Below are 56,805 nucleotides of genomic sequence, written 5' to 3' on the forward strand. Positions count from 1 at the left end.
GCACAGCACACCGCGGATGAACAGCGTGAGCATCCCGGCTGCACCGTGTTCGGCGTAACCGACGGTGCGGCTGTGCCCGATCTCGCCGAGCTTCTGCCCGACCTCGTTGGGGTCGACACTGAAGCCGTAGGTGAACACCACGGCCATCATCAGCGCGACGGTCAGTGCCCCGGCGAAGTTCCCGAGGAACACCCAGCCCCAGTTGCGCAACATCGAGCGGACCGTGACCCCGCGACGCTTGTCGAGCAGCGCCAGCGGCACGAGAGTGAACACGCCGGTCAGCAGGTCAAAGCCCAGCAGATACAGCAGGCAGAAGCCGACCGGGAACAGCACCGCGCCGAGGAGGGCGTTTCCGGTCTGCACGGTGATCGTGACGGCGAAAGCGGCGGCGAGCGCAAGTATCGCCCCGGCCATATAAGCGCGGATCAGGGTGTCGCGGGTGGACATCGTGGCTTTTGACTCGCCTGCATCGATCATCTTCCCGACGAAGTCCGGCGGGTTCACATAGGACATGGCTGACCTTTCCAGTAAGTCGAATACTGGAGGATTCCCAACATCTATTGCCGAACGGCAACGTGGGTTATTCATCCGTGTTGCCACCCGCTCACACGGGCGCCCGCCGCCTGTGAGGCCCTGCGCACCCTCTCTACCTGCGCGGTGTTTCCCTGCCGACCCGATCGGAGACACCACTGGGAGTCCATCGACCCAAACGCCGATGCCGAATGGAGGTTCAGCCGTGGAACAGAGCAACGATCCCCCGGCCACGCCGGAGGACGCCACCAAAGTCACCGAGGAGCAGCGGGAACTGCAGGAGAAGCTGGACCACCGCAACGAGGATCCAGACGCGCCGGCCCGCTCCCAGACCCGCCACCAGATTCCGGACGAGACCTGACGAACTGCGTCTGGAATTCCGGGGTCTTCCGGCGCTTCTCGGTGCAACAGTAATGCTTTTCAGCGTCCCGCGAATTCATCCGGGCGAATACCGAAACACGGTGCTTAATTTCAGGAGTAGCGGTGGCCATTCCTTTTGGAACAACGCCGCCGAGCTCCCACGGACAGCGCAATGAGCTGCAGTTTGTTTCACCAGCACCGCCCCGCGGTCCCCAGCAACAATGTGCCGATCAGATTCAAGGAAAATGGCGACGGGATTCCGTCACCCGGCGTACCGTATCGATTCACGACGTGGATCGGGGAGGGACACCACATGCGCGCGAAATTCATCGTTCCGTCTTAGACCACCGGCGCACCCGGTCCCACAACCCGCAGATGATGTCTCTCGGCATCTGCGGGTTGTGCCGTGTGGATGACCGAGAACCCGGTATCGCGACGACCAGGAGGCGCATCGATGGGTCAGCCACCGGCACCTGACTACCCGCAGATGGCCGCGGCCCGCGGGCGCGTCGAACCAGCGCCCCGACGGGTCCGTGGCTTTCTCGGCCATGAACTGGTCTTCGACACGACGTCCGCGCGATACGTCTGGGAAGTGCCGTACTACCCGCAGTACTACATCCCGCTGGTCGATGTGCGCGCCGGCTTTCTGCGCGACGAGGATCATCCGCAGCGGGTGCAGTTCGGACCGTCGCGGATGTTCACCCTGACCGGGCAGACGCAGACCCATCAGTCGGCGGCCCGGGTGTTCGACGACGGTGACTTCGCCGGCCTGGTGCGGTTCGAGTGGGAGTGGCTGAGGTGGTTCGAGGAGGACGAGCCGATCTACGGCCACCCCCGCAACCCCTACGCCCGGGTGGATGCCCTGCGCTCCCATCGCCACGTCAGGATCGCCCTCGACGATGTGACCCTGGCGGATACCACCTGCCCGGTTCTGCTCTTCGAAACCGGTTTGCCGACACGGTATTACATCGACCAGAGCGATGTCGCGTTCGAACAGCTGGAACCGTCGGACACCCAGACGCTGTGCCCGTACAAGGGTGTCACGTCGGGCTACTGGTCGGCCGGCGCCGGCACCACGGCTCACGCCGACATCGCCTGGACCTACCACTCCCCGCTACCGGCCGTGGCGGCGATCGCGGGGATGGTCGCGTTCTACAACGAGAGGCTCGACATCACCGTCGACGGGGTGCACCTGCCGCGCCCAGAGACACATTTCAGCTAGGCCGCACCCCACGGGAAGTCCGCGGCACCGCCGTTTCTAGGCTTGACCCGATGGAACCAGACAGCGAGCGGGCGAAACTCTCGTCGCGGTTGTCGGAACCTGTTCTGGCGGCCCGTGAAACGCTCAAGGAGCGTGGCTCGGCACAGTTCGCCCGGCTTCCCGGACCGGTTCAGCAGGCCTGTCGGCTGATCGAACGCACCGGCCGCGACACCATCAACGACCGTGTCCCCGGTTTGGCAGCCGAGGCCGCACTGTTCACGTTGATCTCGCTGCCTGCGCTGCTGCTGGCCATCATCGGTTCGCTGGGGTTCGTCGCGGCCTCCCTCGGTCCCGAGGGCACCCAACGGCTGCGCCAACTCGTTCTCGGTATCCCCCAGTCGTTTCTCACCGACCCCACCTTCGCCACCTATGAGCGGGTGGTGGATTCGGTGCTCGCCGAGACCCGCGGCGGTGTGGTCTCCGTGGGAATCGTGCTCAGCGTCTGGACGGGTTCTCGGGCGGTGAACCGCTATCTGGAGACGATGACGATCGCCTACGGGCTCGAGCCGCGCTCTGCCTGGCGTCGGCGGCTGCTGGCCCTGGGGGTGACCATCGGATCGCTCCTCGGCGCGGTGGCGGTGTTACCGCCGATGGTTTTTGGTCCCCGGCTCATCGAATGGCTGGCCCCTGACACTGTCGCAGACACCACGCTGCGGATGCTCGACGTGTTGTTCTGGCCCGGCGTGGCCCTGCTGGTTCTCGGTGGCCTGGTCACGCTCTACCACATCGGTGTGCCCTGGAAGACCCCGTGGCGCCGGGACGTCCCCGGGGCGCTGTTGGCAATGGTGTTGTGGCTGTTGGCATCTGCGGGGTTGCGCGGCTACCTCGCGCTCAGCGTTGAGGACAACGCTGTCTTCCGGCAACTGGCGGTACCGATCGCCGTTGTCCTGTGGCTCTACATCACGGCGTTCGTGGTGCTGCTCGGCGCCGAGTTCAACGCCGAGATCGAAAAGATGTGGCCGTACCGCGATCATCCGTGGCGGCTGAGGCGGTTGAGGCGGCTGGGGCGGGTGCGCCGCACCCACGACTCCGACGGCTGAACCGCCAGACTTTTCAGCGCGGGGTTTCGGGCACCATCCGCTCGCGCAGGCTGTCGTAGATGGGTGGTGACCGGGTGAGCTCGGCGGCCAGGACCGCCGCTGCGGTGGCGGCCAGCATCGGGATCGCGACCGACGTGGTGGCGGTCATCTCGATGACGATCACGATGCCGGTGACCGGTGCGCGCACGGTGGCGCCGAAGAACGCCGCCATCCCGACGAGCGCCATCGGAAGCGCAAGGGCTGTCGCGTCGCCGGGCCACACCGCGTCGAATCCGCCGACGAACAACAGCCCCCACAGTGCGCCGATCGCCAGCAACGGCGCGAACAGTCCGCCGGGCACCGCGGCCGAGTACGACAGCGGGCCCGCAACGACGCGCACCAACAGGTAGCCGACGACGACCGGCAGCACGATGCTCTGACCGCTGAGGATCATCTGCGTCAATGGGTCGCCACCGCCCACCGCGAGAGGGTTGACGAACATCGCCAGCCCGATGACGGCGCCGATCACCGCCGCTTTGGCAAGCGCCGGGACCCGTCGCAGCCCGGTGACGTGGTCGAGGAACCACAGCACCAGCCGGTTGTAGACCGCGCCCAGACCTCCGGTCAGCAGCCCGAAAACCACGAAGAGGGGCAGCCATGCAAGGTCGGGCGCCTCGATGGACCTGACCAGGAAGTCGGGCTCGTTGCCGAGAATGAAGCGCACACATCCCACCGCGGTGGCACACGCCAACAGCGTGGCCAGCACCGTCTGCAGACGGAACGACTTCGTCACTTCCTCGAGTGCGAACAGGGTGCCGCCGATCGGCGCGTTGAACGCCACCGCCAGGCCGGCCCCGCCCACCGCGGTCTGCATCATCCGCACGTCGGGCTCCGAAAGTCTGGCTCGCCGACCGGCTTCCGCGCCGATCGCGGCGCCCATGTGCACCGTCGGCCCTTCACGGCCGAGCACCAGGCCCGCCCCCATCGACAACACACCGCCGATGAACTTCGCAGGCAGCAGCAGGAGCAGCGGCGGTTCGGCATCGCCGCGGTACACCGCCTCGACGTGCTGGATACCACTGCCTGCGGCCAGCGGCACCCATCGGACGATCAACGCGGCCAGCGTGGCGCCGAGCGCTGCCGCAGCCATCGGCGCCAGCCAGCCGGGTCCCGGCAGCGCGTGTGTCCAGTCGACGAAGTCGACACGCAACCGGTCCGCTGTCTGCAGGCACCATCGGAAAGCGCCGCCGATGAAGCCGATCGCCACCCCGGCGACTACCGCCGTCACGCAGATCACGACGGCGCCGCGGATGAAATCGCTGTGCGCAGCGTCGTCGTCGGCAGATTCGGTCACGGCGCCGGGCTATTTGCGGTCGGTGATGTCGGCGTACTCCGGGTGCCGGTCGATGAACTCGGCCACCATCCAGCACGTCGGCACGATGCGCAGTCCGGCGGCACGGGTGGAGCGTAAAGCCTCGGCGACGAGGATCGTGGCCAGTCCCCGACCTTGGTACTGGGCCAACACCTCGGTGTGCGGGAAGACCCGACGACCGTCTCGGTCGTGAAAGTCGGCGAGCCCAACCGGGCGGCCCTCGATCTCGATGACGAACCGGCCCGGCTGTTCGGTGACCGTGGTGGCGGCGCCGGTCCTGTCGGGTGGTGTTTCGAACGTCATGGGACTCCTTCGGGTCGAAGTAGGGACAACCGCCCACACCGGCTTTACTCTAGGGAGACCTTCGGCCAGAGCGAGGTCCTATGCAGATCGAGGCGCCCGACCCACACCGCCAGGGCGGTCCGGATCTGTTGGACAAAGGACTCTCCCACAACGCCGTCGGGCTGCTGGGCGGCACGGTTCTCGGCATCTCGTCGGTGGCGCCTGCGTACGCGCTGACCGCGACTATCGGCATCCTGGTCGCCGAGGCCGGCTCGAAGATGGCCGTGGTCATCATCGCCGGCTTCCTTCCGATGTTCTTCGCCGCGTACGCGTACCGCGAACTGAACAAGGTGGCCCCCGACTGCGGGACGTCATTCACCTGGACCACGAAGGCGTTCGGCCCGTACGTCGGCTGGCTCGGTGGGTGGGCTGCCGTCGTGGCCACCGTGATCGTGTTGTCCAATCTCGCCGGTGTCGCGGTGCAGTTCTTCTATCAGTTCATCGGCGATCTTGTGGGCAGCGACGGTCTCGCGTCGCTGTGGCAGAACCCGGTCATCAATGTCCTGACGTGCCTGGCCTTTCTGGGGGTGGCCACCGCGATCTCCTATCGGGGGATCACCACCACCGAGCGGGTGCAGTTCGTGCTGGTCGGCTTCCAGATGCTGGTGCTGCTGACGTTCGCGGTGGTCGCGTTGGTGAAGTCGGGTGCTTCGCCGACCGGTATCGCGTTCAGCCTCGACTGGTTCAGCCCCGCGGGCCTGACGATGTCGGCGTTCATCGCCGGCCTGTCGGGTTCGATCTTCGCGTTCTGGGGTTGGGACACCGCGCTGACCGTCAATGAGGAATCCCGCGATTCCGACAGCACTCCCGGACGAGCAGCGCTGCTGTGCGTGTTGTCGATCCTGGGGACCTACCTGCTGGTGGCCATCGCGACGCAGATGTACGCCGGGGTGGGCTCCGACGGAGTGGGTCTGGGTAACGAGGACATCGCCGACAACGTGTTCGGCGCGCTGGCCGGGCCGATCCTGGGCGAGCCATGGCATCTGGTCCTGTTCCTCGCGGTGCTGGCCTCGAGCGCCGCGAGCCTGATCACCACGTTCCTGCCGACGTCCCGCACGATGCTGGCGATGGGCACCTACGGGGCGTTCCCCAAGCGCTTCACCACGATCCACCCCCGCTTCATGACACCGTCGTTTGCGACCATCGCCGCCGGCGTCGGCGCTGCGGTGTTCTACTCGGTGCTCACTTCCGTCAGCGAGAGCGTGCTCACCGACACGATCTACTCGCTGGGGATCATGATCTGCTTCTACTACGGGCTCACCGCATTCGGCTGCATCTGGTTCTTCCGCAACGAGTTGTTCGTCAGCGGTTACAGCATCACGTTCAAGTTCCTGTTCCCGCTGCTCGGTGGGCTGGGCCTGCTCGCGGTGTTCCTGATCACGCTGCGCGACAGCGCTTCTCCCGAATACGGCAGCGGCGCCAGCATCGGGGGCGTCGGGCTGGTACTGATCCTCGGGCTCGGGCTGATCCTGATCGGCCTGGTGTTCATGATGATCATGCGGGCCCGCCAGCCCGCGTTCTTCCGGGGCGAAACCCTGCGCCGGAACACCCCGGCGCTGATCGTCGAGGAGCCGTAGCCTCGTCACGACCAGTCAGGCAGATTCCTGTTCGCCCCCAGACAGCGGCGCGACGTAAACTCGGGCACCGTTGGCAGGCACCACCACCGGCGCGCCCCGAGACGACGGCGACTCCTCGTGGCGGCTGTACGGCCGTAGCTCGTGGCACCGCAGCATCGTGTGCAGCATTGTCGTCAACTCACACAACGAGAAACTCGCGCCGATGCACCGCTTGAGGCCGCCACCGAAGGGCACCCAGCCGTATGGGGTGGGTCGAGCACCGAGAAACCGTTCGGGCCGAAACTCGTCGGGCTCGGGATAGGTCTGCGGATCGCGGTTGATGACGTCGAGCAGCAACACGATTCGGGTTCCGGGTTCGAGGATGTAGTCACCGAGCCGGTAATGCCCTACGGTCATCCGGCCGGTGATCGGCGCCGGCGGATGCAGCCGCAAGGTCTCGTTGATCACCGCTTCGGTGTACGTGGCCATTTCGGTGCCCACTTCGGAACGTACCCGTTCCTGTACGTGCCGGTGGTGAGCCAGCAGGTCCACCAGCCACGCCAGCGTCGTTGCGGTCGTCTCGTGGCCGGCGAGCATCAAGGTGATCACGTCGTCGCGGATCTCGTTGTCCGACAGTCCATCACCGTCCTCGGTCCGGGCAGCGACCAGCATGCTGAGGATGTCGGTGGCGCCTCGGTGGTGCGTCCCCGACCGGCGGTCGGCGATCAGCGGCATTATCAGTTCGTCGATCCGGCGGTTGACATCGGCAAGTGCGCCCCATGTCCGCAGCGCGCCCAGGCGCCGCGCTGCGTAGCGGATCGGTGTCTCCATCGACAGCGCGAGCTCCAGCAGTTCGGCGAACGGCTTGCCCAGTCGGGTGACCTCGGCGCGGTCGTGCACGCCGAAGATCACCTTGACGATGACCTCCAGCGTCAGATCGCGGGCCGTCTCGAGCATCCGGATCGGCGACCCCACCGGCCATGAGGCCATCGCCACCCGTGTCGCCTCCTCGATGACCGGAATGTAGCTTCGCAGCACATCGCCGTGCAACGGCGGGGTGAGCAGCTTGCGTCGGCGCAGGTGCTCGGGCTCTTCGAGCACGAACATCGACCGCCGACCGTAGATGGCCGCGGCCGGACCGACACCCTCGCCGCCGTGCAACACGTCGGGTTTGGCGGTGAACACCTGCTTGGCCAACGTCGGATCAGCTACGGCGACAACCCGCCCGTAGCCGAGGACGGGCAGCGCGACCACCGGCCCGTAGCTCTGCGTCACCCGGTGCACCAGCGACTGCCCACCCACGCTGTATGCCGCTGCGTACAGTCCGCCGAATACGGTGGACAACAACTTCGGTGCCGGCAAACTCGGGGGAAGCACGATTCACACCATCGCACACCTGAGGGCACCGGAGCGGCCACTCGGTCAGACGTGTTGCACACACGACATCGGGTACCCGTCGAAGGAACCGTGCTGCGCAGCCGACGCACCTGCGCGACGCCGCTGATGTCGGCGAAAATCACCGATCTGATTGGGAGGTATCCGATCATGACGACGATCGAACAGAAATCATCTGTACTGGGCGCCCAGAACCGAGCCGACCGGGACTCCGATCCTGACATCACCGAACACCCAGCCAAGGCTGTTTCGGGTGTGCCGTTCCTGGTGGGTGAGGTATTCCTGGCGGTGTTCGTTGCGGGCACGGTGATAACCGCCGGACAGACCGGGGGGACGTTGTGGTGGATCCTCGCGGGTGCAGCCTCGGTGACTTTCCTGGTCATCCTGGCAAGCTTTTACACGCTCGCACCGAATCAGGCAGCCGTGCTCACCTTCTTCGGGGCATACAGGGGTACCGACCGAGGCAATGGGCTGCGGATCGCCAACCCGCTGTATGCCAGCGTCAAGATCTCCCTGCGTGTCCGCAACTTCAACACCACGTCGTCAAAGGTCAACGACGCCAACGGCAATCCGATTCACATCGCGGCCGTGGTGGTGTGGCAGGTGGTCGATACCGCGCGTGCGTCCTTCGGAGTGGATCAGTTCATCGACTATGTCCACGTGCAGTCGGAATCCGCCGTGCGGCAGATGGCGCGTGCATACCCCTACGAGTCCTTCGAAAACGACGACCGCACCACGCTGATCGGTGAGCCTGCCCAGGTCAACGCCAGCTTGCTCGACGAACTGCAGGAGCGGGCCCACGCCGCCGGAGTCCAGATCCTCGAAGCAAGGGTGACCGACCTGAGCTATGCCGCCGAGGTCGCCGAGGCGATGCTTCGACGCCAGCAGGCAGCGGCGATCGTGGCGGGCCGCAGAAAGATCGTCGAAGGAGCGGTGGGCATGGTTCGGCAGGCACTGGCATCACTTCAAGAAGGCACGGAGCGCGACGACGCCGTAGAGCTCGACCACGACCGGCGGGCCAGCTTCGCCGCCAACCTTATGACGGTCATCGCCAGTGATTCACCGACCAATCCCGTGCTGAACGTCGGCGCCAACGCCTGAGCTGGACTCAAGCCATCGCGATACCGGCGACACCGGCCACGTAGAGAGCCAACATCAGCACAGTCTCGAAACCGAGATTGCCGAAACCGTGTTTGTGGCGGCGTAACAGGCCGAGCAACAACACCGAGACCAACACGATGGACAACGCCACCCACGCCACGTCGCGCGACGCGATCGCCTCGTAGATGGTCCCACCGCGGTAGGCGACGTCCGAAGCCGTCAGTATCAGGACGTCGAAGGCATTGCCGCCGAGGATGTCACCGACAGCCAGCGACAGTGCACCCCGCCGGACTGCCGTCACCGCGACCACGAGTTCAGGAAGAGAGGTAGCGGTTGCGGTGAACAACCCGCCCATCAGGGACTGGTCCAAGCCGACACCCGTGGAGATGGTCGGCGCCACTTGAGCCATCACCCACCCGGATCCAGCGACCATCAGTGCCAGTATTCCGAAGCTCGTCCACGTCCCGAGGACATCAACAGGCTTGGATTCTTCGACGATCTCGTCCTGGGCGGTACCGGTCGCCAGCCGCGGCTGCCACATCGGGACCCGTTCGGCCTGTCTGGTCAGGCGCAGTCCGAGCACGTAGCCGACCACGATGATCACGGAGACGGGGTGCAGACCGTAACCGCCGAGCCCAGGCAGAGCCATTCCTACCAGTGGCAGCGCCAGCATGCCGATCAGGATGACGCCTTGCAACATGTTCGGTTCGGACGCCGCGGCGTACTCGAGATTCGCGCGGCGGTATGCCATGTCGGCGATGGCAAGGAATGTCGTCTGCACCGCGATGCCACCGAGTGCGTTGGTGACCGCCAAGGACGCGTTGCCCTCCCAGGCGGCGGTGACCGAGGTGATCGAGCCGGACAGGGACGTGACCGCGCCGATGAGAACTGCGCCGGTGAGGAGTTGGCCGAGTCCGGTGATCTTGGCGATCTGCTCGGCGCGCTTGGTCAGCAGGACACCGCCGATCGCGATGACGATCGTCGACGCTGCGAAGATCAGCAGGCTGTACGGCAACGACTCAGTCAAGGCAATGACTTCGGCGCTGCCCAGGGCACGGTCTGTACCTCATGCCGCCAACGTGCCCCGCAAGCAGGGCGCCTAAACCGGCATCGTCACTCCCTGTGCGGAGGCGCGGGATCTCGGGTCACGCCGAAGCGGCCAGCGCCTTGCTGTCCTCGGCGGCGAAGGTGTCCTCCAGTTGCAATGGCGAGTAATCGATGTCGATTTCTGCCAGCGGGCGTCCGCGTGCGCTGCTGATCGTCCCGAACCGGCGCATTCCCTTGTCGGCGGCGTACTGCTGGAATTCGTCCATGGTGAAGTCGAACGGAATCTCGTCGTAGAGCGCGAACGAATCGACGGTGTTCTGCAGGGCCAGCGGGATCAACTCGTTCATCCGGGATTCGAACACCCCCCAGTTGGAGTCGTCGGCGGCGACGTGCCGTCGACAGGTGAACGTGCCCCAGGCCATGTGGCGCCGCTCGTCGTCGCCGATGCGGCGGACCAGTTCCTGCATCCCGGGCAGGATGCCGCGGTCCACGCAGATCCGGTGCCACGCATAGTATCCCGTCAGCGCCATCATGCCCTCGATGACGTGGTTGTAGGTCACCGAGGCCCGGACCTGGCTCGCCGGTGACGGATCGGTGGCCAGCGCGTCGAGCGACTTCGGCAGTTCCTCGTAGAACATCTGCCGGTACGACGGCAGATCGTCGAGATAACACTGCAGGTCGTCGGTCATCCCGACGGCGTCGAGCCACATCCGGAACACCTGGGTGTGCTTGGCCTCCTCGAAGGCGAACTGCGTCAGATACATTTCGTCACCGAGTCGGCCCTCAGCGCGCATCGCCGCCATGAACGGCTGGATGTCCTGGGTGACGGCTTCCTCACCGGCGATGAACTCTGCGCACAACCGGGTGGCCCAGTCGCGCTCCAGGTTCGACAGCGCCTCCCAGTCCGCGCGGTCCCGGGAGAAGTCGATGTCGGCCGGGTTCCAGAACTTGGCATTCCCGCCGGCGAACAGCTTCAGCGGCATGCTGGCCCAGTTGAGTCCTCCGGCCGCCAATGAGTCCGAACGTGTTCTCTCCATGGGGTTTACCTCCTAGGTTGAAGCGGGCTGATCGGGATGTACAAGGGCAGGCTGGAACGCCGTCGCCAGCACCGCGATGTAGCGGCGCACCGCCAGTGCCGGCTGCTCGGGTGAGAGCTCGTCGAGCCCCAGTACCGGGTCCAAGCCCCGTACATAGGGCGCCAACGCCAGGTGCGGCAGGATCATCAGCAGCAGTGAGAGCAGGGTCTCGATATCGGCATCGCGGTGCAGGTCGCCACGTCCTCGTGCGTCGTGCACCAGTGGCCGCAGCACCTCGAGGTAATGCCGGTGCATCACTGCCCGCACGCTCACCCGCGCGTCGGTGTCGACCTCGAAACTTGCGGCGGCGTGCAGCGACCGTTCGCGCGGATGCTCTGCGAAGTAGGCGACCCAGGCGTCCAGCAGATCGGTGAGGAACTCGAAGAACGGCCTGCCGGCGTCGAGTTCGCGGATCTGGTCCTCCATGTAGACCCGCACCCGTTGGCTGCCCACGTCGCAGATGTAGGCATAGAGGTCGCGCTTGTCGGCGAAGTACTGGAACAGACTGCCTTTGGCCACGCCCGCACGCCGAGCGATGACATTGAGGCTGCCACGGGAGAAGCCGTGCGCGGCGAACTCCGCCTCCGCAGCTGCCACCACCGCTGCCCGACGGTTCCCGTCGAGACGGGCCCATGTCACTGTCGGCATCACGCCTCCGAGTCCTCTATGACCACTGGTCATATTACTGTGATTCATGCCACAGTCAAGGGCCTCGATAAGCTCGGTGGGCATGGACGACAAAGCCGCCGCGAGCAACGAGGGCGACAGCACCGCCGAGTACGACACCGCTGCCGACAACACCGACGCCGGCGGCCGGGTGTCCGCGCGCGACGACGAGACCGCGGCCGCCGACGATGCCGGCAGACCGGGACCTGCGTCGCGCGTGGAGTCGTTCCGGCTGCTCGCACAGGCGCGCGCCGACGGCGAAATGGTGCCGCTGCCAAGGATGTTGGATGGTGACGACCGTCGCCTACATGTGCGCCAGACCATCCGCGAGGACCATCAGCTCCGCATCGCCCGGCACAACGAGGAGGCTTTCGGGAAGTTCGACAAACTCGCCGGGTCAAGGTTCTCGTTCTTCCGGGGCACCGCCCTGCTGTTCTATCGCGACATGGCCGGCGAAGACGCCTGGATGCCCACAGTGCTGGCCGCCGGCGACATCCACCCGGAGAACTTCGGCGTGATGCCCAATGCCGACAACGTGCCGATCTTCGGCATCAACGACTACGACGAGGTCTTCTATGCGCCTTTCACCTGGGATCTGAAACGCGGCGCCACCGGGTTCATGATCGCCGCCGACGAGATCGGTGGATACGGGCACGGCAAGCGCTGCAAGATCATTCGCTCTTTCGTCCACGGATATGTCGACAGGATCAGCGCCTACGCCACCGATCACAGTGAAGGCGACTCAGATCTGCGGGAGGACAACGCGCCCGAGTTGATCGCAAGTCTGATCAAGAGCGCCAAGTCCGGTGGTCGGGCCAAGTGGCTTTCCAAGAAGTACTACAACGAGACGGCCACCGGCTTCAAATCCAGCAGCAAATTGGTGCCCATCTCCAGCCGCCGCGACGAGTTCCAGGAACTGATCGACCGTTACGTTGAGGAGTCCGGCATCACGGTGCCCATGCGTGCCGGCGCGATGCGGGTCAAGGACGTCGCCGAACGTCGCGGTCAGGGAACGGCATCCCTGGGCCTGGTGCGCTACTACGTGATGATCGAGGGGCCGCTGACCGATGCGTCCGATGACATCCTGCTCGAACTCAAGCAGGCGCGACGCTCGGCGCTCGAGGGTCTGGTGCCACCGTCAGAGCACCTGGTGGAAGGAAACGCCGACCGCGTCGTGCACGGCCAACGCGTCCAATTGGTCAGCGGCGACCGGTTTTACGGCAGCATCAAGCACCGCGGGATCAGCTTTCTGGTCAGGGAACGCTCGTGGTTCCGCGACGATATGGACCTCGATGACCTGTCGTTCAAGCAGTGGCGCGAGTATGCGCAGATCTGTGGCGAGGTGCTCGCCCATGCACACGCGCTCTCCGACGAAGCCGGTCTGCTCGACCATGATGTCGAACCGGAGATCGTCGAGGCCATCGGGTTTCCGGAACTCTTCGTCGACGACATCGTGCGGTTCGCCGACGATGCCGACAGCCGCTGCAAGCGCGATCATCAGGCCTTCCGCGAGGACCACGCCCTCGGGGCTTTCCGCCGCATCGACCTGGTGTACCGCTGAGTGGGGCCGTAGGCCACCACGCCCGTCACACAGACCTTGCGGACGACCTCGCGGACTATCACCAGGTCGTCAAGATGACGTGGTTGAGTACCAGGGCGCCCGTGACGTTGAGGACCAGCCACCAGCGATGAGATCGTGGCGGTAGCAACGCCGCGGCGGCCGGCAACCAGATCGTGAAAGGCAACCAGATGCGTTCCACTTCGGCCTTACTCAGCATGCTGGCGTCGGCAAAGAGTATCGCGACCAGCATCGCCACGACCACCACGTGGAGGCCCCCACGCCGCCGGAGCGCCCCGAAGTCGACCGCCCGGGCGGCCCCCGCGACACCGGCCAACCCAACCGCACACACCACCGAGGCCAGATTGGCCCATGCCCAGTACTGAAATGGCCGGTGACTGGCGGTTCCCTGCCAATATCTCTGCTGCACCAACTCATAGCCCTCGAACCACCAGAAGCCGGCCAACAGGAAAGCCACCGCCACCATGACGGCAGCGAGCACCGCCGCGAGAAGGACACGTACCGCGGTTCCGCGGTTCTTCGCCAGAATCAAGACCGCGAGAGCGGGCAGCGCCATCAAAGCCATGCCGTAGCTGAGGAACACCGCCCACCCCAGCAGTAGGCCGGCGGCGGCCGCGGTCAGCACCGGATGCCGCACCTCGCAGCGCACCGCCACCGCCAGGAGCGCAAGGGCCCAGGTGGTCACCCCGGCGAAATAGCCGTCGGCCGACACCGCGACCCAGATGGCCGTGGGCGCGACCGCGACGAAAGGTGCGGCCGCCCGTGCCGTCACCTCGTCGGCCACCGCACGCACCGCGACGACGATGGCGGCGGCGCCGCTCGATCCGATCAGCAAGCAGAACAACCCCGCCCAGGCTCCGCCGCCCAATCCGAGCCGATCGAGCCAGACGAACGTCAGCAACGCACCGGGTGGATGTCCGGAAACGTGGATGATCCACGAATCCGGTTGGAAGTCGAGGATGCGGTCGGCGAAGCCGCGCACCGCGTCGGAGACGTCACCAATTGTCGGCACCTGCTGCAAGTATTCGTGACGGGTGGTCAGGCGGCCGGCGAAACCACGCTGCCAGCCATCCACCATCGCCAGCGAGAAGGCCCATACGCAGGCCGTCGCCCACGTCGACAGGATCAACGTCCGCCACTGCAATCGCTGCGCGACGGACGGGCCCCACAGCGCGACGGCGAATCCGATCAGGATGGCGGGGCCGGTGCCCGCGCCGACGTGCATCTCCCACGCGCCGTGAATCGGTGCAGACGCTGCCAACTCGGCGAACTTCGCGGGAGTGACGTCGATCAACGGCAGCACACCAAGACCCATGTGCGGCAGGGCGAAAGCCGCAACGACCAGTCCCAGGCCGATCAGTGCGACGACCGCGTCGCGACGGGCCGGGACGGTCGATTTCAGCCGGTCGCCGAGCCGACGACCGTGCGAAGTGCCGCCTTTCGTGGCGCGATCACCATTGATCACGGACTGCCCTCTTCATGCCGGAGAACGCGGGTGCGAAGAGTACAACACGCCGCCAGGCCGTTGCCGTCAGTGACCTGACCCTGCCGCTGCGATCGTCAAAGCACATCAGGCGACGAGGGTAGTCTCAATCGTCCTTCGTCACATGGTCGAAAGGCGCAGCGCGACAGCGCACCAGTGAGATTGAGGTAGCTTCAGCAGCACGGTGAGGTGATCGCGGAGTCCGGTTCACGACGCACCCGGGCCGACCCGTTGGAACATCTTCCGCCGCGCATCGCGTTGTGCGTCTCATGAAGGCGATCACCTACTCCCGAACAGGCGACATCTCGGTTCTGCAACCGCAAGACCGTGAGGTTCCCGACCCCGACGCCGGGCAGGTGCGGGTGCGCATCGTGTTTTCCGGTGTCAACCCGACCGACTGGAAGCACAGGAAGGGGACGAGCCCGGGCCAGCAGCTCGAATTCCCCGAGGTGGTCCCCCACCACGACGGCGCCGGAGTGGTGGACGCCGTCGGCGCCGGTGTCACCGACCTCGCGGTGGGTGATCGGGTCTGGGTCTTCATGGCCCAGCATCAGCGCCCGGACGGTACGGCCCAGGAGTACGTCGTGCTGCCCGTCACGTCGGTGGTCCCGCTGCCCGATGCCGTCGGTTTCGACGTGGGGGCGAGCCTCGGGGTGCCGGCGATCACCGCACACCGGGCGCTCACGGTGGCGGAGGGCTGGCCGTCGCGGCTGGAGCCCGGAGCCCTCGCCGGCGCGACGGTGCTTGTGGCGGGCGGCGCCGGAGCGGTCGGCCACGCCGCCATACAGCTGGCCCGGTGGGCCGGTGCCCGCGTCATCACCACCGTCAGCACCCCCGAGAAGGAGGCGCTGGCGGCCTCGGCGGGTGCCCACCACATCGTGAACTACCGAGCCGGGGACACTGCGGCGACGATCCGCGAGATCGCGCCCGACGGGGTCGACATCGTCTTCGAGGTCGCCCCGAGGCCGAACGCCGCGCTCGACGCGGCAGTGGTGTCGAACCGCGCGACGATCTCGATCTACGCCAACGACGGTGGCGGCAGTGTGGAACTCGACATCATCTCGAACATGTGGGTGAACGCTCGCTACCAGTTCCTGGTCCTGTACACCGTCGGCGAGGATGTGCTGGCCAACGCTCGCGACGACGTGGCCGCCGCGGTCCGCGACGGGGCCATGGGGGTCGGCGAAGCCAACGGGCTGCCCGTGCACTACTTTCCGCTCGAGGAGACTGCGTCTGCCCACGACGCGGTCGAGAGCGGAGTGACCGGCAAGGTGCTCATTCAAGTGAGTGAGTAGCGGATCGCGTCACGGCACCGACGTGGCTGCGGCTGGGGCGGATACGCACCGACATTCTTGCGCTCGCGGTACAGAGGTCAATCCGCGGAGCCCACATTCGTCAGCAGCACGGCTGCCTCGTTGTAGGGAAACGCTCGGTAGAGGAGGCGAGAACGCGGTATGACGTTGGCCGCGGCCTCGGCCTTGCTCACCACCCGCGGGTTGACGAGCGCGACAGCCCGTCCACGCTTGCGCAGCACCGTCGGTCCACCGGCCAGCACGTTCTTGAACCAGTCCGTCTGCAGGCCGTAGCCGACGAGGATGGCGTAGCCATCATGGGTCTGGAACACCAGAAGGGGCGTTCGATATCGCTTACCCGACTTCCGCCCGACGTGCTCGAGCGTCCCGAGGTTCGGAAGCCAGGGTGTGATCGTGCGAGCTGCCGGATTGGTGACTCGCTTGTTGAACTCGGCGATTCGGCGAGGCACGCGCATTCTTGGAGTCTAGGTATTGGTCGAGGTTCCTCGCTGACGCGGTGCTCACGCAGGGAGCTGCCTGCAATCGCCCTTACCTGCAAGAACTTCAGTGCCCCCAGTCGGACTCGAACCGACACTGTGCGGATTTTAAGTCCGCCTTTTTGGTCGTTTGCAGGTATCGGTACTCTTGGGGTCTGCCTGCGACTAGCGGCTTGTTCTGGCATTTCGCTCAATTTAGCGTTGGTACGGATGGGCCGTCTGCGGTGACATGTGCATACACACCGTTTACAAGTAACACCCCTGCTGGACAGAGTTATGTGCAGGCAATTGCAACGCGCCCCATTCCCATCGACGCCCGGATTGCCGACCAAGCCGGGAATGCACCTAGACCGGTGCCTAGTCTCGTCGTCGGACTGCCCGCTCAATCACTTGCGCAACCGGTCAACCAACAGCGTTCGCACGCTCCCTCACGAAAGTCGCTCGCGTGCAAAGGTTAGGACACTCGTCGATCCACCCAGCATCGACTTGTCGCAACTACTGTCGGGACTTCGACCGCTACGCTCACCGCGAGGAAACGCTGTTGCGCGGCCTGGGATGATGATTCAGTGAGACCCGTCCGCCTGTCACCGCCATTCGCCGCCGACAAACAAACAATGCAGCGATTTTTTGCCACTCAGGCAGCCGAATTAGTTGAACGCTTGCCCGCCGAGTCGTACAGGTTCGGTCAGCCATTGGCAGTTCATGTGGCGCTTATGGAGAGCTTCTTGATAAATGTCCGGTTACTGGTTGAGTTCCTCGGCGTACAGCCGTCGAGCAAAAAGGCCGATGCATCGGCAGCAAGCCTGGACCCAGCCTGGCAACCTCCGAAAGACACAGAGCTCGCGCTTCGCCTCAAAGAACATTGGAGATTCGCGTCGAAGCACGTCGTTCACTTCAGCGACCAGTCGCACCTTTGGCAGACGCTGAATCGACGTCGGCTCGACAGCATCGCTGACGACGTGCTCACGCTATGGGACGACTACGCGACGCTCGCCGCGCATCCGATGATTCAGCGGCGCGGCAACTTCACCGTCTTTGGTGATTTAGATGCGAGCGAGGGGACATAAAACTCGCGGACTATTTGTTCCTCGATGCTCGGATTTCGAAGAACGGACGAGCTAGCTCCCCGCGAATCGAAGAACCGATTCATAACCCGAGGCCATCTGCGAAGCATCGTTCTTGCGCTCTGGCTGGCGCATTTTGGGTTGCGGCCCGAGCCTCCCCGATCGCCAGGTGACGACGACATCTGACGTCTTATCCGCACTAGCTACGGGGTCGAGGCGGCTGAGTCTGCGTGTCTGGCCCGCCCTGTGGATTCTTGGTGGAACGATCCGGCTATGGGGATCGACTACGCGACACGATGGATGGGACACTCGGCCATTTCTGGATGAATTTCGGCGATGTCTACAATCTCGACAAGGCGGACGACGGCTACGTGCGGTTGGCCGACGACAACTTATTCCACATCGATACGCTTCGCACTCGTCAATACAACAGCGAATTTGGCAGCAACATCGAGCGACTGCCGCTTCCCGACACGATCTATGCGATGACGAACGTCACTCGCTCCATCTTCTTCGATGTCGCCGGTGTCGCGCAGTCGAACGTGATGGGCCAGCGGGCCTCAACCCAAACAGTACGAACCCGCGGTGTGATCGTGAATGTGCCACTCGCAACGCTGAAGGACGACAGATTTCTAACCGTTGAACTAGAGATCCCGCAAGTTACACGTTGGGCCGGACTCACCAGCATCGCAGAGAGCGTCGACGGGTCACCCAGGCAATTCACTGCCAAAACCATTGAGGTGAAGTCTCTTGAACTCGAGATCCGACGCGGTTTCAACTTGAAGCTGGACTCGACATGGCACGTGGACGGTCCCGATGACCGGCGAACGATCAATGCGCCGCTCGTGGTTGGCACGTCGAGCCGGACACCGCGCAGGTGGCACGACCACCTTGTGCCGCTAATCGCCGTCCAGGACCTGATCAATCTCGCCCACGAAGGATTCGTGCCAGCGGAGCAAGCAAGGGTTGAGTTCAAGATCGAAGACGACGGTAGGCCGCGAGAGTCCGCCAAACTCTGGAACTCTCGATTGATGGCGCTGCCGCGCCGAGGCGGCGTGTCAAGTCCAGAGTCAATGACTAGGGTGCCGTTGTTCTACTTGGGTCACATTGGCGGTGTCCAGGGCTTGCGCAATTGGATTCGACTCGACGCAAAGCATCCGCGAGCCACAGGCCCGCTTACAAACACTTTTCGCTACGGCGAGACCGGAGTTGAGGTACACCTCATAGAGATTGCCGTCGGCATGGAGTACTGGACCCGTCTACATAACGAACAATTCAAACGGGCGTGGGCTAGACCCCGGAAACGAGGCAAGAAGAATGAGCCCCTTCCGATGGCTTTGGGCCGCTACGTTGGACCAGCCTTCACCGACTTTGTCGGCGGCGATCTCGACGCCTGGGTGGATCTATTTTGGGGCACCTACAACAGCTTGAAGCATGCGCCGAATTTCGAGTACGACCCTCATGAGGTCGCTACTTTGGGAGATACAGGCGCGCTGTTGCTACTGGGCGCTCTACTAAACCGAGTCGCTGGAAACAGAATCCCGATGGTGGCTCTGACAGGTAGCGTCCGGACGCAGCGACTGAAGGAGCGCATCCAGAAGCTGGTTGCGGGAACCTAACTCAACCAGCAGCCACGAGAGGGTAGTGGAAGATGGAACCACCGGAGGCATTTTCGCACTGCTACGCGCGCACTCTTCGGATCGAGAACGAGAACTCCGGCTCATGTTCCGGGTTCATCTTGCGCTACCAGAGACAAGACTGGCTAGTGACCGCGAGGCACGTCGTCACAGAGGTCGTCGTTCCGGGACACGGGAGGCCGATTACGCTCCGCGACAGGCGATTCAGCGTCCTAGACCAAAGCGGCTTCAAGCATTCCGGATCGGACTTAGAAAAGCTCGACATGGTCGATTTTCGTGCCGATGTAACTGTGTTTCGTGTGTGGTCTCAAGACATCAACTTAGGACCGCCGCTATTACCCTTCGGCGGAGATGACGTGCGGCCTACCCAAGACGTGTACTTCTTGGGCTTCCCCGGCTTTGACCTCCCGGAGGCCTACGGCTTAACGCCTTCGTCTACAACTCCGTTGATCAAGCGGGCGATGGTGTCTGGACAGGCGGACCATTACGACATAAAAGTCTGGTTGCTCGATGGGATGGCCAACCACGGGTTCTCCGGCGGTCCGGTGGTCATTTTCGACTCGAGGTCCGCCAGCTATCAGGCGCTGGGTGTCATTAGTAGCTATGCACCCGCGAATGTACGGATCATTCCCGAACTGATTACCCCTGACCCGCACCGAGTGGGTGTCTCCCCGCTATCACCAAAGGACCGCTTTTTCGAGACCAACTCGGGTATCGCCGCTTGCTTCGACATCAAGCACGCCATCGCCGACATCGACCAATACCTGAAAAGCCCCTAGCCGAATAGCGGCGTAATCTTCCGATCTCTCCGGCCTTTAATGGGACGGGCGCAGGCCCAGATCGACGTGAGGCCCTGCGCCCCAGACACTTCGACATCAGCATTACCGTACGCGCCCAGGGAAGCTTTGACTTAAGAGGTGTCTGGATACGCTAGCGGGGTGGCCGTGGCAGCGTCCCTAGCGACGGAGTCCTTCTGCCTTCCACTTTGGCTACGCCGTAGCGTCGCCGTGCGACCCAAACTGGTGCCAGCTAGCCGAGTTCGCGTATCACTCCGATTTCTCTTTCACAGTTGACGCATCACGGATGAGGCGTCGTCGGCCAAACGCCGAACTTCTCTGCTTCTGCTCTGGTGGCCGAAACCCACGCGAGTCGCTGCTCTGGATCAGCTTGGGGAACATGCTCTAGCAGCTCCCACAGTTCGAGATACAGGTTGATAGCCATGATTAACGTTTGGCCGATGTGGACTGAGTCTTTGGCAAAAATCGCCTCTGGCTTCACACTGCGCGGAAACATCGCGTCAACAAGTGCACTTGGCGCACCGTGCGCCTGGTCAGAGTACGGAACGAATAGAAGGTCGTACTGGTCGACGCGAAGCGGATGATCAGACTGCTTGGCCAGAGTACGAACGTTATGGCCCGACCAGTACTGCTCGCGATTCAACCTGCCCCGAGCGGAAACTGAGCGAAACTCAGGGAATGCATTGGCAAGGATTTGTTCTGCCTCTTGTAGGCGGTCTTCGTCGATCTCCCGTCCCGTCTTCTTCGCGTATAGCAGAGCTCCCCTATCTCTCTCGACGTGCTGCATAAGGCCGTACTTCGCATACAGCAGGTTCCCGTGGTCGCGGTCGTTGAAGGTCTTGAGATGTTCTATGTTGAGCACAAGCTCGAATAGTTGTCGGACAATTCCGACGGCGAACTCCCACTGCCCCTCCTCGCACAACACACGAGCCGATTTGAGAGCGTTGATGCCTCTCATGAACATGCAGGCGTCAAAGATAAAGAGCCGCGCTTCGCGGTTCCTTTCGGGTCGAGTCGCGCCGCGAAGGGCGTCGTCACCTGCCGCTCCCATTGAGAACACCAGATCAAAGTACGAACTCATCCGCTCTCGTTGAGGCGCGAACACGTAAGCCACATCCGGCTTAGCCGCGCCCTGCGAACGATCGTCATCCGTCTTGTTTTGATTCCCTTTGCTATTTGCCACTAACTGAGGGTATCCAGCAGACGCGTCGCGCTTCGAGCCATTTTCCGCCGGTGAGGTTTGGGCAGCAGTAGGGCGGAATGTCGTCGCTGACCGACCAAGGTCCTGCCACATGGCGTCTCAATTCTTTAGATTTGCAACATCTTGTTGGTGTGTGTCTCGCCAACAAAGACTCCCAGTTCGAGATGTCTCAAAACATGCCTCAGAATCGTAGTCTCGTATCTTGCACTTCTGAGACTTTTGCGACAAACTGACCTTCGTGAGTGCCTCTGCTACCGGCGTTCAGCTCGGCTATGCACGAGTCAGCACCGGCCACCAATCGCTAGACCAACAACTCGATGCCCTCTCGACAGCCGGGGTGGATCCGCAGCGCGTGTACACCGATTCGCTGTCGGGCGCATCGACCCGCGAACAACGACCGGGGCTAGCGGCGCTGCTCGACTATGCCCGCCCCGGCGACACCATCGTGACGGTCGGAATCGACAGATTGGGGAGGAATGCAGCAGAGGTCATGACGACCATCCGCGAGTTGGGCGAGCGCGACATCGTGTTGCGGTCATTAAGGGAGGGCATCGACACCTCGAACGCCACGGGTCGGATGGTGGCAGGCGTGCTGGCTAGCCTCGCCGAACTGGAACTGGAACTTGGTCGTGAACGCCGTACAGCCGCGAGAGAGGCACGTCGAGCTCGTGGCCAACACATTGGTCGCCCCAAGGCTCTCGATGCCTCCAAGGCGGCGCTGGCACACCGTATGCATGCTTCAGGCGAGTCAGCGACAACCATCGCAACCACACTGGGCGTCTCCCGGGCTACGGTCTACCGCGTGCTGGCCGACCTAAGCGACGACGACACGTGATGGCCGACGATGAGCCGCTCGACAACATCGACGCCGAGTCGCTCGCCCTGCGCCGCAAGCTATTCGAGAAATACGGGCCTCACGTCGACCTAGTTGGTCTCGCCGCTATCGGAATCACCCGGCGTCTGTGGCGCAATGACGAGTATGGCTACGTCGAGGAAGCCCACAATCGCATCACCGATGGCGAGATGATGGCCGCCAACGTGGCAACCACGAGGCTCGTTTTAGAGGGGCTTGGCACGTATCCCGAAGTCGATTGGCAGACCCTGGCTGATGCATTGACCGATCCACACCGCGTCGCGGGGCGGCGCACTGCCGTCGACCTTCTTGGCAAGACACGACATCGACGCTGGGCTAGTTGGGCACGGAAGTTCATCCTCGCGATTCCGCGCGTGATCGACCAACACGGCGCAGAGTACGTCGTGCTGGGTCTCGCCAATGATGGTGCTGTCTCTGCCGATTGGTGGGGTGGGCCCCCGCTGGCCACAACTCGTCGATGCGTTCATCGCCCAACGAAGCGCTGCCCCACCTGGAATGTCGGTCGAGGCCCTGCGACTGGGTCTCCTGGATGCACCCGACCAAGTCGACCCAGCGATTCTGGATTGGTGCACGGGGGTTCAATTGATCGGATACACGCGCCTGACCGAATAGCTTCGATACGCCACGACGCCGAGGCTCCCGGCGCACTCAGATGCCGGCGTTAGGGACCGCGACCTTCCGCTAGAGGGCAGGCAAGTAGTTCGCGTGAGGCCATGCACCACTGCGCAGTTGCCAATGACATCAAGCAGGGCGTTGATCATCGGTTGAGTCGAAGTTCAGCCTAAACAGATACGGCGAACTCATGCCGCCCTCGGCCTGCCTCAAGAACTCCAACTCAACCTGCTCAAGTACTTCCAGGTCATCGTCCAGAGTGGACTCACTCGCACCTTCGTTCGTCGCTGAGAACAACAGATTCGCCCACCGCGCGTTCCTCACGGACCACATCGTGAGGCTGTGGGGCGCCCATAACACCCAAACGGTATCGACACCGACGACATCGACGAGCGGGGCAAGATGGTGAGCGAGCAGCGGCGCGTCGGTGACTTCGGCGATTGGGTGATCGAGGAAATGAGAGATTAGGAATACATTCTTGGAGTGGTCATCGCCGGACTTTCGTTTCAGTTGACCCACAGCGGCCTCGATGGCCTCCATCCCTTCAAGCGCTAGTACGTCATTAGCTACCCTGACCGTAGAGGAGTACACCCTTTCATGAGGAACCCTCCCCTCCAGCGCATCTCGGTCGATACTTGCGTCGAACTCTCGATACGGCCCCTTCAGAGATTTGATCTCGAAGTCTGCGAAGCGGGTATCCGCCAGCCCCATTGTCTGGGGGATGCAGTTCGAGCGCGACAAATCGAAAACGAGATCCGCCTCACCCGCACGGTCGATAGCAATTGGTGCGCATCCGAGGTAAGCCGTTGCGAGGATGGCAGCGAGGTGCTCGCCAGCCCTCACCTTAAGCTTACGGAGATCTTCTCCTTCGAAAGCACTAGCAAGCTCCTCCGCAGCCCAAAATACGTTCGAATGATGCACCGCGACAATGTGGCTGCCCACTGGACTCGATTCTGGCATGTACCGATTATCGCACCGGCCTGGCGCCGCTCTTCGTCAGTGCATCTCAACATGCAGGTCAGGAGGGCATCACGGGAACGCACGCCCTACCGGGCACTACCAATGGCAAAGTATGCAGCTTACGCCCGCCGCTCTCTGACCTTGAGAGCTCTGTCGCCTGGGGGAGGACCCCTCGGACATCCGCACGAGACACCTCTTGCAAATCAGCGCCTCTCTCTCCGCGAAATAACAACTCAGTCTTGCATTTTCAATTCCCATGCACTGAAAAGCAGACCAAGGCGCTCAGGCAGATTCCTCGCGGCCCTCGCGGTTCTCGCGCTCCTCTGTCGGAGCCAAGTATCGCTCCCACGAATCTCGAAGATCATCGGCTTTGTAGCCCTTCAAGTTTCGACCGTCGATCCACAAATCCACGGGCCTGATGCCGAAGGGCCGCAGATGCTTTGAAAGGTCGCGAGCGTTGAACGATTCGCCGTCGGCGTGGAAGTACCGCCAGCGTCCTTCCCCTAGATGCGAAAGCGAGCAAAGTATCTGCTCAGTAGTCAACCTGCCGTCGGTTCCGAAGGCGGTCCTAAGGTCCCCCAACAGCTGAACTCCCACACTGGCCTTTTCATCGGTGGCGGTGAATGCGATCGCCGCCTCACGAGCCCGTTCTGGCCAGTGCCCGCCAGCAGCATCCGCGACCATCACTAGCGCTTCCCACACGTCAGCGGCACGGTCTTCCACCGGCATTTGGTCGGGGAAAGTCAGACTGACGGTGGCCATCCAGTTTTCGAGGCATTCGCCCAGAGCCGCTGCCTCGCTCCCGTTCGTGCGTTGCCTCCATGGCTCCACTCGCTCAATGCGTTTCCGCTTCTTCATGCGGATCACTACAGCTCGGTCGGCGACCGTATCGGGGAGATTGCCGAGTCCTGCAAGCGCAACCGCGCAGTACGCCGAATACTCTTGCCCACCCAGGACACCGTTCTCCCAAGTCCCACGTCCGGCTGTGGCACCTCTCCGGTGCCCCGCGTTTAGCAGCGCTCGCAGATCCTCATTGCCTTTGGCCCGCGAACCATAGACAGTGTCGATCTCGTCGTAGAAGAGCGTGGCTGGGAGGTCGTCCGAGATTTTCGCCAGGATGTAACCGGTCGAGGCTTGTGAGACGCGGATCCCTCGCGGCACCAGGAGCTGGCTTACCTCCAAGGCGCGAGTCTTACCGCTGCCTTTCTCCGCCGACATGAACGCAATGCGGGGTGTCGATTCCCACGCATCCATCCGCCATGTGTGGGCGAGCCACAGCGTATGAGCATGGCGTGCATGGTCGTTCGGGTATGCAATGAAGCGAGATAGAAACTGCTCGACTTCATTCAGAGTCTGACAGCCGTCAGAAGCCGCGAGGTCCGCTAGATACCCGAGATCGTGTCCCGTGTCGGCGCTCACCGGGCACCGCCGCGAGCAGTCGCTGTCTTCTGCGTTTCGATCCACGCCGCCACGTCTGTGGCGTCGTAGAAGACGGTACGTCCGAGCTTGAAGGAACGCGGCCCTTCGCCTCGATGTCGCCACCACCGCCATGTCGCCACCGGAATACCGGTCTGCTCTGATACCTCGCTAGTGCGGAGCAGCTGGGGATAGCCATTGCTTCGCGAGCTCTTCACTTCACTTCGAGCTGTAGTCTCTGTCGTCATGCGCTAACCCTGACAGGCTGATTGATGTGATCACAGAATCGTCTTGGCATTGCCGATAGGGGCTGTTCGTTCATAGTTCTGAACATGCCACAACCTAGTAATCACAGGTCGAGGGCATTTAGGCTTGGTTCACAGCAATTACACCGCTTGGACTCGGCGAAGCAGCGCTCTGGGCAGCCGTCATCGCGTCCCCTAGCACCCTGGCTGCGTTCTGCAGATCATCGCTATACAGATGACCGTAGCGATCAAGGGTCATAGACGCAGTCGCGTGTCCCAATTGCCGCTGCACCACCTTGATGTTCGCCCCGGTCTTAATGAGAAGGCTCGCCGCGGTGTGCCGCAAAGCATGCGGCGAGATTGAAGGGAACTCCGGTGTGATTGGTTGGCCGTGTTCATCTAGCTCCTCGGCATCAATCTCCGCTTGCCGCTGGTCCATCGCTAGCCGCTGAAGTTGCCGTACCGCCTCGTCGAACACCCAGCGGTATTGACCCAATGTCAGATTGTTGCCGTTCCTGCCAGGAAAGATCAAATCATCGGCATCCGTGGGTAATTCAGCGAGGATGTGCGACCAGACCGGCGGCGGCACCGCCACTTCGCGAATCTTGCCAGTCTTAGTGCCCGAGGTGACCATGCCCTTGCCAGTGACCGCCGTCGCAGACTCTCGGATGATGAGCTTGCCGTTCTTCACGCTCCCCCGCCGCAACGCGACGGCCTCACTAAATCGCAACCCGCAGTAGCCAAGGACCAAGGTGAGCGTGCCGTACTTCCCGCAGCGGTCCGCCAGGTCCAATAGCTGCCGATGGTTTAGGTACTGCATCTCGCGCACCGATTCGCTCGGCAGCTCCTCGCGTGTGTCGATCTCGGCAACGACGTTCTTGGTCGCCAGCCCGGCCTTAACGGCGTACTTGAATACGGCCCCCATCAGTTGATGCGTCTGCCGGATTCGGCTAGCGGAGAGTGGTTTGCCGGACTGCGCGCCATTCACTGAGAGCCCAGCGAACCACGCTGAAATTTGGGGATAGGTGATCTCCTTCATCGGCACATCGCCCCAACGAGGCAGGACCAACGTGTCCAGAATCGACCGATACCCCGCTATCGTCTTGGGCTTCCGCTGCGCACCGGTTTTGGTCAACAACCAGTCCTCCGCCACCGAACGAAAGGTTCCCGTTCCGACTGCTGGACTGACCCAGGTGTTAGTGACCACCTTTCCGCGTTGGTCACGCGACCAAGCTTCGGCCTCCACTTCCGTACGGCAGTCGCGGGTGTGTTGCTTGCCGTCGTCGCCGACGTACCATCCGCGCCAGCGACTACCGATGCCCTGCGGCTTGCCCAGACCCTGGACCCACCTCCCCGTCGCCCGCTTCGTGGGCTTGCCGTCCCGGGTCTTCCACAGATCGATCACGCCGCCCGTGCCTGGAGTGCGCTTGATCGAACTCTGAGGCTTCACGTCAGCGGCATCAGTCCCCGTCAGACTCACAGGCTTCCCCACGGAACCGAGATTACAACCTGCATACAGAACGAAGAGGACAGCCGGCCAAAAACGTATTGACCTGGTGCCCCCAGTCGGACTCGAACCGACACTGTGCGGATTTTAAGTCCGCTGCCTCTGCCAATTGGGCTATGGGGGCGTCACCAACGCGCTGATCCTAGAGACTTCGCGTGCGCGACGCCCCGACAACCCCGCAACGCGCCGCTCCCACGACGCACCATGTCAACGTCGGGGCACACCCGTCGACCACAACGCCCAGGCGACCAAGACCGGCTGAAAGAGTAGACGGACAAAGCGACGGCCGTCGGTGTCGAGCCCGAAACCGTCACGCTTGTTCACGAACTGGGCGATGTTGCCAGGGAACACGGCCACGAAGAACGCTGCCGCCAGCCGCCCCACCAACACCCGGTCGCGGCGCAGCAGCGCCAGACCGGCCCCCAGCATGATCTCGACGCCGCCTGAGGCCATCACCACCCCGTCCTCGTCGAGCGGGACGAACTTCGGGACCTGGGCGCGGAACGTCTCCCGCCCCCAGAACAGATGGCTCAGACCCGCGAAGACGAGCACACCCGCCAGAGCGAGACGGCCCGCGGTTCGTGCCGACGTGGTGGGGGGAGGCTCCGGCAGATCGGTGTTGGTCATGCCTCCCTTTCTACCGGGCATACGTGGGCCGCGTTGTGTCAGGCGAGGCGTCGCACTCAGCTCGTCGGCGGCTCGTGGGGCACTTCGGGATGCTCAGCGTGCCAGCGGTTTTCGGCCTGCCGAACTCGCCGGTGGGTGTACGCCAGCCAGCTCAGTCCGGACGCACCGAGGATCACAGCGATCACCACTGCCACGATGCCCACCGTGGCGTTGCCGCTGCCGAAGGAGAAAAGTCCCACGACCAGGGCCACCACCCCGATCCCGACGGCGATCAGGCCGGGGGCGTTGACACCGTTCTTCATGGACTCGCCGGCGTGCTGGCGATAGGTGCGGGCGTGATCGACAGGATCACGTGAAGTGTCAGGCATAAGATCCATTTCCCATTAAGTTTCGGTGTTTCGGTGTTTCGGCGTCACTCGTAGGGCGGGTACTGCGCTTGGCGCAGCACCCGCGCCAGGTGCGCTGCGTTGCGAGCGACCGCCGCTGTCGTGGATGCCACCGCCTTGGGCACCTCGTCCAGATCCTGGTAGTCCGTCGATTCCATGGCGGCGCCGTTCCAGTACGTGCCTCCCTGCGACGGGATGCTGTATCCGATGTCGTTGAGCCCCTGGAACACGTCGGCGATCACCTTGTGAGCGCCGTCCTCGTTGCCCACCACACTGACCACCGCCACTTTTCCGGCCATCTCCGGACGTCCCTGCTCGTCGTTGTTGGAGAGCTCCGCGTCCAGTCGCTCCAGCACTCGCTGGGTGATCGAGGACGGATGCCCGAGCCACACCGGGGTGCTGATGAGCAGGATGTCTGCGGCAAGCACCTTCTCTCGCAGCTGCGGCCATTGATCACCGTCGCCCATGTCGGTCTCGACTCCCGGGGCGATCTGGAAATCGGCACATCGGACTGCGTCACACTCAACGTCCTGGGTACGCAATGTTTCGAACAGGTGCTCTGCTATCAACGCGCTACTCGACGGTGCAGGACTCGGTTTGAGGCTGCACACCAGGGCCAGCGCGCGAAGTGTCGTCGAATCTGACATGTCGTGGTGGTACCCGACGTAAGGGCCACCAAACGGGGCCGCCTCAGGCGTCAGTCATAGGTCACGTCCGGACAATCATGGCGATTGTTTCAGAGCTGCTGCACCAGGGCATGTTTCCGTGGCCAACACAGATAGGAGAACCGACAATGGGTCAACCGAATCCGGACAAAAGCGAACCCGACGTCGAGTCTGACGACAAGGTCGCGAGCTCACGGGCCAACGACGGGGAAGACGGCGCCTACGTGGGCCAGACTTTCTCCGACGACGACTTCGATGCCGAAGAGAGCGGCGCGGAGGCACGCAGCCAGGACGGGTGATCCGTCAGTCGTCCTCCCACGGTGGGGTGTCGTCCATCTTGTCGTAGTACTTGGCCAGGTGGCTTTTCACCCGGTCGATGTCCTTCTTTGGGAGGTCCACCCCGCCGCGGGAGCCCTGCATCACCGCCGCGGCAGCGATGACGCCACGCGGAACAGCTCTCAACTCACCGTCGACGACATCGGCGATCAACAGCTTGTACGCGGTGAAATTGTCCTTTTTCTCGTTGTCGTACCACACGTGCGCCTCGCGGTACTTCTGGTTGGGCTCGTCGGTGGCGTCAGCCCAGGAACGCACACGCTTCTCCGCGGCGCTGCCATCCCATTCGCGATCGCGGTCAGCCACGGGTAGATTTTGAAATGCAGTCACTGACATGGGATCTCCTAACCTCGACTTCTGTTCAGGAGTAGCGCAACTTGAAGATCAGGTCTTCCTTGCTCAGCGTGGAATATCCCGTCATGCCGAGTTCTTTCGCCCGACTCTTCAGCTGACGCACGGTCCAGTTGTAGTACGAACTGGAATCTGCGCCGCGCCGGCCGGCCACCGGCCTGGTACGGGTGGCAGGTGCCATGACCATGACCTCCTATGTTCGAATCCAGTCCCCGTAGAGTGCCCGACACACGAACTACCAAAACCGCAGCGCCGACGGCCCCACTGACCAGCAGCGATGAACACTCCGACAGGTTTCAGCTCGGGGCCTTCGGGTACGCCACCCACTCGAGGAGGTCCGTATGAGTGCGCCGACGACCGGTTCGGTTCGGCATGGGTGAGCACGAGAACCCGCAGGGCACCGCAGCTTTCGAGAGCCTGGTGTCGCTGCTCGACTACCCGATGTTCATCGTCACCACCAGGGCAGGCGACCAGCAAGCCGGGTGCCTGGTCGGCTTCAGCTCACAGACCAGCATCAACCCGCCGCGTTTCCTGGTCGGGCTGTCCCGTCGAAACCACACCTTCACGGTGGCCGCCGAGGCCACCCACCTGGCCGTGCACGTGCTGCCGCGCGACGAACTGCCGGTGGCACGACTGTTCGGCGGTGAGACGGGCGACGAGACCGACAAGTTCGCCCGATGCACGTGGCACCCGGGACCGGAGGGGCTGCCGATACTGGACGCGGCCGAGTCGTGGTTCGCCGGCAAGATCACCCACCGCTTCGACGTCGGCGACCATGTCGGGCACCTGCTGGAGCCGATGGCAGGCAGCGCGCCCGACGACCTGCGCGAACTCATCAGCTTCTCCGATGTCCGCGACGTCGATCCCGGACACGACGCATGACCGAGGTGGGACGGGTCGACGCCGGCAGCGCCGTCGAGGACCACGGTTACCGGCCCGCACCCGACGGCGTGCGGGCCAACATGATCTTCAGCGCCGACGGTGCCGCGGCGTTCCAGGACCGCGCCGGGCCGCTGTCGTGTCCCGCTGATCAACGACTACTGGTGGCTCTGCGCGCCTACGCCGACGTAGTGCTCGTCGGGGCGGGAACGGCGCGCGCCGAACGCTACGGACCGGTCCGACTGTCCCCCGCCCACCGTGAACAACGCATCGCGCTCGGACTCTCCGAGCAACCACCGCCGATCGCCGTGGTCTCTCAATCGGGAAAGCTGCCCGACACCATGTTCGGGTCGGCGCCGCCGTTGCTGATCACCAGCGCCCGTAGCGCTCGTGACAATCCCGAGGTACAGGCGACACCGTGTCAGGTCCTCACCTGCGGCGAGGACGCCGTGGACATCCCCGACGCGCTGGCTCAGCTGCGGGATCGCGGCCTCCGCCGGGTGCTGTGTGAAGGGGGGCCGACCCTGCTCGACGAACTGGTGGGCGCCGATCTGGTCGACGAACTCTGCGTGACGCTGGCGCCGAAGCTGGCCGGGAGCCAGCCGCTGGGCCGCGGCACCCCCAGCACCCTGCCCGCTCCCGCCGGGCTGACCCTGCGTCACCTGCTGATCTCCGAGGACGACTATCTGTTCCTCCGGTACGGACGTCGGCTCTGACCTGCCTGGGCTGCTCACTCGCCGGTGCGCATGCTCAATGGCCAGACCAGCCAGAAGAGAGTGAACAACGCCAGGGCACAACCACCGGCGACCAGGGCGGCCGGCCGCCCCGCCACCGCCTCGAAGATGATCGTCGTCATCCCGGTCAGCGCCACTCCGAGGAAGAGCACACCGGTGTAGGCGCAGCGGTGCGCCGCGGCGACCAGCGACACCAGCCGGTGACGGCGGAACAACATCCGGTGCATCGCCACAGGGGCGATCAGCAGCGCGGTGGACACCACAGCCGCAGCGACGGTCGCCATGTACACCGCCACCATGGTGTCGTCGAGCAGGTCGAAGCGGGCTTGAAACGGCAACGTCAGCAGGAAGCCGGTCAGCAGCGCCACCCCCGTCTGCACCACACGCAGTTCCTGCAGCAGGCTGGCCCAGTTGCGGTCCAGCCGTTCGCTGTCGGTCTCGTTGCGTAGCGGGCCGTCGCCGGGATTCTGGTCGTCCACAGGTTGATCTTCGCAGCCGGCAAGGCCACCGTGCGCGACTCGGAAATCTAAGGATCTCCACAGGTACCGGCGAGGCGCTTCTCAGGCGGGCACTCCACCGTGGAGCCATGGCTGGTACTTCTCGACGGGCCGCGCTGGCGGCGGTGTTCGTGCTGATGTCCGCCGTCATGCTCGCCGCCCTGCCCGGCATTCACTCGGTATTGGCGTACTGGGCCGTCTCGGCCGTCGCCATTGCGGGCGCGATCGTCCTGATCGTGGCCGGAGAATCGGCGTGGGACCGGATGCTCGTCAACGCGCGCGCAGCCGGCGTCGTCGCCCCCTCCTGACCCGCACGGCGAAATGGGGTTCCGGGCTGTGAATCCGCCCGCGTGAGCGACCCTGAACCCCATTTCGACCCCACGCCCCGCAAGGAGGCCGTAAAAACGGCGGCGACGGGCATCAAGAATGCGTCAATGCACAGCTTGACCGGCTGAAACCGGGCATACGTTGGCGTCCGCAACCGACCAGATCGGGCGGGTGCGTCAACGAAGCGGGAGTGCGCTGATGTCTGTGATGTCCGTGGCCATCTACGTCGCGCTGACGGTGGCGGTCTTCGCCCTGCTCGGTGCGATCCAGAAGTGGGTCGAGGCCCTGTGATCCAGAACGCCGTCGGCCTCGCGCTCGCCGTCCTGATCGCGGTGTTCGTGTTCGCCGCGTTGCTGTTCCCGGAGAAGTTCTAGTGGGCACCACTGCGGCCGGCATCCTCTTCGCCGCTTCCCTGGTCGTCGCGCTGGCCGCAGTGCACGTGCCCCTTGGTGACTACATGTACCGGGTCTACGCCTCTACCAGGGAGTCTCGCGCCGAAGGGCTGATCTACCGGATCATCGGCGCCGACCCCAGAGCCGAGCAGACATGGGGGGCCTATGCACGCAGCGTGCTCGCCTTCTCGGCGGTCAGCATCCTGTTCCTGTTCGGCTTCCAGCTGCTGCAGGGCAGGCTGCCGCTCCACCTGGACGACCCTGCCATCGAGATGACCCCCGCGCTGGCCTGGAACACCGCGGTCAGCTTTGTCACCAACACCAACTGGCAGGCCTACGCCGGGGAATCCACCCAGGGCCATCTGGTGCAGATGGCGGGGTTGACGGTGCAGAACTTCGTCTCGTCCGCCGTCGGCATGGCGGTGGCGATCGCGTTCGTCCGCGGCCTGGCCCGACGCAGCACCGGCGAGCTGGGCAATTTCTGGGTCGACCTGGTGCGCGGAGTCATCCGGATCCTGTTGCCGCTGTCGGTCATTGCTGCGGTCATCCTGATCTCGGGCGGCGTGGTCCAGAACTTCGTGCTGCACGACCAGATGGTCGGCACGCTCGCCGGCGCGCAGCAGACCATCCCCGGCGGCCCGGTGGCCAGCCAGGAAGCCATCAAAGTAATGGGTACCAACGGGGGCGGCTTCTTCAACGCCAACTCGGCCCACCCCTTCGAGAACCCCACCGCGTGGACCAACTGGGTGGCGATCTTCCTGCTCGCGATGATCGCGTTCTCGCTGCCGCGGACATTCGGCCGGATGGTCGAAAGCCGCAGGCAAGGACTGGCGATCGTGGCCGTGATGGCCTTCATCGCCACGCTCAGCGTCAGCCTGACGATGCTGTTCCAACTGCAGCACCACGGCACCGTGCCCACCGCCGTCGGCGCATCGATGGAGGGTGTCGAACAGCGCTTCGGAGTGGCGAACTCAGCGGTGTTCGCGGCCGCCACCACGCTGACATCCACCGGCGCAGTCGACTCGATGCACGACTCCTACACCAGCCTCGGCGGCCTGATGTTGTTGTTCAACATGCAACTCGGCGAAGTCGCACCGGGCGGTGTGGGCTCGGGGCTCTACGGCATGTTGATCCTGGCAATCATCACCGTCTTCGTCGCCGGCCTGATGGTGGGACGCACCCCGGAGTATCTGGGCAAGAAGATCACCCCACGCGAGATCAAGCTGGCGGCAACATATTTCCTGATCACGCCGCTGATCGTGCTGACGGGCACCGCGGTGGCGATCGCGATGCCGGAGCAACGTGCCGCCATGCTCAACACCGGCCCGCACGGGTTGTCGGAAGTGCTCTACGCGTTCACCTCCGCCGCCAACAACAACGGCTCGGCGTTCGCCGGAATCGCGGCCAACACCACCTGGTACAACACCGCCCTGGGGTTGGCGATGATGTTCGGTAGGTTTTTGCCGATCCTCTTCGCGCTCGCGCTCGCAGGCGCGTTCGCTGCCCAGGCGAAGACCCCCGCGTCCATCGGCACCCTGCCCACGCACCGACCGCAGTTCGTCGGTCTGGTCGTCGGCGTGACCTTGATCCTCGTCACCCTCACTTTCCTGCCGGCCCTCGCGCTGGGCCCCCTCGCAGAAGGAATCCACTGATGTCGGTCACTGTCCAAGCAGCCCCCCACGAGCACTCCGCGCACACATCCTCGACCCGGATGCGCGGCGGACTGCTCGACCCACGTCTGCTGTGGACCTCGCTGCCGGAGGCACTGCGCAAGCTCGATCCGCGCACGCTGTGGCGCAACCCGGTGATGTTCATCGTCGAACTGGGTGCACTGTGGAGCACGATCCTGGCCGCCACCGAGCCGTCCTGGTTCTCCTGGCTGGTCGTGGTGTGGCTGTGGCTGACCGTGATCTTCGCCAACCTCGCCGAGGCGGTCGCCGAGGGCCGCGGCAAGGCGCAGGCCGCGACCCTGCGCAAGACCAAGACGGCGACGACGGCGCGCCGCCTCACCGGCTGGTCACCGGTGCACCCGGGCCACGAGGAGCAGGTGAGCGCCTCGCTGCTGCAGCAGGGCGACGTCGTCGTCGTCGAGGCCGGTCAGACGATTCCCGGCGACGGGGACGTGGTGGAAGGTATTGCCTCGGTGGATGAGTCGGCCATCACCGGGGAATCCGCCCCCGTCATCCGCGAGTCCGGCGGAGATCGGTCCGCGGTCACCGGCGGCACCACCGTGCTGTCGGACCGGATCGTCGTCCGGATCACCCAGAAACCCGGCGAGAGCTTCATCGACCGGATGATCGCCCTCGTCGAAGGCGCCGACCGGCAGAAGACGCCCAACGAGATCGCGCTCAACATCCTGCTCGCGGCCCTGACGATCATCTTCGTCTTTGCCGTGGCGACCCTGCAGCCGCTGGCGATCTACTCCAAGGCGAGCAACCCCGGAGTGCCGGACAGTCTGGCGCTCAACGGAAACGGCGTCACCGGTATCGTGCTGGTGTCCCTGCTGGTGTGCCTCATCCCGACCACGATCGGCGCGCTGCTGAGCGCCATCGGCATCGCCGGAATGGATCGCCTGGTGCAGCGCAACGTGCTGGCGATGTCCGGGCGCGCGGTGGAGGCCGCCGGCGACGTGAACACGCTGCTGCTCGACAAGACCGGCACCATCACGCTCGGCAACCGGCAGGCGTCGGACTTCGTTCCGCTGCCCGGGGTGACGCCCTACCAAGTCGCCGATGCCGCCCAGCTGTCCAGTCTCGCCGACGAAACACCGGAAGGCCGGTCCATCGTCGTCTTCGCAAAGGAGCAGCACGGGTTGCGCGCCCGCACCCCCGGCGAGCTGGCCCACGCCACGTGGATCGAATTCTCGGCCACCACAAGGATGTCCGGCGTCGATCTGGACAACCACCGGTTGCGCAAGGGGGCGACGGCCGCGGTCGCCGACTGGGTACGAGGCCAGTGCGGCAGCGTGCCAGCCGAACTGGACGACATCGTCGACACGATCTCTGCGGCCGGCGGCACACCACTGGCCGTCGGTGAGGCCAAGGACGACAACGCGACCGTGCTCGGTGTCATCGGACTCAAAGACGTTGTCAAGCACGGGATGCGGGAACGCTTCGACGAAATGCGCCGCATGGGGATCCGGACGGTGATGATCACCGGCGACAACCCGCTGACCGCCAAGGCCATCGCCGACGAGGCAGGTGTCGACGACTTTCTGGCCGAGGCCACCCCTGAGGACAAGATCGCGTTGATCAAAAAGGAGCAGGCCGGCGGCAGGCTCGTGGCGATGACCGGCGACGGCACCAACGACGCGCCCGCACTGGCCCAGGCCGATGTCGGCGTGGCCATGAACACCGGCACCGCCGCGGCCAAGGAAGCCGGCAACATGGTCGATCTGGACTCCGACCCGACCAAGTTGATCGAGATCGTGGAGATCGGCAAGCAGCTGCTGATCACCCGGGGCGCGTTGACGACGTTCTCCATCGCCAACGACATCGCCAAGTACTTCGCGATCATCCCCGCGCTGTTCGTCGGCCTGTTCCCCGGCCTGGAACTTCTCAACGTCATGCGCCTGCACAGTCCACAGTCGGCGATCCTGTCGGCGGTCATCTTCAACGCGATCATCATCGTCGCCTTGATCCCGTTGTCGCTGCGCGGTGTGCGCTACACGCCGAGCAGCGCTTCGAAGCTGTTGAATCGCAACCTTTCCCTTTTCGGTCTCGGCGGAATCGTCGCCCCGTTCATCGGCATCAAACTCATCGATCTGACCATCCGACTCCTCCCGGGAATGTGACATGAAATTCGGCAGCATCGTTCGACAGCACTGGGCCGCGCTCCGCACTCTGCTGGTGTTCACCGCGGTCCTCGGCTTCGGCTACCCACTGCTGGTATGGCTGGCCGGCCAGCTCCCGGGTCTGTCCGACAAGGCCGATGGCTCATTGGTGGTTGCCGACGGGCGAGCGGTCGGCAGCAGCCTGATCGGCCAGAGCTACACCGACGCCGACGGCAACCCGCTACTGCAGTACTTCCAGGGCCGGCCGTCGGCGGCCGGTGGAGGCTACGACCCGCTGGTCTCCGGCGGAAGCAACCTGGGCCCGGAAAGCATCGTCGACCTTCCCGGAAAGCCCAGCCTGCTCACCCTGGTGTGCTCCCGCAGCGCGGCCGTCGGCGAGCTCGACGGCATCAGCGGCGCGCGCCCGTTCTGCACCGGCGGCGGTGTCGGCGCGGTGCTGTCGGTGACCCCCACCCGCGTTGTCAGCGTCAACGAACCCTGCGAGACGACGCCGACACCGTTCCTGGCCACCTATGCGGGCGTGCGCGTCGAGTGCGCCGAGGCGGGTGCGGATCACAGCGACGGCCAGGTGGTGCCGATCCGCGGTGCGGCTCCCGCACAACCGGTGGTGCCCGCCGACGCCGTCACCGCCGGCGCGAGCGGGTTGGATCCCCACATCTCGACCGGCTACGCCGACCTGCAGGTCGAGCGGGTCGCCGCAGCCCGTGGCCTGCGGCCCGATCAGGTGCGCGCCCTCGTGGCCGCGCACACTGAAGGCCGCACGCTGGGGTTCCTGGGTGAGCCGGGGGTGAACGTCCTGGAGCTCAACCTGGCACTCGACGGTGGATGATGAAGAGGTGAGCTCGCCCGACCACCGCGCCAAGCGGGGTGAACTGCGCATCTACCTCGGCGCGGCACCCGGCGTCGGCAAGACGTACGCGATGCTCAGCGAGGCGCACCGCCGGCGCGAACGCGGCACCGATGTGGTCGCGGCGGTCGTCGAAACCCACGGCCGATGCAAGACCGCCGAACTCGTCGATGGCATCGAGGTGGTGCCGCCGAAGATGATCGAGTACCGGGGTCGCGAGTTCGCCGAACTCGACGTCGAGGCCGTGCTGCGGCGCCGACCCCAGGTGGTGCTCGTCGACGAGCTCGCCCACACCAACGCCGCCGGGAGCAAGAACGCCAAACGGTGGCAGGACATCGAGGAGCTGCTCGACGCCGGGATCAGCGTCATCACCACGGTCAACGTCCAGCACTTGGAGAGTCTCAACGACGTCGTCACCCAGATCACCGGGATCGAGCAACAGGAGAAAGTGCCCGACGAGGTGGTGCGTGCCGCCGATCAGGTAGAGCTGGTGGACATCACCCCGGAAGCGCTGCGGCGCAGGCTTGCCCACGGCAACGTCTACGCTCCCGAACGCATCGACGCGGCATTGTCCAATTACTTCCGGCGCGGCAACCTGACCGCGTTGCGCGAGCTGGCGCTGTTGTGGCTGGCCGACCAGGTGGACGCGGCTCTGGAGAAGTACCGTGCCGACCACAAGATCACCGCCACCTGGGAGGCGCGCGAGCGGGTCGTCGTCGCCGTCACCGGCGGCGCAGAGTCGGAAACGCTGGTGCGCAGGGCATCCCGGATCGCGTCCCGCTCCAGCGCCGAGCTGATGGTGGTCCACGTGGTGCGCGGCGACGGGCTGGCGGGGGTCTCGGCGCCGCAGATGGGACGCATCCGCGAACTGGCACAGTCGCTCGGCGCGACCCTGCACACGGTGACCGGCGACGGTGCAGCCGGAGTCCCTGCGGCCCTTCTGGATTTCGCCCGCGAGATGAACGCCACCCAGTTGGTTCTCGGCACGTCGCGTCGCTCTCGGTGGGCCCGGATCTTCGACGAGGGCATCGGCGCGACCGTCGTCCAGCGGTCCGGCAAGATCGACGTCCACATGGTGACCCATGAACAGGCCGGCAGGGACTCGCTGTGGGCCAGGGTCACGCCGCGGCAGCGCCGCGCCACCTCTTGGCTTGCCGCACTGGTGGTTCCGTCCAGCATCGGCGCGGTCACCATCCTGCTGCTCGACAGGTTCCTCGGCATCGGCGGCGAGAGCGCCCTGTTCTTCGTCGGTGTCCTGGTCGTCGCCCTGCTCGGAGGGGTGGCGCCGGCGGCGCTGTCCGCAGTGCTGTCCGGGCTGCTGCTGAACTTCTTCCTCACCGAACCGCGCTACACCCTGACCATCTCCGAGCTCGACAGCGCGATCACGATCGTGGTGCTGCTGGTGGTCGCCGTCGCGGTGGCGGCACTGGTCGACGGGGCGGCGAGCCGTGCCAGGGAAGCGCGACTGGCCGCCCAGGAAGCCGAGTTGCTGGCGATGTTCGCCGGATCGGTGCTGCGCGGTGCCGACCTGGACACCCTGCTGGATCGGGTGCGTGAGGCGTACTCGCAGCGATCGGTGAGCCTGGTGCGCGGCGTCGCGACCGTCGGATGCGCCGGTGCCGACCCGTGCGTGACGGTGGACGCCGCCGACACCGCGATCGAGGTCGGTTTCGACGACGACCCCGAGGAGTTCTGGCTGTTGATGGCCGGGCGCAAGCTCACCGCCCGCGATCGCCGGGTGCTGAGCGCGGTGGCGAACCAGGCTGCCGGACTGGTCAAACAGAAGGAGCTGGCGGAGGAGGCCGGTAAGGCCGAGGCGATCGCCCGGGCCGACGAACTCCGCCGCTCGCTGCTGTCTGCGGTCAGCCACGATCTGCGCACCCCGCTGGCTGCGGCTAAGGCTGCAGTGTCGAGCCTGCGCAGCGACGACATCGGGTTCTCCCCGGAGGACACCGCCGAACTACTGGCGACGGTGGAGGAGTCGATCGATCAGCTGACCGCACTGGTGGGCAACTTGCTGGACTCGTCACGGCTGGCAGCCGGCGTCGTGCACCCGCAGCTGCGCCGTGTCTATCTGGAGGAGGCGGTGCCACGCGCGCTGCTCGGGATCGGTCGGCGCGCCGCGGGATTCGACGGTAAGGCCATCGACCGGGTGAAGATCGAGGTCGACGGCACCGTGGTGATGGCCGACAGCGGGCTGCTCGAGCGGGTGCTGGCCAACGTCATCGACAACGCGCTGCGGTACTCGCAGGACGCGGCGGTGCGGGTCACGGCCGGACGCGTCGGCGACCGGGTGCTGATCGCGGTCGCCGACGAGGGTCCCGGCATCGCGCGCGGCACCGGAGAACAGCTGTTCGCGCCCTTCCAGCGCCTCGGCGACCACGACACCAGCACCGGTATCGGCCTCGGCTTGTCCGTCGCCCGCGGGTTCGTCGAATCGATGGGCGGCACCATCGCGTCCGCGGACACCCCCGGTGGCGGTCTGACCATCGAGATCGACCTGGCGGCGGCGCGATGAGCGCCGTGAAGACCCGGGTGCTGGTCATCGACGACGAGCCGCAGATCCTGCGCGCGCTGCGCATCAACCTGTCGGTGCGCGGCTATGAGGTGTTGACCGCCGCGACCGGCGCCGATGCCCTACAGAGCGCCGCCGACCACCGCCCCGATGTGGTGGTGCTCGACCTCGGGCTGCCCGACATGTCCGGCATCGACGTGCTCGCCGGGTTGCGGGGCTGGCTTTCGGCGCCCGTGATCGTGCTGTCGGCCCGCAGCGACTCCACCGACAAGGTCGAGGCGCTCGACGCCGGCGCCGACGACTACGTCACCAAACCGTTCGGCATGGACGAGTTCCTGGCTCGGCTGCGCGCCGCGGTGCGCCGGGGCGCCGCCGTCGACACCGACGAACCCGTCGTCGAGACGTCGTCGTTCACCGTCGACCTGGCCGCCAAGAAGGTCACCCGCAACGGCGCGGAGGTGCACCTGACCCCTACCGAGTATGGGATGCTCGAGATGCTGGTGCGCAACCGCGGCAAGCTCGTCGGCCGCGAGGAACTCCTCAAGGAGGTGTGGGGCCCCGCCTACGCCAAGGAGACCCACTACCTGCGGGTGTACCTGGCACAGTTGCGGCGCAAGCTCGAGGCCGACCCGTCACACCCGGTGCACCTGCTCACCGAAGCCGGCATGGGCTACCGCTTCCACGCCTGACCGCCTGCTCCCCGCGAAATATCATTCCGGGCTGTGATCGGGGCCTCGACCACGACCCGGAATGATATTTCGCGGCGCAGGCGGCTCAGCTGGCGGGGACTTCGGCGGCCAGCGCGATCAGCTTGGCACGCACCAGCTCGGGACGTTCGTCGGCGATGAAGTGGCCGGCGTCGACCGTCTCCAGCGTGTAGTCGTCGGCCCGGGCGGTCTCCACGGCGGCCAGCGCCGGCGCGATCGCGGTGTCGTTCTTGCCGAACAGCACCCGGATCGGCACCGTGGCCCGCCGCCGCTCACCGGAGCGGGTCATCCGCGGGATCTCCCGCACCAGGAACGTCCGGTAGGTGTCGCGTGCGGTACGGGCCACCACGGGATCCCGGAAGCGGTCGGTGTAGACCCGCGCGGTCTGCGGATCGATCTCCGAGGCCTTGGCGTACACCCGGTCGAGGAACCGCGTGCGAGTCTGAACGCGTATCCCGGCTGCGGCGATCAACGGCTGGTACAGCAGGAACCGCCAGGCGTGCCTGGCCATAACCTTCGGCGGCACCCAGGGATGGGCGATGTTCAGCGCGAGGTAGCCCTCGATGCGCTCGGGCACCCGCAACACCAACAGGTGGCCGAGGAAGCCGCCCCAGTCGTGGCCGACGAGCAGCACCCGCTCCAGGCCGAGAGCGTCGAGAAGCGCGATCAGGTCGCTGACCACATCCTCCTTGGCCCACCGGTGTGGTGCTGGACCCGACCAGCCGTAACCGGGCAGGTCGGGGGCGATGATGCGCATTCCGGGCGGCGGATCGGCCAGCAGATCCCGATACACCCAGTGATGCTGGGGCCAGCCGTGCAGGGCCAGCACCGGCCGGCCGTCCGGCGGTCCGGCCTCGGTCACGTGGAATCGGACCCCACGGGCAGTGACAAAGCTTCTGCGCACCTCACCGATCGGCGGGGGTTGGTTCGTCATGGCCCTGAGACTAATCCGAAGGGTTTACCGTTCTGGGTATGCCCGGGTATCGCGACCTCTTCGACACCAGCATCAACGATCCCGCCGCCTTCTGGGCCGACGCGGCGACGGCCATCACCTGGACCAAAGACCCGCAACGGATCCTGGACGACAGCCGACCGCCGTTCTACCGCTGGTTCCCCGACGCCGAGCTCAACACCTGTGCCAATGCGCTCGATCGTCACGTCGACGGCGGCCGAGCCGATCAGCCCGCCCTGATCTACGACTCCGCGGTGACCGACACCAAGCGCACCTACACCTACGCCGAACTGCTCGACCAGACCGCACGGTTCGCCGGGGGGTTGCGGGCACTCGGGGTCGGCAAGGGCGACCGCGTGGTCATCTACATGCCGATGATTCCCGAGGCCGTCATCGCCATGCTGGCCTGCGCCCGGCTGGGCGCGGTGCATTCGGTGGTCTTCGGCGGCTTCGCGCCGCACGAACTGGCGGTGCGCATCGACGACGTCCGGCCGACGGTGATCGTCTCCGCATCCTGCGGCATCGAACCGGCGCGGGTGCTGGAGTACAAACCGATGCTCGACGCCGCGATCGCGATGGTGTCCCACCCGCCCAAGAACTGTGTCGTGGTGCAGCGGGACCGGTGCCGTTGCGACCTCGTCGAGGGACGAGACCTGGACTGGGACGACGTGATGGCGGATGCGACGCCCGCCGAGGCGGTGCCCGTCGCCGCCACCGACCCGCTCTACGTGCTCTACACCTCCGGGACCACCGGCAAACCCAAGGGCATCGTCCGCGACAACGGCGGGCACGCGGTCGCGCTGGCGTGGAGCATGCGCCACATCTACGACATCGCCGCCGGCGAGGTGTTCTGGGCGGCCTCCGACGTGGGCTGGGTGGTCGGCCACTCCTACATCGTCTATGCGCCGCTGCTGGTGGGCGCGACGACGGTGCTCTACGAAGGCAAGCCGGTCGGCACCCCCGACCCCGGCGCGTTCTGGCGGGTGGCGGCCGAGCACCGGGTGAAGGCACTGTTCACCGCACCGACGGCGATCCGGGCCATCCGCAAGGAGGATCCCGACGGGCGGTACGTGACCGGCTACGACCTGTCGGCGCTGAAGTACCTGTTCCTGGCCGGCGAGCGACTCGACCCCGACACCTACCACTGGGCGTCGGACAAGCTCGGCATCCCGGTGATCGACCACTGGTGGCAGACCGAGACCGGGTGGCCGATCGCGGCCAACCCGATGGGCACCGAAGCGCTTCCGCTCAAGGCCGGTTCGCCCACCGTTCCGATGCCGGGCTACGACGTGCACATCCTGCATGACGACGGCAACGGTTGCGACGTCGGCGAAGAGGGCGCCATCTGCATCCGGCTGCCGCTGCCGCCCGGAACCCTACCCACGCTGTGGAACGCCGAGAACCGGTTCGAGGCCTCCTATCTGTCCGAGCACCCCGGCTACTACCTGACCGGCGACGGCGGCCACTTCGACGAGGACGGCTACCTGTTCGTGATGGGCCGCATCGACGACGTCATCAACGTGGCGGGCCACCGCCTGTCCACGGGGGCGATCGAGGAAGTGCTCGCGACGCACCCGTCGGTGGCCGAATGCGCGGTCATCGGGGTCGCCGACGAGATCAAGGGGCAGGCGCCACGGGGGCTGGTGGTCGTCAAAGCGGGGGCGCCGACAGACGGCCTCGCCGACGAGCTCGTCCGGCTGGTGCGCGACGAGATCGGTGCGGTGGCCTCGTTCAAGCTCGTCGACGTCGTCCCGGCACTTCCGAAGACCCGGTCGGGCAAGATCCTGCGCAAGACCATGCGCGGTATCGCCGCGGGCCGCGACGAGCCGGTGCCGTCGACCATCGAGGACCCCACGGTGCTCGACACGCTCACACCGATTCTGCGAACCTGAGCCAGGTTCACTTCCTGCCACGCCTGGGTACTTCCTCAGCACGCACGTCAATAACTTCGTGCGGGAGGAGGCGGCCAGATGTCTGCACCGAAGTACATGGCCGTCCAGGGCGCAGCCGTCATCGTGGCCACCGTGCTCGCAGCGATCGGCCTGCTGGGCTTCATCCCGGGCGTGACGGCGAACGTCGACCAACTCACCTGGCTCGGCCAGCGTTCTGACACCATGCTTTTCGGCGTCTTCGCGGTGTCGGCCCTGCAGAACATCCTCCACGTGGGCGTCGGCGCCGCCGGCTACTTCCTGGCCCGCTCGTATGCGGGTGCGCGGGCCTACCTGCTGGTGGGCGGCGCGGTCTACGTGGCGTTGTGGCTCTACGGGGCGCTCGTCGAACAGGGCAGCCGCGGCCATGTGCTGCCCCTCAACGGCGCCGACCAGTGGCTGCACCTGGGACTCGGCGCGGTGATGGTGTTGCTGGCGGTGACGCTGGCCGGGCAGCACGACCCGACAAAACGCCGGTCACGGATGCGCACCGCGACCTAAACAGCGCGACCCGGACGCGCCCAATGCACGGTTTCTGACGGATCTCGCCCAGATTCCGTCAGAGACCGTACATTCGAGGACATCACCCGATCGACAGCGCGATGCCGTCGAGGATGTCGTGCTCGCTGACCACCAGTTCGTTGATGCCTGCCCGTTCGCCCAACGCGGCGGCCAGTTCCTGCACGACGATCGCTCCCCCGCCGATCACGTCGACGCGGCCCTCGTGCATCGGCCCGAGCACCGCCCGCTGCTGACGCGTCATCGACAGCAGCTCCGCGCAGACCGCCAGCAGATCGTCGAAGCCGACCCGGGACAGATGGATGGAGTCGGGATCGTAGGTGGTCATCCGGTGGGCAAGAGCGGCCAGCGTCGTCATGGTGCCGGCGACCCCCACCCAGGTCCGGGCCCGCTCGACCGGCACCAGGCGCAGCGCCTCGTCGAGGGCCTCGCGCACCACCGAACGGGCGGCGACGATCTCGCCTTCGGTGGGGGGATCGGAATGCAGGCAGCGTTCGGTGAGACGTACACACCCGACATCAGCCGAGTAGCCGGCCACCACCTCATCGGAGTCATCGGCACCCAGCACCACCTCCGTGGAACCGCCGCCGAGGTCGACCACCACGAAAGGCGCTTCAGCGGAATCCAATTCACCGACCGCACCGTGAAACGACAGCCCCGCTTCCTCGGCGCCGGTGATCACCTCGGCCACCGCACCGGGTACCACCGCGCCGAGCACGTCGGAGGTCATGGCGAAGAACGCGTCGCGGTTGGAGACGTCACGGGCCGCCGACGTCGCCACCATCCGGACGGCTCCGACGTCGTGGCGACGCATCAACTCGGCGTAGTCGACCAGCGCGCCGTGCGTGCGGGCCAGTGCATCGGGTGCGAACTCTCCCGTCGCGTCGACCCCCTGCCCGAGGCGCACGATCCGCATCTCGCGATGCACGTCGGTCAGTCGACCGTCGGCTGTGTCGGCGATGAGCAGCCGGATCGAGTTGGTCCCGCAGTCGACGGCGGCGACACGATTCATGTTGTCCAACACTCCTTGTCCAGGATCCCGGCCATCCCGGGTTCCGCCGCCAGTATCGCCAACGCCTCGTCACCGAACGGGTTCACACCGGGCCCTTTCGCCAACGAATGGGCGATCACCACATGCAGGCACTTCACCCGGTCCGGCATCCCGCCACCCGAGAACGTCGTGCCCAGAGATTCGATGGCATCACGTTCGGCCAGATAGGACTCGTGTGCCCGACGGTAGGCCGCCGCCAACTCAGGATCCTGCGCCAGCCGGTCGGTCATGTCCCGCATCAACCCCGACGACTCGAGCCGGCTGGCCGCCGCCGTCAGAGCCGGGTGGGTCAGGTAGTACAGCGTCGGAAACGGAGTTCCGTCAGGCAGTTTCGGCGCGGTCTTGACCACCGCGGGTTCACCGTTGGGGCAGCGGTAGACGATCTCGAGTACGCCTCGGGGTTCGCGGCCCAGCTGGCGCGCGACGGCGTCGAGATCGGCGGACTCAACCACTGGGCGGGGGCGCATCGGGTGCGACGGGCGCGGGGGCGCCGGGCGCGCCCGGAGGGCTCGGCGGCGCCGTGGGCGGAATGCCCTGCGGCCCATCGGCGATGGTGTGCCACAACGCGGTGTACCAGGGGTCGCCGCTGTTCACCTCGGCGAGCTCACCCGACGGAGCACTGGGTTGCGCGGCGCCGGGCGGAAGCTGCACCTGGTACGGGATCTCGCCAGGCATCACGAAACCCAGCCGCTCCCGGGCCTGCGCGGCGATGAACACCGGATCGGCGAGCTTGTCCTTCTGCTCCTCGAGCTCGGCGATCTGTTCGCGCAGTTGGGCTTCGGACGCCTGGAGTTGCTTCATCTCGGTGCGCTGGGCGAAGTATGTCCGCACCGGTCCGGCGATCGTCAGGGTCAGCACGCACACCACGGCCGCCAGGATGGCTGCGCGGCGCGCGGCCGAACCGAACCTCTGCTCGGAGGCCCGCTCCGCAGCGGCCGCGATCGATTCCCGGATCGAATCCCCCGCCTCGAGGCTGTCGGGAGCCCCAGCAGCCCCAGAAAGCTCGGCGACCTGCTTGCCCGGCCGCGGCTCGGTGGTGCGCACGTCGCGGCGCGGCGACGCGCTCGCCCGCGGCTTGGCCCGCCCGCCGTCACCGGACTTGCCCGGCCGGGACGCCGGAGCCTTCTTGCTCCTGGCGTCCCCCGAGCTCCGCCGTCGCGGATCGGGCCGTTTCGCATCGGGCACGGGCTATTTGGTCTCCACATTGAATCGCGGGAACGCCAGGTCACCGGCGTACCGGGCGGCGTCGCCGAGCTCCTCCTCGATGCGCAGCAACTGGTTGTACTTGGCGACCCGCTCGCTGCGGGCCGGCGCGCCGGTCTTGATCTGGCCGCTTCCGACCGCCACCGCCAGATCGGCGATGGTGGTGTCCTCGGTCTCGCCGCTGCGATGGCTCATCATCGTGCGGTAGCCGCTGTTGTGGGCCAGCGCCACCGCGTCCAGCGTCTCGGTCAGAGTGCCGATCTGGTTCACCTTCACCAGTAGGGCATTGGCGGCGCCGCGCTCGATACCGTCCTCGAGACGTTCGGGGTTGGTGACGAACAGGTCGTCGCCGACGATCTGCACCTTGTCGCCGATCGCGTTGGTCAGGGTCACCCAGCCGTCCCAGTCGTCCTCCGACAGCGGATCCTCGATGGACACCAGCGGGTAGGCGTTGAGCAGCTCCTCGTAGAAGGCGGCCATCTGCTCGGCGGTGCGGGTCTGCTTCTCGAACGCGTAGCCGGTGCCCTCGGTGTGGAACTCGGTGGCCGCGACGTCGAGCGCGAGCGCCACGTCCGAACCGATCTTGAGCCCGGCGGCCTCGATCGCCGTGCCGATCAGGTCCAGTGCCGCACTGGTCCCGGGCAGATCCGGCGCAAAGCCGCCCTCGTCGCCGAGGCCTGTCGCCAGACCCTGCTTCTTCAGAACCGACTTGAGCGCGTGGTAGACCTCGGCGCCCCAGCGCAGCGCCTCCTTGAAGCTCGGCGCGCCGATCGGGGCGATCATGAACTCCTGGACGTCGACACCGGTGTCGGCGTGCGCGCCGCCGTTGATGATGTTCATCATCGGCACCGGCAGGATGTGCGCGTTGGGTCCGCCGATGTAGCGGAACAGCGGCAGTTCGGCCGATTGTGCCGCGGCCTTGGCCACCGCCAGCGACACACCGAGGATCGCGTTGGCGCCCAGCCGCGACTTGTCGGGGGTGCCGTCCAGGTCCAGCAGCGCCTGATCGACCAGACGCTGCTCGTCGGCGCCGAGCCCGATCACCGCCGGCGCGATCTCGTCGAGCACCGCCTCGACAGCTTTCTCCACACCCTTGCCGAGGTAGCGGGACCCGCCGTCGCGCAGCTCGACCGCCTCGTGCTCGCCGGTGGAGGCTCCCGACGGGACCGCGGCGCGCGCAACGGTGCCGTCCAGCAGGCCCACCTCGACCTCGACTGTCGGGTTCCCCCGGGAATCGAGGATCTCGCGGGCTCCGACCTGCTCGATGATGGGCACTGTGGTCTCCTTGGTCTCTGGGCGAAAACGGGCTCTCGGAAGGACAACTCTCGAAAAGTCTCGGCCTTGAGCCTAGAGCGTGGGCCGTCGGCTGGTGCGCTCAGAGTGAATGTCCGTTGGCGTAGGCAGTCGCCCAGTCGCGCACGGTCCGGGCGTACTGGTCGGAGTAGTTGTAGGCGCGCAGCGCCTCCATCCAGCCGCGAGGTGTGGACAGGTCCTTGCCCCGCCAGCACAGATAGCCCGCCGCCGACAGCGCCGCGTCGTCGATGTTGTCCGCGCTGACGTCGCCGTCGTTGTTCGCGTCGACCCCGTAGAGCCGCCACGTCTCGGGAATGAACTGCATCGGCCCCATCGCGCGGGCAAAGGACTCGTCGCCGTCGTGGCTCACCGCCTCGTTGTCCAGGATCTCGAGGTTGCCGCCGGTCCCGTCCAGCAGGACGCCCCGGATCGGCGGGGAGATGTCGCCGTTGGCGGCGATGTTCGCGCCCCGGTACGTGCCGTGGTGGCTCTCCACCTGACCGATGCCGGCCAGCGTCGTCCACGACAAGTGACAGTCGGGGTTCTCCACCTCGGCCACCCGGGCGGCGTAGGCGTACGCCTCCAGCGCCGTCACCGGGATTCCCAGCCCGGGCGCCCGCTCGGCCGCCCAGTCGTGCAGCTGATCGGCCGGTCGACCGGCTGCCGAGGTGTCGATCTGCGGCACCGCATCACCGGGCGGCGGCGGCACCCCCTCGGGGATGGGCGTCCCGAGCTGCCACGAACAGCTGGAAGCCAGGAGCAGCGCTGTCGCGCCGATCACGGCCATCGCCTGTAGCCAACGCACCCGCGTCACCGGACTCCTCAACCCACTGTGGTCACCGTCCATGCTGCCACGCGTCCGCGGACATCGGTCTGACCCCAGGGTCGGTTTCGGGTGTTCATTTGCTGACGCCGCAGCTGGCGCCGCCGGGAAGCCGCCGCCGGATCAGCTCACCAGCGCTTCGCCCAGGAACCGGTCTGGCCCCTCGACTCCCGGCAGGGCGAAGAAGAACCCGCCCCCGACCGGCATGATGTACTCCTCCAGCGGTTCGCCGGTGAGTCGGTTCTGCACCGCCAGGAAGCCGCGCTCCAGGCTGCGCTGATAGGAGACGAACGCCAGCCCCTGATCCAGCCGGCCGGCGCCGTCGAAACTGCGCACGTAGGAGAACCCACGGCGCAGGATCAGGCTGTCCTGGGTTTCGGCAGTGCGCGGATTGGCCAGCCGGATGTGGGCATCGAGCCGAATACGGTCGCCGTCCGGATCCTCGGCGTAGTCGGGCTCGGCGAACTCGTCGGTCATCCCCAACGGCGCACCGCTGATCTTCTCGCGACCGAAGATCTGCTCCTGCTCGACAAGTCTGGTGCGATCCCAGAACTCGACGAACATCCGGATGATCCGCACCGCCTGATAGGAGCCGCCCACCGCCCAGTCGGGTTCGCCGTCCTCGGGGCCGACCCAGACGTAGCGGTCCATCAGGGCCTGATCCTCGCTGTCCAGGTTGGCCGTTCCGTCCTTGAAACCCAACAGGTTCCGCGGAGTGGCTGCATGTGATGCCACCCCCGCCCCGCGGGCGTAGCCATCCATCATCCAGTGCAGCACCAGGTGCCGGCGGGTGCGTCGCATCAACTGGCGCAGCGCGAACTGCAGCGTGTCGATGTGACCGGCCTCCATCGTCAGCAGCAGGTCGCCGTGGGAGAGCTTGGGGTCGAGCCGGTCATTGGCCAGAAACGGCATCTGCACCAGCTCTTTGGGCTTGCGGTCGGCGAGCCCGAAGCGGCCGTCGAACAGCGACGCGCCGACGCTGACCACCACCGACAGGTCGTCCGGCGGCGGTTCTTCACCCAGGATTCCCGAGTCGACCGGCGGATAGGCCGGTCCGCGCTGCTCGGGCGGGCGGCCCGCCATCAGCCCACGGATCTCGTCGGTCAGCTCGGCCAGCGTGTCGGCGAGGCGTTCCCTGCTGTCCGCGATGACGGTGAAGGCCGCCATCAGCCCCTGCATGGGAACGGGGATCGCGGTGATCCCCGCCTGGTGCGGGCCTTCGAACTGCACGTAGCGCGGGTCCGGAGGGCCGGCCACCGGCTCCCCCTCCGGCGCCGAACACCCGGCGATCGCCGCGCCGACACCAACCGCCGCACCGGTGCCCAGGGCCCCGGAGACAAAATTGCGGCGGCTGATGCCGGATCGCGGAGAGTGCTTCGTCACTGCAGGTTGAGCACCCCGGCGACCTGCGAGAGGTTCTCCGAGAGCCCGGCCAGCTGGGCCTTGAGGGTGTCGATGGTCTGCTGGTCGACCGTGACCTCAGGGCAGCGCGGCGACGGGTATTGGTCGTTCTCGGTGCAGTACAACACCCATCCGTCCCCTTGGCGCAGCGGGGCCAGCGTTGCGAAGATCTCCGAGAAGCCGGCCTCGATCTTGCCCAGCAGGGCGGGGTCGGCCTCGACCAGCGCCGGTGACAGCCGGTTGACTGCGGCCTCCGAACCCTGCAGGTTCGCCTGGAAGTCCCACAGGTCGGTCTTGGCGTAGCGGTTCTCTTCACCGGTGATCTTGCCCTCGGAGACCTCTTCGATCAGCTCCGCGGCCCCGACGGAAACATCCGACGGCGTCACCTCCAGCGTCGGCATCTGCTCGTTCAGCGTGGCGATGTCGGCGTCGAGCTGGTCGGCGAACTGCGCACCGCCGTCGGTGGTGTTCTGTTCGAACAGCAGGTACTCCAGGCGGTGCCACCCGGTGAACGCCGGGTCGTCGACGCCGGCGAAGTCGTCGACGCGGGCGTCGACGAGACCGTCGATCTCCTCGACCAGGCCGGCCAGCGGCTCGATGCGCTCCCACGGCTCGCGTGACGGCGCGTACGCCGCCTGGGCACCCTGCAGATCGCCGGCCCGAACGGCGTCGGTGAACGTCTTGACCACCGTCACCAGCTGGTTCGTCTGGTCGACGGCATACGCCTGGTATTCGTCGGCGGCCTGGGTGAGCAGCGGGCCCGCCGGGGCTGCGGCCGATGCACTGGTCTCACTGGTCTCGCTCGCGGTGCCGGTCTCGGTCGCCGTGGTGTCGGTGTCGGTGCCGGAGCCGGAACAGCCGGCAAGCACCAGCCCCAGCGCCAGTGCCGAGATCGGCAGGGCAGAAAGCCGCCTCATGTAGAACCTCCTTGTTCGAGTCGAAAGGGAGGTTAACCGGCTTTGACCGATTAGGATAGCCACACCTTCGTAAAGGTGACCTTAGTCCTCGGCGGCCTCTGATTCGGCGGCCTCTGTGGCGGCGGCAGTGCCGGGCCAGTGCGCGCGCCATTCGTCTTCGCCGATCACCTCCAGCGGTGCGTCGTCGAGTTCCGCGGCCACCTCGGCGCCCCGCCGGGACTCGGCGACCGCTTGCTCCGCCGCCCGTACGTCGGACATGAACTCGAGAACCGCTGAGCGCAAGGCGCTCTCGGCGTCGACGTCAGCCGATACCGTCACCGTGGTGATCGACTCGGGAATCAGATCAGCCGGCAGTCCGGCAGTTTCGGCCCGGGCGAGCACCTTCTGCGCCAACGCCAACGCGGGCTGGGCGGTGGGGATGTCGTCCATGATCGACTCGCGTGCCAACTTCTCCAACGACTTGCGCTGCTCCCACTGCGCCAGCTGATCCTCCAACGTGATCGACTCACCGGCGAGCACCGCGGGAACCCGGTTGCCGAGCTTACGGACCAGCGCGTCGGCGACATCGTCGATGCCGAACGAGTCCTCGGGCGCGTCCTCGGCGATACGGGCGTGAAACAGCACCTGCAACAACACATCTCCGAGCTCGTCACGCAGTTCGGTCAGGTCACCGCCGTGCACCGCGTCGAACAGTTCGTAGGTCTCCTCGAGTAGATACCGCCGCAGCGAGTCGTGGGTCTGCTGGCCCTCCCACGGGCCGGCGGTGCGCAACTTGTCCATCATGGCCACCGCGTCGACCAGCCGCTCACCGGACTGCTGCTCGACCGAGATCACCCGCTCCCCTGCGGCGATCCGCGCCGCGACCGTGGGATGGTCGGCATCCGAGGACAGCAGCACCTCGGCGGCGTCACCGTCGTAGGCCGGCCGTGCGGCCGGCAACGACCACGGCACCTTGATCGGCAGCTCCTCGGTGTACTGCAGGTCCCCGGCAAGCAGTTCGACGGCCTCCACGGGAATCAGCGACGGACGGCGAGGGTCGACCAGGATGACCGTCATCGGCACGTACTCATATCGATCTCGGGTCGTTCATTGGCGCGGGCCACCTCCGAACTTGGTTATATCAACTTCGCCCTGCTGATTCCCGTCGATGGCCAGCATCAACCCTGCCACGAACGCCACCAGCTCCAGATCACGTATCCGGGGCGCCCCGACACCGCTGCCTGCCCGCGGTATCGGAACCTGCACGGTCGAGGTGGTGGCACGGTAGTTGGCACCCGAATACAGCCTCTTGAGCCTCAACTGGGCCGAGTCCGGCAGCGTCAGCGGCGCGATCTTCAGCGTCGACGCCGACACCGCACCGATCTCGGTGACACCGTGGGCGCGGGCCAGCAGCCGCAGCCGCGCCACCGCGATCAGCCGCTGCGCGGGTTCGGGCAACGGGCCGTACCGGTCGTTGAGTTCCTCGATCACCGAGTCGACAGCAGCGTCGTCCTGCGCCGCCGCGAGGCGCCGATAGGCCTCCAGCCGCAGCCGGTCGCTGGCGATGTAGTCCGGCGGCAGATGCGCGTCGACCGGCAGGTCGATCCTGACATCCTTCGGTTCCTGTGGTGCGGCAACGGTTTCCCCGTCGGCCACAGCGCGGTACGCCTCCACGGCCTCACCGACCAACCGCACGTAGAGGTCGAAACCCACGCCGGCGACATGCCCGGACTGCTCGGCTCCCAACACATTTCCCGCACCCCGGATCTCGAGGTCTTTCATCGCCACGGCCATTCCCGCACCCAGCTCGTTGTTCTGGGCGATCGTCGCGAGCCGGTCGTAGGCTGTCTCGGTCAGCGGAACCTCGGGCGGATACAGGAAATACGCGTAGCCACGTTCCCGGCTTCGTCCGACCCGGCCACGCAACTGGTGCAACTGGGAGAGACCGAATGTGTCGGCACGCTCCACGATCAGCGTGTTGGCGTTGGAGATGTCCAGCCCGGTCTCGACGATCGTGGTGCACACCAGGATGTCGTACTCGCGATTCCAGAAACCCTCGACGGTGCGTTCGAGTTGCTCCTCGGGCATCTGGCCGTGCGCGACGACGACCCGGGCCTCGGGCACCAACGCCCGCACCTTCGCGGCGGCCTGGTCGATGGTGCGCACCCGGTTGTGGATGTAGAAGGCCTGCCCGTCACGCAGCATCTCCCGGCGCAGCGCCGCGGCGACCTGCTTGTCGTCCTGCGGCCCGACGTACGTCAGGACCGGGTAGCGCTCTTCGGGCGGCGTCAGGATCGTCGACATCTCCCGGATCCCCGCCAGGCTCATCTCCAAGGTGCGCGGGATCGGCGTCGCCGACATGGTCAACACGTCGACGTGGGTGCGCATCGACTTGATGTGCTCCTTGTGTTCGACCCCGAACCGCTGCTCCTCGTCGACGACGACCAGACCGAGGTCCTTCCACGTCACCCCGGTCTGCAGCAGCCGGTGGGTGCCGATGACGATGTCGACCGAGCCGTCCTTCATCCCCTCGAGGGTGGCGCGGGACTGCGCCGGGTCGGTGAACCGCGACAGCCCCTTCACCGTGATCGGGAACCCGGCGGTGCGCGCCGTGAACGTCTGCAGATGCTGGTCGGCCAGCAGCGTCGTCGGCACCAGCACCGCCACCTGCTTGCCGTCCTGCACCGCCTTGAACGCTGCGCGCACCGCGATCTCGGTCTTGCCGTAACCGACGTCGCCGCAGATCACCCGGTCCATCGGGACCGGCTTCTCCATGTCGGACTTCACCTCGGTGATCGCGGTCATCTGGTCCACCGTCTCGGTGAACCCGAACGCGTCCTCCATCTCGGTCTGCCACGGGGTGTCCGGGCTGAACGCGTGCCCGGGCGACGCCTGACGCTTGGCGTAGAGCGCGACCAGCTCCGCGGCGATCTCCCGGACCGCCCTGCGGGCCTTGGTCTTGGTGTTCGCCCAGTCGCTGCCGCCGAGGCGGGACAGGTTCGGCGCCTCACCACCGACGTAGCGGGACAGCTGGTCCAGTGAGTCCATCGGCACGTACAGCTTGTCGGTGCCGCCACCCCGCTTGGAAGAGCCGTACTCCAGCACCAGGTACTCGCGCCGGGCCCCACCGATGACCCGCTCGGTCATCTCGACGAACCGCCCGATGCCGTGCTGATCGTGGACCACCAGGTCGCCCGCGGTCAGGGCCAGCGGGTCGACGACGTTGCGTCGCTTGGCCGCCAGCCTGCGGTTCTCGGTGGCGGCGGCGCGGTTGCCGGTCAGGTCGGTCTCGGAGATCACCACGAGGTTGGCCCCGGGGATCACCACCCCGTCGTGCAGCGGGCCCTTGAGGACGCCGACGACACCTTCCTTCGGCGCGGCGCCCGGCTCCAACATCGCTGCGGGAGTGTCGGCTTCCCCGAGTTGCTCGACGACGCGCATCGCCGTGCCGGTGCCCGGGGTGACGACGACTGCGTAGTTCGGGGTGGCCCCGCCGACACTCACGTGGGCGCGCAGCATCGCGAAGATCTCCTCGACACTGTGCTGCTGGCCCCGCGCGGTCGGCGCCGGCCGGATGTCGAGTTTGGCCGCCTCGCCGCCGCCGCTGTCGAGTTGGCTCAACGTCCACCACGGATGGCCGCCGTCGCGGGCGGCGTCGCGCGCGGCGCCGAACCCGATGAACCCGGACGCGCCGAGCGCCTCGATGTCGATGGGCACGCCCCCGCCCACGGCGGCGGTCGACCAGGACGCCTCGAGGAACTCGCGCCCGGTCTTGATCAGATCGGCGGCGCGGCTGCGCACCTTCTCCGGATCGCAGATCAGCAGCGGGGTGCCCTCGGGCAGGTGCGCAGGCAACGTCGCCAGATCGGTGGGGCGCAGCACCGGCAACAGCGCCTCCATCCCGTCGACCGGGATGCCCTCGGCAAGTTTGGCCAGCATGTCGGGCACGTTGCCGGGAACGCCGTTCTCCTGCACCGGGTGTTCGGCCGACAGCGCGGCGGCGCGCTCGCGCACGTCGGCGGTGAGCAACACCTCGCGGCACGGCACGGCGATCACCGTGTTGATGTCGATCTCCGGGATGGAGCGCTGGTCGGCGACCGAGAACATCCGCATCTCGGAGACCTCGTCGCCCCAGAACTCGATCCGCACCGGATGCTCGGCGGTTGGCGGGAAGACGTCGAGGATGCCACCGCGAACCGCGAACTCGCCCCGCTTGCCGACCATGTCGACCCGCGTATACGCCAGCTCGACAAGCCGCGCGATAGTGGCATCGAACGCGATGTCGGCGCCCACGGTCAGCGTCACCGGTTCCACCGCGGCGATGTCGGGGGCCATCGGCTGCAGCAGCGACCGGGCGGTGGTCACCACGATCCGCAGCGCCGGCCCCAGCCGCTGATCCTCGGGGTGCGCCAGCCGGCGCAGCACCATCAGCCGCGCGCCGACCGTGTCCACCCCCGGCGAGAGCCGCTCGTGCGGCAGCGTCTCCCAGGACGGGAACATCGCGACGGCGTCGCCGAACACTCCGCGCAGCTCGGCGGTCAGATCGTCGGCTTCGCGTCCGGTGGCGGTGACCACCAGCAGCGGGCCGGACTGCGCGAGCGCCGACGCCAGGTAGACCCGGGCACTTGCCGGGCCGACGAAGTCGAGATCGGCGGGCCGGTCCGCAGCACGGCGAGCCGCCTCCTGCAGGGAGGGGTCGCGCAGTGCCAGATCGACGAGGCCCGCGATCGGGGTGTGGACATCAAGGGTCCCCGATACGGTCATGATGGGTTCCATCGTAGGCACCTGCCGGACTGCCTGCGGCACGGGCACTGCGGCGCCGGAGTCGGTGCTCAGCAGGCGGTGTCGACGCCGTTGGGGTGGCGTGTGGGCCCGGTCACTCCTGGTGCAGCACCGGGTCGGATTCGAGGTGGGTCAGCCCGTTCCAGCACAGGTTCACCAGGTGGGCGGCCACCACCTCTTTCTTGGGCTCGCGCACGTCGAGCCACCACTGTGCGGCCATCGACACCGAGCCGACCAGCGCCTGCGCATACAGGGGCGCCAGGTCGGGATCGAGCCCGCGGCGGGAGAAGTCCCCGGCCAGGATCGACGCCACCTGGCTGACAGCGTCGTTCAGCAGTGTCGAGTAGGTGCCCGAGGTGATGCTCGCCGGGGAGTCGCGGATCAGGATGCGGAAGCCGTCGGTGCGCTCCTCGACGTAGGTCAGCAGTGCCAGCGCGACCCGTTCGACCCGCACCCGGGAGCGGTTCTTGGTCAGCGATGCCGTGATCCCGTCCAGCAGCGCCGACATCTCCCGGTCCACGACGACGGCGTAGAGCCCCTCCTTGCCGCCGAAATGTTCGTAGACCACCGGCTTGGACACGTTGGCGCGCAGCGCGATCTCCTCGATCGAGGTGCCGTCGAAGCCACGCTCCGCGAACAGCGACTTGGCGATCTCGATCAACTGCTGGCGACGTTCGCTGCCGGTCATTCGGGCGCGCGGTGCACGCATTTCCTTATCGGGGCCGGCCACGGTTGTCAGGGTAAACCTCGAGACTGCTTGGACTAGAGTCTCTGGGTGATCAGTCCGTCGTGGTGTAATCGGCAGCACCTCTGATTTTGGTTCAGATAGTTCAGGTTCGAGTCCTGGCGACGGAGCATTAGCGAGGACGTCTATGCGTGAGGCCGCGGTCCTGGTTCTGGCGGCAGGTGCCGGTACCAGGATGAAATCCGACACCCCCAAGGTGCTGCACACCCTCGCGGGCCGCAGCATGCTGGCGCACTGTCTGCACGCGGTGGCGGCGGTGGCGCCCGGGCACCTGGTCGTGGTGGTCGGGCGGGACCGTGAGCGGGTCGCACCGGCGGCCCAGCAGATCGGCGAGGACCTGGGCCGGCCGGTCGAGATCGCGGTGCAGGAGCAGCAGCGCGGAACCGGGCACGCCGCGGAGTGCGGCCTGTCGGCGCTGCCCCCGGATTTTGCCGGCGTCGTCGTCGTGACCTCGGGCGACGTCCCGCTGCTGGACGCCGACACGCTGTCCGGCCTGATCGCCGCGCACACCGCCGAATCGGCCGTCGCCACGGTGCTGACCACCACGCTGGCCGATCCGACCGGCTACGGCCGGGTGCTTCGAACCCAGGACCGTGAGGTGATCGGCATCGTGGAGCAGGCCGACGCCAGCCCGTCCCAACGGGCGATCACCGAGGTCAACGCCGGCGTGTACGCGTTCGACATCGGGGCGTTGCGGTCGGCGCTGAGCCGATTGCGCTCCGACAATGCCCAGCAGGAGCTCTACCTGACCGATGTGGTCTCGATCGTGCGTTCCGACGGGCACCTCGTGCGGGCCAAGCACGTCGACGACACCGCGCTGGTCACCGGCGTCAACGATCGGGTGCAGCTGGCAGAGTTGGGCGCCGAGCTCAACCGCCGGATCGTCGCCGCCCACCAGCGCTCCGGCGTGACGATCGTCGACCCCGCCTCCACCTGGATCGACGTCGACGTGACGATCGGCCGGGACACCGTGGTGCACCCGGGCACCCAGCTGCGGGGCGCCACCGCCATCGGCGGCCGCTGTGAGATCGGGCCCGACACCACCCTCGCCGACGTCACCGTCGGCGACGGCGCGGAGGTGGTGCGCACCCACGGCAGCTCCTCGGTGATCGGGGCCGGCGCGGCCGTCGGCCCCTTCACCTACCTGCGCGCCGGCACCGTGCTGGGCGCCGCAGGCAAGTTGGGCGCGTTCGTGGAGACCAAGAACGCCACCATCGGCGACGGCACCAAGGTGCCGCACCTGACCTACGTCGGCGACGCCGACAT

At 65.9% G+C, this 56,805-nt stretch carries 57 protein-coding genes and 2 tRNA genes (2 of these 59 cut by a window edge); 27 read left to right on the plus strand and 32 right to left on the minus strand.

The window, feature by feature from the left end; all coding sequences use genetic code 11:
* Positions 1 to 513 carry the 5' portion of a formate/nitrite transporter family protein gene (locus G6N53_RS26455; protein WP_163894127.1) on the minus strand. The gene continues 354 nt to the left of window position 1, outside the view, so the window shows 513 of its 867 coding nt (coding positions 1-513); its start codon is at positions 511 to 513; the stop codon falls past the left edge of the window.
* 223 nt (positions 514 to 736) lie between these two features.
* Between G6N53_RS26455 and G6N53_RS29955 the strand changes: the two genes are divergently transcribed.
* The 3 genes from G6N53_RS29955 to G6N53_RS26465 all read left to right on the plus strand — a co-directional run bounded on the left by G6N53_RS29955 (position 737) and on the right by G6N53_RS26465 (position 3,192).
* Positions 737 to 892, plus strand: a complete 156-nt coding sequence (locus G6N53_RS29955) for a hypothetical protein (protein WP_205390471.1) — start codon at positions 737 to 739, stop codon at positions 890 to 892.
* Between the two features lie 453 nt (positions 893 to 1,345).
* Entirely contained in the window at positions 1,346 to 2,113 is a 768-nt protein-coding gene (locus G6N53_RS26460) for a DUF427 domain-containing protein (RefSeq protein ID WP_163894130.1), read from the plus strand.
* Positions 2,114 to 2,163: 50 nt separating this feature from the next.
* A complete protein-coding gene (locus G6N53_RS26465; protein WP_163894133.1) occupies positions 2,164 to 3,192 on the plus strand; it encodes a YihY/virulence factor BrkB family protein in 1,029 nt (342 codons plus the stop codon).
* A 13-nt stretch (positions 3,193 to 3,205) separates the two neighbouring features.
* Here the strand turns inward: G6N53_RS26465 and G6N53_RS26470 are convergent, their stop codons facing one another.
* Complete coding sequence (locus G6N53_RS26470; protein WP_163894135.1) at positions 3,206 to 4,525, minus strand: H(+)/Cl(-) exchange transporter ClcA; 1,320 nt, start codon at positions 4,523 to 4,525, stop codon at positions 3,206 to 3,208.
* A gap of 9 nt (positions 4,526 to 4,534) precedes the next feature.
* The gene (locus G6N53_RS26475; protein WP_163894137.1) at positions 4,535 to 4,846 is read right to left on the minus strand and encodes a GNAT family N-acetyltransferase; all 312 of its coding nucleotides are present in this window, start codon (positions 4,844 to 4,846) and stop codon (positions 4,535 to 4,537) included.
* Between the two features lie 80 nt (positions 4,847 to 4,926).
* Between G6N53_RS26475 and G6N53_RS26480 the strand changes: the two genes are divergently transcribed.
* Positions 4,927 to 6,462 (plus strand): APC family permease, encoded by a 1,536-nt coding sequence (locus tag G6N53_RS26480; protein ID WP_163894139.1) that lies wholly within the window; start codon positions 4,927 to 4,929, stop codon positions 6,460 to 6,462.
* A 15-nt stretch (positions 6,463 to 6,477) separates the two neighbouring features.
* Here the strand turns inward: G6N53_RS26480 and G6N53_RS26485 are convergent, their stop codons facing one another.
* Positions 6,478 to 7,818, minus strand: coding sequence for a cytochrome P450 (locus G6N53_RS26485; protein ID WP_163894141.1), 1,341 nt, complete (start codon positions 7,816 to 7,818; stop codon positions 6,478 to 6,480).
* A gap of 168 nt (positions 7,819 to 7,986) precedes the next feature.
* Here G6N53_RS26485 and G6N53_RS26490 point away from each other — a divergent pair, with 168 nt between their 5' ends.
* Positions 7,987 to 8,937 carry an SPFH domain-containing protein gene (locus G6N53_RS26490; RefSeq protein ID WP_163894143.1) on the plus strand — a complete coding sequence of 317 codons (951 nt, stop codon included), beginning with the start codon at positions 7,987 to 7,989 and terminating at the stop codon, positions 8,935 to 8,937.
* A gap of 7 nt (positions 8,938 to 8,944) precedes the next feature.
* Here the strand turns inward: G6N53_RS26490 and G6N53_RS26495 are convergent, their stop codons facing one another.
* The 3 genes from G6N53_RS26495 to G6N53_RS26505 form a co-directional block, all read right to left on the minus strand.
* Complete coding sequence (locus G6N53_RS26495) at positions 8,945 to 9,964, minus strand: sodium:calcium antiporter (protein WP_163894145.1); 1,020 nt, start codon at positions 9,962 to 9,964, stop codon at positions 8,945 to 8,947.
* 118 nt (positions 9,965 to 10,082) lie between these two features.
* On the minus strand, positions 10,083 to 11,021 hold the full coding sequence (locus tag G6N53_RS26500) for a R2-like ligand-binding oxidase (RefSeq protein ID WP_163894146.1): 939 nt from the start codon (positions 11,019 to 11,021) through the stop codon (positions 10,083 to 10,085).
* A gap of 12 nt (positions 11,022 to 11,033) precedes the next feature.
* Positions 11,034 to 11,708: a TetR/AcrR family transcriptional regulator gene (locus tag G6N53_RS26505; RefSeq protein WP_163894148.1), complete on the minus strand. Its 675-nt coding sequence runs from the start codon at positions 11,706 to 11,708 to the stop codon at positions 11,034 to 11,036.
* A gap of 82 nt (positions 11,709 to 11,790) precedes the next feature.
* Between G6N53_RS26505 and G6N53_RS26510 the strand changes: the two genes are divergently transcribed.
* Positions 11,791 to 13,287 (plus strand): DUF2252 domain-containing protein, encoded by a 1,497-nt coding sequence (locus tag G6N53_RS26510; RefSeq protein ID WP_163894150.1) that lies wholly within the window; start codon positions 11,791 to 11,793, stop codon positions 13,285 to 13,287.
* Between the two features lie 58 nt (positions 13,288 to 13,345).
* Here the strand turns inward: G6N53_RS26510 and G6N53_RS26515 are convergent, their stop codons facing one another.
* Complete coding sequence (locus G6N53_RS26515; RefSeq protein WP_163896393.1) at positions 13,346 to 14,707, minus strand: hypothetical protein; 1,362 nt, start codon at positions 14,705 to 14,707, stop codon at positions 13,346 to 13,348.
* Positions 14,708 to 15,057: 350 nt separating this feature from the next.
* On the opposite strand from G6N53_RS26515, the gene G6N53_RS26520 reads away from it, so the two are divergent.
* Complete coding sequence (locus tag G6N53_RS26520; RefSeq protein ID WP_163894152.1) at positions 15,058 to 16,083, plus strand: NADPH:quinone reductase; 1,026 nt, start codon at positions 15,058 to 15,060, stop codon at positions 16,081 to 16,083.
* Between the two features lie 77 nt (positions 16,084 to 16,160).
* On the opposite strand, the gene G6N53_RS26525 is transcribed toward G6N53_RS26520, so the two are convergent.
* The gene (locus tag G6N53_RS26525) at positions 16,161 to 16,556 is read right to left on the minus strand and encodes a nitroreductase family deazaflavin-dependent oxidoreductase (RefSeq protein WP_163894154.1); all 396 of its coding nucleotides are present in this window, start codon (positions 16,554 to 16,556) and stop codon (positions 16,161 to 16,163) included.
* Between the two features lie 587 nt (positions 16,557 to 17,143).
* On the opposite strand from G6N53_RS26525, the gene G6N53_RS26530 reads away from it, so the two are divergent.
* From G6N53_RS26530 to G6N53_RS26540, 3 genes are all read left to right on the plus strand, one after another.
* Positions 17,144 to 17,644 carry a hypothetical protein gene (locus tag G6N53_RS26530; RefSeq protein WP_163894156.1) on the plus strand — a complete coding sequence of 167 codons (501 nt, stop codon included), beginning with the start codon at positions 17,144 to 17,146 and terminating at the stop codon, positions 17,642 to 17,644.
* 254 nt (positions 17,645 to 17,898) lie between these two features.
* A complete protein-coding gene (locus G6N53_RS26535; RefSeq protein WP_163894158.1) occupies positions 17,899 to 19,260 on the plus strand; it encodes an ApeA N-terminal domain 1-containing protein in 1,362 nt (453 codons plus the stop codon).
* Between the two features lie 32 nt (positions 19,261 to 19,292).
* Positions 19,293 to 20,057: a S1 family peptidase gene (locus tag G6N53_RS26540; protein ID WP_163894160.1), complete on the plus strand. Its 765-nt coding sequence runs from the start codon at positions 19,293 to 19,295 to the stop codon at positions 20,055 to 20,057.
* A gap of 298 nt (positions 20,058 to 20,355) precedes the next feature.
* Here G6N53_RS26540 and G6N53_RS26545 read toward each other — a convergent pair whose 3' ends face one another.
* Positions 20,356 to 21,258 carry a DUF5677 domain-containing protein gene (locus tag G6N53_RS26545; RefSeq protein ID WP_163894163.1) on the minus strand — a complete coding sequence of 301 codons (903 nt, stop codon included), beginning with the start codon at positions 21,256 to 21,258 and terminating at the stop codon, positions 20,356 to 20,358.
* A 256-nt stretch (positions 21,259 to 21,514) separates the two neighbouring features.
* On the opposite strand from G6N53_RS26545, the gene G6N53_RS26550 reads away from it, so the two are divergent.
* Together G6N53_RS26550 and G6N53_RS26555 are read left to right on the plus strand one after the other, a co-directional pair.
* Positions 21,515 to 22,111: a recombinase family protein gene (locus G6N53_RS26550; RefSeq protein ID WP_163894165.1), complete on the plus strand. Its 597-nt coding sequence runs from the start codon at positions 21,515 to 21,517 to the stop codon at positions 22,109 to 22,111.
* Positions 22,111 to 22,815: a hypothetical protein gene (locus G6N53_RS26555; protein WP_163894168.1), complete on the plus strand. Its 705-nt coding sequence runs from the start codon at positions 22,111 to 22,113 to the stop codon at positions 22,813 to 22,815. The genes G6N53_RS26550 and G6N53_RS26555 overlap by 1 nt, the downstream gene beginning before the upstream one ends.
* 76 nt (positions 22,816 to 22,891) lie before the next feature.
* On the opposite strand, the gene G6N53_RS26560 is transcribed toward G6N53_RS26555, so the two are convergent.
* From G6N53_RS26560 to G6N53_RS26595, 8 genes are all read right to left on the minus strand, one after another.
* Positions 22,892 to 23,722, minus strand: a complete 831-nt coding sequence (locus G6N53_RS26560; protein ID WP_163894171.1) for a hypothetical protein — start codon at positions 23,720 to 23,722, stop codon at positions 22,892 to 22,894.
* Between the two features lie 282 nt (positions 23,723 to 24,004).
* Positions 24,005 to 25,141 carry a DUF3631 domain-containing protein gene (locus G6N53_RS26565; RefSeq protein ID WP_163894172.1) on the minus strand — a complete coding sequence of 379 codons (1,137 nt, stop codon included), beginning with the start codon at positions 25,139 to 25,141 and terminating at the stop codon, positions 24,005 to 24,007.
* Entirely contained in the window at positions 25,138 to 25,386 is a 249-nt protein-coding gene (locus G6N53_RS26570; protein ID WP_163894174.1) for a helix-turn-helix transcriptional regulator, read from the minus strand. Before G6N53_RS26570 ends, G6N53_RS26565 begins: the two co-directional genes overlap by 4 nt.
* A gap of 118 nt (positions 25,387 to 25,504) precedes the next feature.
* Positions 25,505 to 26,875 (minus strand): tyrosine-type recombinase/integrase, encoded by a 1,371-nt coding sequence (locus G6N53_RS26575; RefSeq protein WP_237166652.1) that lies wholly within the window; start codon positions 26,873 to 26,875, stop codon positions 25,505 to 25,507.
* Between the two features lie 62 nt (positions 26,876 to 26,937).
* A tRNA-Leu gene (locus G6N53_RS26580) sits at positions 26,938 to 27,014 on the minus strand.
* 83 nt (positions 27,015 to 27,097) lie between these two features.
* Entirely contained in the window at positions 27,098 to 27,517 is a 420-nt protein-coding gene (locus G6N53_RS26585) for a DoxX family protein (RefSeq protein WP_163894176.1), read from the minus strand.
* 56 nt (positions 27,518 to 27,573) lie between these two features.
* The gene (gene usfY, locus G6N53_RS26590; protein WP_163894178.1) at positions 27,574 to 27,885 is read right to left on the minus strand and encodes a protein UsfY; all 312 of its coding nucleotides are present in this window, start codon (positions 27,883 to 27,885) and stop codon (positions 27,574 to 27,576) included.
* Positions 27,886 to 27,929: 44 nt separating this feature from the next.
* Complete coding sequence (locus G6N53_RS26595) at positions 27,930 to 28,550, minus strand: flavodoxin family protein (RefSeq protein ID WP_163894180.1); 621 nt, start codon at positions 28,548 to 28,550, stop codon at positions 27,930 to 27,932.
* A gap of 146 nt (positions 28,551 to 28,696) precedes the next feature.
* Here G6N53_RS26595 and G6N53_RS29960 point away from each other — a divergent pair, with 146 nt between their 5' ends.
* The gene (locus G6N53_RS29960) at positions 28,697 to 28,867 is read left to right on the plus strand and encodes a hypothetical protein (RefSeq protein ID WP_205390472.1); all 171 of its coding nucleotides are present in this window, start codon (positions 28,697 to 28,699) and stop codon (positions 28,865 to 28,867) included.
* Positions 28,868 to 28,871: 4 nt separating this feature from the next.
* On the opposite strand, the gene G6N53_RS26600 is transcribed toward G6N53_RS29960, so the two are convergent.
* Positions 28,872 to 29,240, minus strand: a complete 369-nt coding sequence (locus G6N53_RS26600; protein ID WP_163894183.1) for a hypothetical protein — start codon at positions 29,238 to 29,240, stop codon at positions 28,872 to 28,874.
* A gap of 25 nt (positions 29,241 to 29,265) precedes the next feature.
* The gene (locus G6N53_RS26605; RefSeq protein WP_371870867.1) at positions 29,266 to 29,436 is read right to left on the minus strand and encodes a Rho termination factor N-terminal domain-containing protein; all 171 of its coding nucleotides are present in this window, start codon (positions 29,434 to 29,436) and stop codon (positions 29,266 to 29,268) included.
* Between the two features lie 191 nt (positions 29,437 to 29,627).
* Between G6N53_RS26605 and G6N53_RS26610 the strand changes: the two genes are divergently transcribed.
* Positions 29,628 to 30,137, plus strand: coding sequence for a flavin reductase family protein (locus G6N53_RS26610; RefSeq protein ID WP_163896395.1), 510 nt, complete (start codon positions 29,628 to 29,630; stop codon positions 30,135 to 30,137).
* The gene (locus G6N53_RS26615) at positions 30,134 to 30,850 is read left to right on the plus strand and encodes a pyrimidine reductase family protein (RefSeq protein WP_163894187.1); all 717 of its coding nucleotides are present in this window, start codon (positions 30,134 to 30,136) and stop codon (positions 30,848 to 30,850) included. Before G6N53_RS26610 ends, G6N53_RS26615 begins: the two co-directional genes overlap by 4 nt.
* A gap of 14 nt (positions 30,851 to 30,864) precedes the next feature.
* Here G6N53_RS26615 and G6N53_RS26620 read toward each other — a convergent pair whose 3' ends face one another.
* A complete protein-coding gene (locus G6N53_RS26620) occupies positions 30,865 to 31,347 on the minus strand; it encodes a DUF6328 family protein (protein WP_163894189.1) in 483 nt (160 codons plus the stop codon).
* Positions 31,348 to 31,454: 107 nt separating this feature from the next.
* Between G6N53_RS26620 and G6N53_RS26625 the strand changes: the two genes are divergently transcribed.
* From G6N53_RS26625 to G6N53_RS26660, 8 genes are all read left to right on the plus strand, one after another.
* Complete coding sequence (locus G6N53_RS26625; RefSeq protein ID WP_163894191.1) at positions 31,455 to 31,673, plus strand: hypothetical protein; 219 nt, start codon at positions 31,455 to 31,457, stop codon at positions 31,671 to 31,673.
* A gap of 217 nt (positions 31,674 to 31,890) precedes the next feature.
* Positions 31,891 to 31,983 (plus strand): potassium-transporting ATPase, encoded by a 93-nt coding sequence (locus tag G6N53_RS26630; RefSeq protein ID WP_237166653.1) that lies wholly within the window; start codon positions 31,891 to 31,893, stop codon positions 31,981 to 31,983.
* Positions 31,965 to 32,066: a potassium-transporting ATPase subunit F gene (locus G6N53_RS26635; RefSeq protein WP_237166654.1), complete on the plus strand. Its 102-nt coding sequence runs from the start codon at positions 31,965 to 31,967 to the stop codon at positions 32,064 to 32,066. The genes G6N53_RS26630 and G6N53_RS26635 overlap by 19 nt, the downstream gene beginning before the upstream one ends.
* Entirely contained in the window at positions 32,066 to 33,736 is a 1,671-nt protein-coding gene (gene kdpA / locus G6N53_RS26640; RefSeq protein WP_163894194.1) for a potassium-transporting ATPase subunit KdpA, read from the plus strand. The genes G6N53_RS26635 and kdpA overlap by 1 nt, the downstream gene beginning before the upstream one ends.
* Positions 33,736 to 35,877, plus strand: coding sequence for a potassium-transporting ATPase subunit KdpB (gene kdpB, locus G6N53_RS26645; protein WP_163894196.1), 2,142 nt, complete (start codon positions 33,736 to 33,738; stop codon positions 35,875 to 35,877). Before kdpA ends, kdpB begins: the two co-directional genes overlap by 1 nt.
* Before the next feature lies 1 nt (position 35,878).
* On the plus strand, positions 35,879 to 36,706 hold the full coding sequence (locus G6N53_RS26650; RefSeq protein WP_163894198.1) for a potassium-transporting ATPase subunit C: 828 nt from the start codon (positions 35,879 to 35,881) through the stop codon (positions 36,704 to 36,706).
* Positions 36,699 to 39,242 (plus strand): DUF4118 domain-containing protein, encoded by a 2,544-nt coding sequence (locus tag G6N53_RS26655; protein ID WP_163894200.1) that lies wholly within the window; start codon positions 36,699 to 36,701, stop codon positions 39,240 to 39,242. The genes G6N53_RS26650 and G6N53_RS26655 overlap by 8 nt, the downstream gene beginning before the upstream one ends.
* Entirely contained in the window at positions 39,239 to 39,928 is a 690-nt protein-coding gene (locus G6N53_RS26660; RefSeq protein ID WP_163894202.1) for a response regulator, read from the plus strand. Before G6N53_RS26655 ends, G6N53_RS26660 begins: the two co-directional genes overlap by 4 nt.
* A gap of 85 nt (positions 39,929 to 40,013) precedes the next feature.
* On the opposite strand, the gene G6N53_RS26665 is transcribed toward G6N53_RS26660, so the two are convergent.
* A complete protein-coding gene (locus G6N53_RS26665) occupies positions 40,014 to 40,880 on the minus strand; it encodes an alpha/beta fold hydrolase (protein ID WP_163894204.1) in 867 nt (288 codons plus the stop codon).
* Positions 40,881 to 40,918: 38 nt separating this feature from the next.
* Here G6N53_RS26665 and G6N53_RS26670 point away from each other — a divergent pair, with 38 nt between their 5' ends.
* Positions 40,919 to 42,790: a propionyl-CoA synthetase gene (locus G6N53_RS26670; protein ID WP_163894206.1), complete on the plus strand. Its 1,872-nt coding sequence runs from the start codon at positions 40,919 to 40,921 to the stop codon at positions 42,788 to 42,790.
* A gap of 78 nt (positions 42,791 to 42,868) precedes the next feature.
* Entirely contained in the window at positions 42,869 to 43,327 is a 459-nt protein-coding gene (locus G6N53_RS26675) for a DUF4383 domain-containing protein (RefSeq protein ID WP_163894208.1), read from the plus strand.
* 82 nt (positions 43,328 to 43,409) lie between these two features.
* Here G6N53_RS26675 and G6N53_RS26680 read toward each other — a convergent pair whose 3' ends face one another.
* From G6N53_RS26680 to G6N53_RS26725, 10 genes are all read right to left on the minus strand, one after another.
* On the minus strand, positions 43,410 to 44,357 hold the full coding sequence (locus G6N53_RS26680) for a Ppx/GppA phosphatase family protein (protein ID WP_163894210.1): 948 nt from the start codon (positions 44,355 to 44,357) through the stop codon (positions 43,410 to 43,412).
* Positions 44,354 to 44,848 carry a DUF501 domain-containing protein gene (locus G6N53_RS26685; protein WP_163894212.1) on the minus strand — a complete coding sequence of 165 codons (495 nt, stop codon included), beginning with the start codon at positions 44,846 to 44,848 and terminating at the stop codon, positions 44,354 to 44,356. Before G6N53_RS26685 ends, G6N53_RS26680 begins: the two co-directional genes overlap by 4 nt.
* Positions 44,841 to 45,581: an FtsB family cell division protein gene (locus G6N53_RS26690; protein WP_163894214.1), complete on the minus strand. Its 741-nt coding sequence runs from the start codon at positions 45,579 to 45,581 to the stop codon at positions 44,841 to 44,843. The genes G6N53_RS26685 and G6N53_RS26690 overlap by 8 nt, the downstream gene beginning before the upstream one ends.
* 3 nt (positions 45,582 to 45,584) lie before the next feature.
* A complete protein-coding gene (eno, locus tag G6N53_RS26695; RefSeq protein ID WP_163894216.1) occupies positions 45,585 to 46,874 on the minus strand; it encodes a phosphopyruvate hydratase in 1,290 nt (429 codons plus the stop codon).
* A gap of 100 nt (positions 46,875 to 46,974) precedes the next feature.
* A complete protein-coding gene (locus tag G6N53_RS26700) occupies positions 46,975 to 47,706 on the minus strand; it encodes a lytic transglycosylase domain-containing protein (protein ID WP_163894218.1) in 732 nt (243 codons plus the stop codon).
* A 132-nt stretch (positions 47,707 to 47,838) separates the two neighbouring features.
* Positions 47,839 to 49,098 (minus strand): Dyp-type peroxidase, encoded by a 1,260-nt coding sequence (locus G6N53_RS26705; RefSeq protein WP_163894220.1) that lies wholly within the window; start codon positions 49,096 to 49,098, stop codon positions 47,839 to 47,841.
* Entirely contained in the window at positions 49,095 to 50,033 is a 939-nt protein-coding gene (locus tag G6N53_RS26710) for an EfeM/EfeO family lipoprotein (protein ID WP_163894223.1), read from the minus strand. Before G6N53_RS26710 ends, G6N53_RS26705 begins: the two co-directional genes overlap by 4 nt.
* An 81-nt stretch (positions 50,034 to 50,114) precedes the next feature.
* Positions 50,115 to 51,089: a nucleoside triphosphate pyrophosphohydrolase gene (locus tag G6N53_RS26715; RefSeq protein ID WP_163894226.1), complete on the minus strand. Its 975-nt coding sequence runs from the start codon at positions 51,087 to 51,089 to the stop codon at positions 50,115 to 50,117.
* A 30-nt stretch (positions 51,090 to 51,119) separates the two neighbouring features.
* Positions 51,120 to 54,776 carry a transcription-repair coupling factor gene (mfd, locus tag G6N53_RS26720; RefSeq protein WP_163894228.1) on the minus strand — a complete coding sequence of 1,219 codons (3,657 nt, stop codon included), beginning with the start codon at positions 54,774 to 54,776 and terminating at the stop codon, positions 51,120 to 51,122.
* A gap of 112 nt (positions 54,777 to 54,888) precedes the next feature.
* Entirely contained in the window at positions 54,889 to 55,482 is a 594-nt protein-coding gene (locus tag G6N53_RS26725; protein ID WP_163896398.1) for a TetR/AcrR family transcriptional regulator, read from the minus strand.
* 95 nt (positions 55,483 to 55,577) lie between these two features.
* Between G6N53_RS26725 and G6N53_RS26730 the strand changes: the two genes are divergently transcribed.
* Positions 55,578 to 55,649, plus strand: a tRNA-Gln gene (locus G6N53_RS26730).
* Positions 55,650 to 55,666: 17 nt separating this feature from the next.
* On the plus strand, positions 55,667 to 56,805 hold the 5' portion of the coding sequence (gene glmU / locus G6N53_RS26735) for a bifunctional UDP-N-acetylglucosamine diphosphorylase/glucosamine-1-phosphate N-acetyltransferase GlmU (RefSeq protein ID WP_163894230.1). 319 nt of this gene lie beyond the right edge of the window; 1,139 of the gene's 1,458 nt are visible here — the first part of the coding sequence; it begins with the start codon at positions 55,667 to 55,669; the stop codon falls past the right edge of the window.

Source organism: Mycolicibacterium hippocampi (assembly GCF_010723735.1).
Taxonomy (GTDB): Bacteria; Actinomycetota; Actinomycetes; order Mycobacteriales; family Mycobacteriaceae; genus Mycobacterium; species Mycobacterium hippocampi.

Bases quoted from the DNA above. Each gene is read 5' to 3' on its own strand.
- G6N53_RS26460 (WP_163894130.1), top strand. From the start codon at position 1,346: ATGGGTCAGCCACCGGCACCTGACTACCCGCAGATGGCCGCGGCCCGC.
- G6N53_RS26465 (WP_163894133.1), top strand. From the start codon at position 2,164: ATGGAACCAGACAGCGAGCGGGCGAAACTCTCGTCGCGGTTGTCGGAA.
- G6N53_RS26475 (WP_163894137.1), bottom strand. From the start codon at position 4,846: ATGACGTTCGAAACACCACCCGACAGGACCGGCGCCGCCACCACGGTC.
- G6N53_RS26480 (WP_163894139.1), top strand. From the start codon at position 4,927: ATGCAGATCGAGGCGCCCGACCCACACCGCCAGGGCGGTCCGGATCTG.
- G6N53_RS26490 (WP_163894143.1), top strand. From the start codon at position 7,987: ATGACGACGATCGAACAGAAATCATCTGTACTGGGCGCCCAGAACCGA.
- G6N53_RS26500 (WP_163894146.1), bottom strand. From the start codon at position 11,021: ATGGAGAGAACACGTTCGGACTCATTGGCGGCCGGAGGACTCAACTGG.
- G6N53_RS26505 (WP_163894148.1), bottom strand. From the start codon at position 11,708: ATGCCGACAGTGACATGGGCCCGTCTCGACGGGAACCGTCGGGCAGCG.
- G6N53_RS26510 (WP_163894150.1), top strand. From the start codon at position 11,791: ATGGACGACAAAGCCGCCGCGAGCAACGAGGGCGACAGCACCGCCGAG.
- G6N53_RS26520 (WP_163894152.1), top strand. From the start codon at position 15,058: ATGAAGGCGATCACCTACTCCCGAACAGGCGACATCTCGGTTCTGCAA.
- G6N53_RS26525 (WP_163894154.1), bottom strand. From the start codon at position 16,556: ATGCGCGTGCCTCGCCGAATCGCCGAGTTCAACAAGCGAGTCACCAAT.
- G6N53_RS26540 (WP_163894160.1), top strand. From the start codon at position 19,293: ATGGAACCACCGGAGGCATTTTCGCACTGCTACGCGCGCACTCTTCGG.
- G6N53_RS26555 (WP_163894168.1), top strand. From the start codon at position 22,111: ATGGCCGACGATGAGCCGCTCGACAACATCGACGCCGAGTCGCTCGCC.
- G6N53_RS26560 (WP_163894171.1), bottom strand. From the start codon at position 23,722: ATGCCAGAATCGAGTCCAGTGGGCAGCCACATTGTCGCGGTGCATCAT.
- G6N53_RS26570 (WP_163894174.1), bottom strand. From the start codon at position 25,386: ATGACGACAGAGACTACAGCTCGAAGTGAAGTGAAGAGCTCGCGAAGC.
- G6N53_RS26585 (WP_163894176.1), bottom strand. From the start codon at position 27,517: ATGACCAACACCGATCTGCCGGAGCCTCCCCCCACCACGTCGGCACGA.
- usfY (WP_163894178.1), bottom strand. From the start codon at position 27,885: ATGCCTGACACTTCACGTGATCCTGTCGATCACGCCCGCACCTATCGC.
- G6N53_RS26595 (WP_163894180.1), bottom strand. From the start codon at position 28,550: ATGTCAGATTCGACGACACTTCGCGCGCTGGCCCTGGTGTGCAGCCTC.
- G6N53_RS29960 (WP_205390472.1), top strand. From the start codon at position 28,697: ATGGGTCAACCGAATCCGGACAAAAGCGAACCCGACGTCGAGTCTGAC.
- G6N53_RS26600 (WP_163894183.1), bottom strand. From the start codon at position 29,240: ATGTCAGTGACTGCATTTCAAAATCTACCCGTGGCTGACCGCGATCGC.
- G6N53_RS26605 (WP_371870867.1), bottom strand. From the start codon at position 29,436: ATGGCACCTGCCACCCGTACCAGGCCGGTGGCCGGCCGGCGCGGCGCA.
- G6N53_RS26610 (WP_163896395.1), top strand. From the start codon at position 29,628: ATGGGTGAGCACGAGAACCCGCAGGGCACCGCAGCTTTCGAGAGCCTG.
- G6N53_RS26615 (WP_163894187.1), top strand. From the start codon at position 30,134: ATGACCGAGGTGGGACGGGTCGACGCCGGCAGCGCCGTCGAGGACCAC.
- G6N53_RS26625 (WP_163894191.1), top strand. From the start codon at position 31,455: ATGGCTGGTACTTCTCGACGGGCCGCGCTGGCGGCGGTGTTCGTGCTG.
- G6N53_RS26630 (WP_237166653.1), top strand. From the start codon at position 31,891: ATGTCTGTGATGTCCGTGGCCATCTACGTCGCGCTGACGGTGGCGGTC.
- kdpB (WP_163894196.1), top strand. From the start codon at position 33,736: ATGTCGGTCACTGTCCAAGCAGCCCCCCACGAGCACTCCGCGCACACA.
- G6N53_RS26650 (WP_163894198.1), top strand. From the start codon at position 35,879: ATGAAATTCGGCAGCATCGTTCGACAGCACTGGGCCGCGCTCCGCACT.
- G6N53_RS26660 (WP_163894202.1), top strand. From the start codon at position 39,239: ATGAGCGCCGTGAAGACCCGGGTGCTGGTCATCGACGACGAGCCGCAG.
- G6N53_RS26665 (WP_163894204.1), bottom strand. From the start codon at position 40,880: ATGACGAACCAACCCCCGCCGATCGGTGAGGTGCGCAGAAGCTTTGTC.
- G6N53_RS26670 (WP_163894206.1), top strand. From the start codon at position 40,919: ATGCCCGGGTATCGCGACCTCTTCGACACCAGCATCAACGATCCCGCC.
- G6N53_RS26675 (WP_163894208.1), top strand. From the start codon at position 42,869: ATGTCTGCACCGAAGTACATGGCCGTCCAGGGCGCAGCCGTCATCGTG.
- G6N53_RS26680 (WP_163894210.1), bottom strand. From the start codon at position 44,357: ATGAATCGTGTCGCCGCCGTCGACTGCGGGACCAACTCGATCCGGCTG.
- G6N53_RS26710 (WP_163894223.1), bottom strand. From the start codon at position 50,033: ATGAGGCGGCTTTCTGCCCTGCCGATCTCGGCACTGGCGCTGGGGCTG.
- G6N53_RS26715 (WP_163894226.1), bottom strand. From the start codon at position 51,089: ATGACGGTCATCCTGGTCGACCCTCGCCGTCCGTCGCTGATTCCCGTG.
- mfd (WP_163894228.1), bottom strand. From the start codon at position 54,776: ATGACCGTATCGGGGACCCTTGATGTCCACACCCCGATCGCGGGCCTC.
- G6N53_RS26725 (WP_163896398.1), bottom strand. From the start codon at position 55,482: ATGACCGGCAGCGAACGTCGCCAGCAGTTGATCGAGATCGCCAAGTCG.